We start from the raw sequence: 52,844 nt of genomic DNA, 5'->3' as shown, positions 1-52,844 counted from the left end.
CTGATTATTATGTGGCGGAGGAATCCAGCCGTGGCCGGCCCTGGCTGGCGTTAGGGCGCCTCCGCCACATAATCTCGTCCGACACATAAGAACGGTTATGTTGCACGCAACATAACCATACAGCGGTGCAGCCTTCGTGTTCCGATCGAAACGAGCGGACCGGATCAAGATTTTGGTCTGGGATCGAACGGGCCTGGTGTTGATGCACAAACGCCTCGAAGGTTGCAAGTTCGTTTGGCTAACGATCACGGACGGCGTGATGCGCATGTCGCCGGCGATGTTCGCTGCTTTGTTCGAAGGACTGGATTGGAATTGGTCCGCCCGGAAGAAGCACGACGCCCGCAGGCGGCGGGATAACTGCGGCAGAATGACTCGGCAGCTATTTTGAGCGTGGCACGCGCGGCGGCGATGTGCTCGAAATAGCGCATGAGCATCGCGGCGCTGCGCGACGAAAACGAACGCCTGAAGGCGCTTTTGGCGCAAACGCAGGCGGCCTTGAGCGAGCATCAGGGGGCGCTGGCAGCATCGGAAGAAGCCCGACGCCGCCTGGAGATCATTCTCGGCGAATTACGACGCGACAAGTTCGGCGCGACGTCCGAGAAGCTGCGACCAGATCAGTATCACTTGCCGCTCGAAGACGTGGAGATCGCGCAAGGCATCCTGGATGCTGCGCAGGAGAGAGCCGAGGCGGTGATCTAGGGCCGATCGCGGAGCGTGGCGGATCAAGGCTCTCATCGCAATCGCTGCTGCTTGCCTGCCCACTTGCCGCGGGTGGAGCGGGTTATCGAGCCTGTGAGCACGCTCTGCCCGTGCGGTTGCGGCGCCATGACGAAGATCGGCGAGGACGTCAGCCAGCGCCTTGACGTGATCCCGGCACAATGGCGCGTGCTGGTCGAGCGCCGCCCGAAATACATCTGTCGCCGCTGCTCGGGCCCTGTCGTGCAGGCGCACGCACCGGAGCACGTCGTGCCCGGCGGGCTGCCGACCGAAGCGGCCATCGCGCACGTGATCGTCTCCAAATTTGGCGACCGTGCGCCATTTTACCGTCAGACCGAGATCTATGCGCGGCAGGGGATCCGGCTTGATCGGGCGACACTGGACAACTGGTCGACCGCGCGTGCTTCCATCTTCTGCCCATCGCGGATCACATGCGCCACTACCTGGCCATGGCGGATCGGCTGTTCATGGATGAGACGAAGGCGCCGGTACTCGATCCGGGGCGCGGCCAAACGAAGAAAGGCTACTTCTGGGCGATCGCCTCAGACGACCGCGGCCACAGCGGTCCAAGTCCGCCGATCGTGCTGTTCCGGTATTTCCCCGGTCGCAGCGGTGTCTTTGCTGAGCAATTACTCGACGGTTTTGGCGGACGCTACCTGCAATGCGACGCTTATGAGGGGTATGACCGGTTGAACGAGGTCGTTCGACCGCAAGGGCCATGGACGCTCGTGCATTGCTGGAGCCATTTGCGCGGGCGCTTCGTCAAATTGGTGCGCAACAGCAAGTCACCGATCGCCGAGGCCGCCATTCGGCACATCGCGCAGCTTTACGCCATCGAAGCCATGGTGCGCGGCTCGTCGCCGGACATCCGGTTGGCCGCGCGCAAGGAGCGCTCGCTGCCCTTGGTAACCGCATTGAAGTCGCGGTTCGAGAAACAGCTGTCGATGATCTCCAGCGGTTCGACGCTCGCGGAGGATATCCGCTATGCACTCAATCATTGGCAGGGGCTGACCCGCTTCCTCGAAGACGGGCGTCTCCAACTCGACACAAACCCGGTCGAGAACGCCATACGGCCAGTCTGCTTGACTAGGAAAAATGCTCTCTTCGCCGGTCATGAAATCGGGGCAGAAAACTGGGCCTTGCTCGCGTCGATCGTCGCTACCTGCAAGCTCAACGACGTCAATCCGACCGCCTACATCGCCGAAATACTCGAGGCGATCATCGACGGCTATCCCCGCAGCAGGATCGAAGACCTCATGCCGTGGCGCTTCCGCAAGGCGTCAAGCCAGCTTCAATAGGGCCCCGGCTGAGCGCTTACGGATCTCCTGAAGGAGCACAAGAAGGAGGCGCTACGCCAGGCGGCCTGAAGATGCTCAGGCCCACCAAGGGATGGCTCACCGGACCCCATGATCAATTTGCTGAACTTGACGCACAGAACTGAATCTATGCGTATTCCTTCAGTCCACGGCTCGTGAAGCCGGATTTGGGCGCGCGCTGACGACTCTTTGCAGGGAACAGGCGCCGAAGGGAAATACAAGAGTCTTATTTGGATGCACCAAATAGCGGGAAGCGCCAATACGACAATCGGAAGGCGAGGAGAACAAGATGTCTGCCAAACGGGCAACGCGGATTGGAGATCTTACCGCATATGACTGTCTCGCTCTCTTTAAGAGCCGGGACTTGTCTCCTGTTGAGGTGATCGATGACTGCTTACATCGCATTGATGAAGCAAATCGCGAGTTCAATGCATTCTGCTTCATCGGCTTTGAACAGGCGAAAGCCCGAGCGCGACTCTCAGAGGGCCGATGGATGCGGGGCGAACCAATCGGCCTAATTGACGGCGTGCCCGTAACTCTAAAGGACGTCACACTTTGCCGAGGAATGCCTACGCGCTTTGGATCAAAGGCGACTAGCGAAGACGGACAGTTGGACGCCGACTCAGCGACTGCTGCTCAATTGCGAGACGCGGGCGCTGTCATTCTGGGAAAGACCACCACTTCTGAATTTGGTTGTAAGGGCGTCACAGACAACCTGCTTGACGGTATCACGCGTAATCCGTGGAATCCTGATTTCACGCCCGGTGGGTCGTCCGGCGGTGCTGCAGTCGCCGCCGCACTGAATCTAGGGTTTCTACATCAAGGTAGCGACAGCGGCGGATCGATCCGAATGCCCGCAAGTTTCACGGGCACGTTTGGCCTGAAGCCGACTCTCGGGTATGTCCCGCAATGGCCGCCGAGCGCGTTCACTACGCTGTCGCATATCGGTCCGATAACCCGCACAGTCGCCGACGCGGCCCTCATGATGAAGGTTCTTGGCCAAAGGGACGTGCGCGATGGGTACGCTGGACCAGCATACCCATTCGGTGACCTCCCTCTTGCGTCAACGCTCAAAGGACTGAAAGTAGCCTACAGCCGGAACTTCGGATATGTGGATGTCGCGAACGAGATCTTGAACGTTACCGACATCGCCGTCCAAAGGATGGAGGCGCTTGGTGCAGACATAGTCGAAAAGGATCCTGGATTTGATGATCCGAGCGAAGTAGCGTCAATGCTATTTCTTGCTGGTTGCGGCCGGATTTTCAGCCGTTTGAGTCGCGAGCAACGCGGGTTGGTGAGCCCCGTCTTCCTGCAGTACGCCGAGAAGGGGCTAACAGTAACTCTTTCCCAGTATCAAGAAGCTCAGGAAGCGCGGGCAAGACTGACAGCGACGATGGCAGCATTTCATGAGGAGTTTGACCTTCTTGTATCGCCGACGACACCCGTTGCACCATTCCCAGTGGAGCTCAATCAGGTTCCCAATCGGCCCCATTGGGTGCTAACCAGCCCATTCAACCTCACCCAGCAACCGGCGGCTTCTTTGCCTTGTGGTCTCGATCGCAGCGGTCTCCCGGTCGGGCTTCAATTGGTCGGCGCTCGGTACAAGGACATGACAGTGCTGTCCGCAGCACAGGTTCTTGAAACTGCATTCGGGCGTTTCGTCCCAGCGCGGCGAGCCCTTCGATAACAAGGCCGGCGCCCGACCACTCAGAATCCAGCCAGCAACAGGCCACAACAGAAAGGAAGGTGAGCGAAACCAATGACGAGTGAGTCGCCCATCTGGCCCAATCGGCGGAAAATTCGTAGCCTAAGGTGCCTGTTCCAGTGACAGTCTGGACTGCACTCTAAAGTGAGACACCGTAGTTACTGTGACAGTGGGTTGCTACGAAAGGTTACCGCAGTGTTATTTGCGCGAATGCGTCTTCGGAACTCAAGGGGCAACTGATATCTGAGCGCGAGTGCAGGCGCCCTGTGTTGTAGACTTCCGCGATGAAGTTGTTGATGCGGCTGCGGGCATCGTTGATGTCTGCGGAAACCTTGCCGTTGATCTGTTCGGCCTTGGGTATCTTCATGAAGCTCTCTGCCTTGGCGTTGTCGAAGGAATTGCCTGGCCTGCTCATGCGGATGGCGATGTCGCACTCAGCGAGCCTCTGGCGATAGGCCATGGAGGCGTATTGGGCGGATTCAAACGGTCGTCGCAACACCAATTGTTCTCACTCATGACAGTAATTCGTCAAGCGCTTCTGCCGGCGTTTTCCAGCCTAGTGTCTTTCTCGGCCGGGCATTGAGGGCCGCTGCTACAGCGGATATCTCGTCGACGCTGTGGATGCTCAGGTCTGTGCCTTTCGGAAAGTACTGCCGCAGCAACCCGTTGGTGTTCTCGTTAGTGCCGCGCTGCCAAGGGCTTTGCGGGTCGCAGAAGTAGACTTGGATACCCGCATCGATCTTGAGGCGGTCGTGCTGAGCCATTTCCGCTCCTTGATCCCAAGTCAGCGTGCGACGTAGCTCTTCGGGCAAAGTGATGATGGTGCGCGAGATCGCGTCACGCACGGCTTCCGCTCCGTGTCCCGCGAGTGCAGGTCCGTTCTTCTTACGTGGAACTTCGCCATGCCCCGCCAGCCGGGGAAGGTGCAGTAGCATTGTGAAGCGCGTCGTGCGCTCGACCAACGTGCCGATCGCCGAGCTGCCAAGACCGAGAATGAGGTCTCCCTCCCACTGTCCCGGCACTGCTCGATCGGCCGCTTCAGCGGGGCGCTCACTGATCATGATCGCCGGCGAGACGAAGTTCTTGCCTCGCCTGCGTACGCGCGCCCTGGGCACGCGCAACACGCGCTCGGTTCGCAAGCAGGCCGTCAGCTCGCTGCGTAGTACACCGCGGCCCTGTACGAAGAGAGCCTGATAGATGGCTTCGTGGCTGATGCGCATCGTCTTGTCGTCCGGGAAGTCGGTCGGCAAGCGTCGGGCAATCTGCTCAGGGCTCCATGCTTTGGCCCATCGTCGATCCTTTCGCCGGCCATGCCGGCGGCCGTTCCACCGAACGGCGGGGCCAGGAATACATGCTCCGCTCGAGGCTACAACGCCGCCGGCAAGTCTCTCTTCCATATAAGTGCGCAAGGTTGCGTTGAGCGCAAGCTTGGTCGGCTTGGGCCGGCGGGCAGATCGGTCTGCATGCCATTTGGCAGTTGTTGCCCGATATTCCAACCCGCCGCCGCGGGTGGCCGCGTTCCGCCGCAGTTCACGGGAGACCGTCGAAGCAGCCCGCCCCAAGCGGCGCCCGATCTCCTGTATGGAATGGCCCTGCACCTTTAGAAGAGCGATCTCCTCGCGTTCAGCCAGTGAAAGGTAGCGCCCGGAGAGAGGCTTGGCCGAAGATCTGAACATCGCTGGTGGTATGCCGCCTGCCTTTCGGACCAATCTGCTTCCGACAGGTTGCGATAATCCGGCCTCAAACGCAGCATCTTCGCTGCTCTGCCCTGTGGCAATCGCCTTCCAAAATCTATTCTGTTCATCGCGTCCGGCCGCAGACGGCCGGCCTGGCGATGGCAATGGCGCACGTCCTGACCGCGCCGAACGTCGACTTACAACTTTCATCGCAACCTCCAACTTCAGGGTGTTGCGACGACCGTTTGAATCCGCCGAAGAGGCCGCGCAAATCTGATGCAACTTAGTAGGTACTGAGAGTTCGGAGCTACTGAGAGTTCGGATTGGGACTGGTACTTCGCTTACTACCTTTCCCCGGCTCACCGACGGCCGCGTCCGTGCCGGCGGCGCGCGAACGCCAACGCCATTGTATCAGCCAAGCGTCTCGTTCGCGAAAAACTTCATGGAAATACGCACAGGGGGCGGAGCTCTCTAGTGCAACTGGGCACCATGAACGCGCCGCGGAGAATCTAGGTCGGGACGAAAAACTCAATGCGCACCTTCGAGTGGATCTGCTTGCCATCTCCAGAAAGTCCCGAACTCGCGAGGTGGCAGCGTGGCGTTCTAAAAAACTAGCGTACCGATTGGGATTGTGTCGGCGTCCCGCTGCCGCTGCAAATGCAAAAATTCGGCGGAATTTCTGCAAAAAGTACGAAAGTCTCCGCTTGAGCTCCGGGAATCGCGGTAAAGCTGCAAATAACCTCTATATCGTCCGTTGGCGCCAAGGCTCCGATCGTTGCTGGATGTGTTGAAATCTTGTCCAGCAACTAGACGCGGATCCACCGCGCGATCGACTCTGGAGGGGAATCGGAACATGACAATCTCTCGACGCGACCTCGTTAAGACAAGCTTGGCTGCTGGTGCCGTCGTATCGATGCCCTCGCTCCTACGAGCGCAAACTGGTCCTGCGACTGCGAGGACCGTCCGAATGATAAAGTCGGGTGACCTCCGAGTCTTCGATCCGATCCTTTCGACAGCTACGATCACCGGTGATCATGGCTATGCGATCTACGACACGCTTTTCGCGCTGAACTCCAAATTCACGCCCCAGCCGCAGATGGTGGGGAAGTGGAGCGCTTCCGACGACAAGAAGACCTATACGTTCGAACTTCGGAATGGTTTGGGTTGGCACGACGGCACGCCTGTTACTGCAGCGGATTGTGTAGCCTCCATCCGTCGTTGGGGGCAAGTCGCTCCGGGCGGCAAACTGATCATGGCGCGGGCCAAGGATATTTCGAAAAAGGACGAACAAACCTTCACGATCGAACTCAAGGAGCCGCTGGGGCTCTTGATTGATGTGCTGGCCAATTTGGCGAACCCGTTCCTGTTTATTATGCGGGAGAAGGACGCAAGTCGCCCCGCGACCGAACAGGTGACCGCGAATATCGGGTCGGGGCCCTTTAAATTCAATGAAGCTCTGGCCAAACCCGGCGCGAGCTTTACCTACGATCGGAACGAGAAATACGTGCCGCGCGACGATCCGTCAGACGGATTTGCTGGCGGGAAAGTTGTCAATGTCGATCGGGTCATCTGGGAGAACATCTCGAATCCGCAGACTGCCTTTGCGGCCTTGCAGGCGGGAGAGGTTGATTTCCTCGAAGGCCCGCCCGCCGATCTTTATCCGGCTGTCGAGAGCGATCCTAACCTTGCACTCCAAGTTCTGGACAAGATGGGTTGGGTTAATCTTCTGCGCCTGAACTGTCTTCAGAAGCCGTTTGACAACGTGAAGGCGCGCCAGGCGATGCTTTACCTTGTTGATCAGGCGGTAATCGCTCGCGTCATCAACCCCGACCCAAAATACAGCCACCCCGTTACTTCGATGTTCGGAAACGATACGCTCTACTCCAACGACGAAAATACGGGATGGTACAAGAAGGGCGGCGATCCGGAAAAGGCCAAGCAGTTGTTCAAAGAGGGCGGCTATGCTGGCGAGAAGGTCGTCATTCTGCAACCGACTAACCTGATGGGATTAAGCAATGCCGCGCAATTCCTCGCGGCCGCGCTGCGGAAGATTGGGATTAATGCCGAACTTGCGCCGAGTGACTGGGGCGGAGTTGTCACGCGTCGGACGAACAAGGGGTCCGTGGAGGAAGGCGGCTGGAGCATACTTATCACGGGTGTGCCCGATTCGACCCTTAGCGATCCGATTGGCGCACCCTGGCTGGGCGCGGAGGGCGACAAGGGCTTCTTTGGCTGGCCCAAGATCGACGAATATGAGGCCCTTCGGGCCCAATGGGCGGATACCCCAACGGTCGCCGAACGCCAAGTGCTGGCCCGCAAGATGCAGGCCGTTTGGTGGGACTACGTCCCAACCGTTCTGCTGGGGCAAGGTATCACCCCAAGCGCGCGCCGCAAGACGCTGACCGGCCTCATCGGAATGCCCGGTGCTCTCCCGATGTGGAATATGCAAAAGGCCTGAGGAGCATGGCCGCATACATTGTTCGTAGGATGCTCTCGACCATTGCCGTCATGGCGATGGTCGGGATTTTCATCTTTTTGCTTCTCAGACTGTCGCCTGGCGACCCGGCAGCCATCATCGCCGGCGACGCAGCAACCCCACAGATGATCGCGGGCATCCGCGAACAACTCGGACTTAATGATCCTCTACCAGCCCAGTTCCTACATTGGGCGCTGGGCATTCTCAGCGGCGATTTCGGGGGCTCAATTTTTACGGGCCGACCGGTTCTTCTCCTCATCTCGCAGCGGTTGCAGCCGACCATTTCCCTTTCGATCTTGACGATGATCGTTTCGGTGACGGTTGGGGTCGCCTTCGGCATTCTGGCCGCATGGCGTGTCGGCGGCGTCTTCGACCGCACTCTCGCAGCCTTTGCGGCGCTTGGCTTTTCTGTCCCCGTATTTGTCGTCGGCTATTTTCTGATCTACTGGTTCGCCATCAGCGTGCGTTGGCTACCGGTCCAAGGATACCAGCCTGTCGAGCACGGCCTCGGGCCCTGGCTTGTGCACCTTATTCTGCCGACCGTAGCCTTGAGTTTCCCCTACATCGCTTACTTCGCCCGGATCACGCGCGCGAGCATACTCGAAGTTCTGTCGGAAGACTATATGCGAACGGCCGCTGCCAAGGGCGCCTCTTCATATTCCATGCTCTTCCACCACGCCCTGAAGAATGCGGGTGTCCCGATCCTTACCGTGATAGGCATAAGTTTCGCCTATCTGATTTCTGGCGTCGTCATCACGGAAACGGTGTTCAACATCCCTGGTGTCGGTCGATTGGTGGTCGATGCGATCAACAATCGCGACTATCCGATCATTCAAGGTGTGCTGATCCTCGCTTCGGGCCTGTACGTCTTGGTCAATCTCGCGGTCGATCTCACTTACACCCTGATCGACCCCCGCATCCGGTATTGAACATGCCACTTCTCTCCGCACCCGTTGAAGTCGAGCCGATGGGCTGGCTGCAAAGAGCTAACCTTACTCGTCTAGCCAGGCGGTATCCGCTGATCTTTGCCGGCGCCGGTCTCTTGGCCGTGTTGATCATCCTGGCGCTCGCTGCACCGTTTTATGCCGGCGATCCCCTAAGCATGGATCCTTTCGATCGCCTTCAGCCGCCGTCCGCCAAGCTGCGGTTCGGGAGCGACAATCTGGGCCGTGACGTGTTTGCACGAACGATGTTCGGCGCTCGAATCTCCCTCATGGTGGGATTGATGTCGGCGGCAAGCGCTGCTTTGGGGGGGCTTTTGATCGGCGTCATCGCCGGCTACAACCGCAGCTTCGATAATGTTGCAATGCGGATCATGGATGGCCTGATGGCAATCCCGACGATTCTGCTGGCCATCGCCCTCATTTCCCTGGCAGGCTCCGGCATCGGCATCGGCATCCTCATCATCGCCATCACGGTCCCGTCGATCCCAAGTGTTACCCGGCTGGTTCGTTCGGTGGTTTTGAGTGTTCGCACGCGTCCTTATGTGGAGGCCGCGCTCTGCGGCGGTGCGCGTCTGCCAAAAGTGCTATGGCGGCATATCCTCCCGAGCACCATTCCGCCCCTTGTGGTGCAGAGCGCCAATCTCTGTGCGAGTGCGATTCTGACGGAAGCTGGGCTGAGCTTCCTTGGCGTAGGCGTGCCGACCGAGATCCCCAGTTGGGGCAACATGATCTCAAGTTCAAGTCTGTATCTCGCTGTCGCCCCATTGACGGTCTTTGCCCCAGGCATTTGCCTTGTCATCACAGTTCTTGCTGTCAACCTGCTCGGAGATGGCTTGCGCGACCTGTTCGACCCCCGTTCAAAAGTCAGAGCCTGACATGCAAATTCAAGAAACTACCGGGGGTGACGTGCTCCTTGATGTCCGAGGCTTGGAGACGCACTTTTTCGGCGAGGAAAGCATCACCCGCGCATTGGGGGGCATCAGCTTCCAGGTCAAGCGTAGCGAAACGCTCGGCGTTGTCGGCGAATCCGGATGCGGAAAGAGCGTCACAGCCCTTTCCATTCTTCGCCTGCTGCCGAAGCTAAGCGCCAAGACCGTCAGCGGTGAAATCCGCTTTCACGGACGCGACCTGCTGAAATTCTCAGAACGAGAGATGCGACAAATCCGCGGCGACCGGATCGCCATGATCTTCCAGGAGCCCATGACGAGCCTGAACCCGGTTTACACTGTTGGTCGCCAAATCGCCGAGGCGGTGCAGATCCACACCAAGGCCTCCCGGTCAGATGCGATGGCAAAGTCGCTAGAGATGCTCCGGCTGGTCTGCATCGCGGATCCCGAGCGTCGCATTGGCAACTATCCCCACGAAATGTCAGGCGGCATGCGACAGCGTGCCATGATCGCCATGGCGCTCGCCTGCTCACCGGAACTATTGATTGCCGACGAGCCAACGACTGCGCTTGACGTCACAATCCAGGCGCAGATCTTGCGGCTGATTATTGAGCTGAAAGAGCGCATGGGAACCGCTGTAATGTTCATCACGCATGATCTGGGTGTTGTAGCGGAGACATGCCAACGAGTGATTGTCATGTATGCCGGCCGAATCGTAGAGCAAGCGCCGGTGCTTGAGCTGTTCGCACGGCCCGCGCATCCCTATACCCAGGGGCTCATGCGCTCGGCGCCTGATCCGCGGCACGGCCGGCGGCGCCGTCTTCCGGAAATTCCTGGCATTGTCCCGAGCCTGCGCGAGCCCATTGTCGGATGCAGCTTCGCGCCCCGCTGCCCGTTCGCGATAGAAATTTGCCGCGAGAAGACGCCCATCATGCGCGACGTCGGGCCCGGTCATAAAGCGGCCTGCTGGCGCTCCGAAGAGGTCGTGTGCGCATGAGCAGCCCTCTGCTGAAGGTCGAGAATTTGACAAAGCATTTTCAGCTGGATACGGGATTCCTGAAGAAGACCGGGCCGGTAGTGCGGGCGGTGGAGGATGTATCCTTCTCAGTCGATGCGGGCGAGACGCTCTGTATAGTCGGCGAATCGGGCTGCGGTAAGTCCACTGTCGCACGCCTCCTGATGCGGATCGTGGAGCCGACGTGCGGGCGCGTGATGATCGACGGAGCTGACATCTCCGATCTCGGGACGCGCGCGCTTCGAGCGTGGCGGCGGCGGATGCAGATGATATTTCAGGATCCTTATTCGTCGCTGAATCCGCGCCTCACCGCCGGACAGATCATCACCGAACCGGTCGAGAATTTTGAGCGGCTCAGTAGGAAGCAGCGCCACGCTCTTGCCGCCGATCTTCTGCGAAAAGTCGGAATGTCACCCCAGATGATGCACAGGCTTCCGTCCGAGTTCTCGGGCGGTCAGCGCCAGCGGCTCGGCATCGCGCGGGCGCTTTCGCTACAGCCCTCGCTCATCATCGCCGACGAGGCAGTCTCAGCCCTTGACGTCTCGGTGCAGGCACAGATCCTGAACCTTCTCATGGATCTGCAACAGGAGATGGGCATTGCCTTCGTCTTCATCTCACATGACCTTGGCGTCGTGGAGCATATCGGTCATCGCGTCGCGGTCATGTACTTGGGGCGCATCGTGGAACTCGCCCCACGCGAGGCGTTGTTCACAAAGCCGGTCCATCCCTATACCGAGGCACTCATCGCGGCCGCCCCGGTGCCGGACCCGACACGGGTTCGGCTGAAGGCCCCAGTTGAGGGCGAGGTGCCAAGCCCCATCAACCCGCCGAAAGGGTGCGCGTTTCACCCGCGCTGTCCGCTCGCGGTCGAGCGTTGCCGGATCGAAGTGCCGCCTTTGGTGCCGATGGCTGACGGGCGCGCCGTAGCCTGCCATGTGCGCGCCCCCACTATGGACATTCCGGTCGAGCAGGCCACGGCGGCCAATTCTTTGCTCTCTCCTGTGGCACAGCCACAGACGTTTTGACTCGATCGAGTATCTTGTGCGTACCGCCGACACGAACATCGGACATCGGCACATGAACCTGAAAAGTGATGGAAGGATAGAACAGGACCCGATTGTGACACAGCTTCCAAGCGCGCCGCGTTTGGTGATCGATGAACGTCACGATGATCAACGGCGTTATCCGCACGGGGTCGCGCTCATGGATGGGCAATACCTGCGGATCCCGAGGGCAAGGCTTTACGACACGGTCCATGTCTGGAACGGAAAGTTCTTTGACATAGCCGGGCGCAATCAATTTCTGCTGGTGGCCGAGTCCAAGCATCTCGCGAGCCCAGTCATCGGAGCTGCCGCAAGCCTCCATCGCCAACACAGTTGGGGTGAGCCGGCATGAACTTTCGAAACTGCAGACGCGTCAGCTTTTTCCGAAACACCACAGATCCATGATCCGCCGGCCCATGCAGTTGAAAAACATTCTTTTCCAGATCGACCCTGACGATGGTAACTTCTCTCAGGGATCCTGCCTTTCCTTGCTGGGACTGTCTCACCACAAACTTGGCACATTGCGGTGCCGCCGGAGAAGGCTGGCATCCACCCCATCTGTTTCGCTTGTGTGTGGCACCACCTTTCATGGCTGGTCATCAATCTTTGAGCATTCGACGAATCGTTCACATTCTGTACCGCGGAATTGTCGAGATCTTGATAGATACCGCGACAGCGGGTGGATCATCGGCTCAAAGGCGCACTTGCTCCCTCGATCGTGCGAAAGCTTCACCTGTTCCGCACAGACGCAGAATTTCGGCCAGGCAAGGGGCCACATCGGACAAATGCGGCTCGTGGGACCGTTAGCATCTCACGGGCTAGGTTCAGTCGGCCGACCGTGCCGATTCCGCGACATCTTGATGGAACACCATGTCCGAGATCCTTGTTTTCTCCAGGCAAAAATTCGTTGCTTGTCTCAACCCGTCCTATTGCCAGTGACTCCGATGACAGAGCTCTCACCAGTGCTTTCAACAGTCGATCAGCATCACGTCGATCATCGGCGCTATCCCCATGGGGTCGCTTTCATGGATGGGCAGTACCTGCCCATGTCCGCGGCCAAGATCTCTGTGCTCGATTGGGGTTTGCTGCACTCGGATGCGACCTACGACACGGTGCACGTCTGGGACGGCCGGTTCTTCCGGTTGGACTTGCATCTCGACCGCTTTTTGCGAGGGGTTGAACGCCTTCGAATGAACCTTCCCTACGACCGCGAGGAGATCGCGTCAATCCTCGAACGGTGTGTCGCACTGTCGGGCCACAAATCGGCCTACGTCGAGATGATCTGCACGCGCGGCTCTTCGCCGACATTCAGCCGAGACCCCCGCCAGGCAGAGAACCGCTTCATTGCGTTTGCAATTCCATTTGGCTCGGTTGCCAACAGGGAGCAATTGGAAAGAGGCTTGCACGTCGCGATCAGCGAGACCGTGCGCATCCCCCCTAAATCCGTCGATCCTACGATCAAGAATTATCATTGGCTCGATCTTGTGCAGGGTCTTTTCGACGCTTACGACAAAGGCGCCGAGACGGCACTAATCCTAGATACGGACGGATATGTTGCAGAAGGGCCAGGCTTCAATGTATTCCTCGTAAAGGACGGATCTCTGAGGACGCCGGCTTTTGGGGTGTTGCCGGGTATCACGCGTCGGACCGTTTTCGATCTCTGCGCTGAGATTGGCCTCACGGCCATCGCGACCGATATTAGTCGTGACGAAATCAAGAATGCTGATGAGGTATTCATCACCTCCACTGCCGGCGGTATTATGCCCATAACGCGCATCGACGACACTACTATCTCTAAAGGGCAGGTCGGATCCATCACCCGCCGCCTCATGGATCTCTACTGGCAAAAGCACGCCGATCCGACGTGGTCGACTGCTATCAATTATCCTTGATCGGAAATGAACGATGCGTTCGCAACGTGGCCAGCAGCTCCGCGACAATCTGGATGAGCTATCGTCGCGAAAAACTCGTCAAAGTCGAGCAAGAAATTGCCTCGCCGCCAATCGGCGCGAGTCATCTGCGCGCCCTTGGCGAGCGCGACTCCTGAACATGTGCGCCAACAACTGTCTCAGTTTGGCCAATCACCCAGCCCTGCTGCGAGCCGCGCGCACAAATGGACCGCACGGACGACATTCCAAAACCATGCCACTCGCATCTTGCCTTAATAGTGGCGGCCAGTGTGTGCAGATCCGTAGCCGCAGGGAGATTGGCGAGATAGTAATTCTTCTCGCCCGAGGCACGATGCTCGCCAATGAGCCAAGCTTCGTCACCCGGGAGATGCTGTTTATCCTAAATCCGCTGCGGAGCGGCAGTGCGGACACGGAGAGCAGAAAATCGGCTTCAGCCGACCTTCCGTCCGCCGCGCATGGCAAGCTTGGGCAGCGGATCAGCGACACATGGATGTGGACCATCTCCGCAGTGGCGAGCGTGGCCTTCAAACAACCTCGACCGTGCGTTTGAAGATCCTACGGACACCGCTCTTCGCCCCAGTGCTGACGGATGCGCGTCAGGCTTGAATGTTGCGGTACCTGCTGGTGAAGGCATAACCAGCAAACCAGCGAATGGCGATGTTGACCTGGACCTCGCGCATCAGCTTGCGACCGTGTACGATCCAGGTGAGCAGCCCGGCGGGCATCAGCCGCACCGCGGCTTCCTGATCGATGCTTGGCCGACCATCGTTCCCGCAATAGCAGTCGGTAACCTCTTCCCTCAGCCAGGACAGGTCAAGTACAGGATCGACCCGCGCCAGCACGTGCTCATCGGGGACGAGCCGTTTGAGCGAGCCTGTGATGAAGAGCTCTAACTGATCCCGCTTTGCTCCGCCGATCGCGAATCGTCGACAAGAACGGGTCAATCAATTTGGAGTTTTTCAACGACCGCACGCGACAGCGCGGCCAGGTGGCCTTGAGCACCTTGGCGAGGCCGGCGGGCTTGGCTGGCGGAGGTTTGAACGAGAAGAGAAAGTGCAATGAGGTGCGTTGTCTTGGACGTGGAGGCCATTCGTAGGCGACTCTCGCGCCGAAAGTCTCAGTCCGCATTCCTCGTTTCGCCTGCTCACCGCGCCGGATTTATCTGAGCGCTGGCAGAGTTTTGCACGAAACAAGCGCGGCCATGAAATATATTCAAAATATACGGAAGCGCTCTCAAGCGTCAATCGACTGTGATCGCCAATACAATGAGAGAATAAATGTCTACGAAACCGATCGCAGATCTTACCGCACAAGACTGTCTTGCCCTTTATAAGAGCCGGGACTTGTCTCCTGTTGAGATGATCGATGACTGCTTGCAGCGCATCGATGAGGCAAATCGCGAGCTCAACGCATTCTGTTTCGTCGATTTTGAGCAGACGAAAGCGCAAGCGCGACTCTCAGAAGCGCGTTGGATGCGAGGCGAGCCAGTCGGTTTGCTTGACGGAGTGCCGGTAACTTTAAAGGACGTCATGCTTAGTCGCGGAATGCCTACACGTTGGGGATCGAGGTCGACCAGCGGTGACGGACCGTGGGATGCCGATGCTCCGGCCGCTGCGCGTCTGCGAGAGGCAGGGGCTCTCATTGTGGGAAAGACCACCACTCCGGAATATGGCTTTCAAGCAGTTACACACAGTTCGCTTTACGGAGTTACTCGTAACCCTTGGAATCCAAGTCTTACCCCAGGCGGGTCGTCCGGTGGAGCGGCAGTTGCCGCGGCACTAAATCTCGGTTGTCTGCATCTAGGAAGCGACGGCGGTGGATCAATACGGATACCCGCAAGCTTCACAGGCATCTTCGGCCTCAAGCCGACTTTCGGGTATGTCCCGCAGTGGCCGGCAAGCCTATTTACTACGCTCTCGCATATCGGCCCGATGACTCGCACAGCGGCTGACGCAGCGCTTATGATGAGGGTTATCGCCCAAAAGGATGCGAGGGACGGATACGCCGGGCTGGAATATCCGTTCGGTGACGTTCCTCTGGCATTGACATTAAAAGGACTGAGAATTGGGTATAGCCGAGACTTCGGGTACGCGAATGTGTCCAACGACATTCTGAGCGTTACTGATGCCGCTGCCCAGAAGATCGAGTCCCTCGGCGCAGAGGTGATCGAGATAAATCCAGGTTTTGATGATCCTGCGGAAACGTTCAACACATTTTGGCGTGCGGCTGCCGCTCGGCTCCTTAGCCAACTAAACGAAGAGCAACATAGCCTGCTGGAGGCAAGCACTCTGGAGGCGGCTGAAAAAGGTTTGTCGATCACGGTTTCCGAATATTTTGATGCTCAAGAAGCTCGAGTTGGACTTGCCGCTAAAATGGAGGCGTTTCATGAGAAATTTGACCTGCTGATCACCCCGACCATGCCTGTTGCACCTTTTCCGGTCGGGCTCGATAAGCCGGATAATGTTCAAAATTGGTTGCCGTTCACCTTCCCTTTCAACCTCACACAGCAACCGGCAGCTTCTTTGCCCTGTGGACTGGATAGCAACGGCCTTCCGGTTGGTCTCCAGTTGGTCGGTGCACGCTACAAGGACATGACCGTCCTGTCCACAGCACGGGTTCTCGAAAGTGCGCTCGGGCGCCTTGTCCCTCCAAGGCGGGCGGCGGGGGCGGTCTGCACGTGATGAGATACGTGAAAGATGTCTAAAGACAAAAGGACCTTCATCATCCAGCGAAAAGAGCGTTATGGCTTCCGTGCTATCAGGACTCGCTCAGCAGATAGCGAGGGATCAGGATTAGCAGCGATTAATGGGAGTTGTCGACGCGACCTCATTAAGACGGGTTTTGCCGCCCGCGCTGCCGTATCAATGCCCTCGCTTCTACGAGCGCAAACTCGTCCGACGTGCGGATACGTGATGATCGACGGAGCTGACATCTCCGATCTCGGGATGCGCTTCGAGCGTGGCGGCGGCGGACGCAGATGATATTTCAGGATCCTTGTTCGTCGCTGAGTCCGCGCCTCACCGTTGGACAGATCATCACCGAACCGGTCGAGAATTTTGAGCGGCTCAGTAGGAAGCAGCGCCACGCTCTTGTCGCCGATCTTCTGCGAAAAGTCGGAATGTCTCCCGAGAGATGCACAGGCTTCCGTCCGAGTTCTCGGCCGGTCAGCGGCTCGGCATCGCGCGGGCGCTTTCGCTACAGCCCTCGCTCATCATCGCCGACGAGGCAGTCTCAGCCTTGATGTCTCGGTGCAGGCACAGATCCTGAACCTTCTCATGGAACTGCAACAGCAGATGGGCATTGCCTTCATCTTCATCTCACATGACCTTGGCGTCGTGGAGCATATCGGTCATCGCGTCGCGGTCATGTACTTGGGGCGCATCGTGGAGTTCGCGCCCTGCGAAGCGCTCTTTGCAGAAGGCGCTTATCGCGGCAGCCCCGAGGCCGGATCCCACACGGATACGGCTGCAGGTGGCGGTAGAGGGCGAGGTGCCAAGCCCTATCAATCCGCCCACGTTGCACCTTTCATCCCTGCTGTCCGCTCGCGGTCGAGCGTTGCCGCGTTGCAGTGCAACCCTTGGTGACAATGTCCGATGGGCACGTGGTCGCCTGTCATGTGTGCGCTCCGGCCGCAGGCATCGCCGCCCAGCCGGCTGCAGCGGCCAAATCTTCCGCTCACTCCTGTTGCAGGCAAACTAGAAGTAGGTGCCGCTGCCGTGAAAAATCAAATCCGACGATATCGGCCAAGCAACTTCCTCGGAACCGCAATGACGACCATGTTGACGAACCCAGTGAATGTGCTCGATCAAAAATCACATCGACAACCGCAGCTATCCGGACGGTGTGGCATTCCTGGACGGTCGGTACCTTCCTAGCCTCTTCTTACGGTTCGCGCGAGCAGGGCAAGCACGCACGCGAATTCTACACGTTGCTGAAGGCCGTTTACGTACGTTCGTAGGAGCAAAGGAATTGGTGATGGCCTCGGTTGGGGATGACCTCTCTACGTTATCTGAACTCGAGGGAGTGGGGGTGAGCCGACCTGGGGCTCAAAGACCGCAATGAAGGCGTCTTTTCTGCAGAAAATCTTCGGTGCTGGACTGGAATTCGAAGCGTTGGGCGTTCAAATTACTCTACATTCGAGACTGTCGGGCTGCTGAGCAGCGCCGAAACTGATCTCAGGTGCGGATTTCTACCTGGCGCGGGGAGGCGAGCCGACGAATGTACGAGCCGATGGATGATGCCGCCGAATGCTATTCGGCAGAAGTCAACGCGGGACACGAGCGGCGCGAGCGCAAGATTTTCGGCATGGTGAGTGAGGCACCGCGGCAGATTCCTGTTCGCCATGCAGTTGACGTTCTGGTCGTTGGGGGCGGGCCGGCCGGCACCGCGGCAGCGATTGCCGCTGGCCGTCTTGGCGCAAACGTCATGCTCGCCGAGCGGTACAACCATTTGGGAGGCCTTTCGACGGGGGGGCTGGTCATCTGGATCGATCGAATGTCCGATTGGGACGGTCGGCTCTTGATTGCTGGGCTCGGGCGCGAGCTGCTTGACCGTCTGCCCAAGGATGCCGTACTGGGGCCCGGTCAGTCCATCTGGGGCACCCGCGCGGCCGAGCATGTTGCGGTTTGGAAACCGCGCATTGCGGCATTTCACGGCATAGTCACGCATTCGCCAATGATTGATCCGGAAGCGCTCAAGACTGTCTCACTCCAGGCGATACGAGAAGCCGGAGTCAAGCCGCTTTTCCACGTTTGGGCATCATCGGCGATCGTCCAGGACGGCCGCATCAACGGCATCGTATTCGAAAGCAAGCAGGGACGGTTTGCTGTAACTGCCAAGGTTGTCATCGATACCACAGGGGATGGAGACATCTTCGCCGACGCCGGCGAAGCCTCAGCATCCGACATTGAAGCCAGCAATATGCACCACTGCATAAATACGTCATGGCTGTGGGCTGGCGTAGACAACGAGGCTTGGCTGGCATTCCACCGTTCGGCCCAGTTTTCAGAGTTTGCCTCTCGGGCACGGCGTGAGCTCGGGCTATACGAATTGCCAAACGCGGCTTGGCGCAACGATATCGCCGTCTTTATGGGCCCCCGCTGGTCGGGATATAGCGGCTTGGACATCGAGGACCTCACGGAAGTCGAGCTGCGATCTCGCGACAAGATGATGGAGATGCTCGCCTGGTACAAGGCGAATGCGCCTGGGTTCAAGGATGCTTGGGTCGTGCTGACCGCTCCGCAGATCGGTGTTCGTCAGACCCGTCGTCTTCTCGGCCAGAGCGTTATGACGCGCGAGGACTGGCGAAACGGAGTCGTTCATCCGGATGAAATCGCCATAAGCCCGAGCCTCGGCCCAAGATTCGATCCGGTGTCCGTCCCGTATCGCAGTCTTCTGCCGCGAGGCACACTCGGACTCATCGTTGCCGGCCGGCACATGTCATCTGACGCGTCGTCGCACACGTTCATGCGCGAAATACCGCAATGCTGGTTGACCGGGCACGCGGCGGGAGTAGCAGCAGGGCTTGCAGCGAATGGCGGTATGACACCATCCGAAGTGCCCGTTCGTGATATTCAGAAAACTCTGCTCGGCCAAGGTGCTTACCTTCGGGTTTTGGAGACCGTTGTGTAACATTGGGCCCCTCTTAGCGGCATTCGAGCCGATCTTCTCCTGCATTGCCGATGCCTGCGGGTCCAGGCATTAACACAAAATCGGGTTCGGAGCCTGGTGCGGCTTAGCTATTCTGACAACGAGCGATCCTAAACACGAGCCCGCGTCCCGGCATCCAAGAGGCGAAGCCGACAAACGCTCTATGATCAAGGAGGCCCATATCGAGGAGTTGCGCAAGCTTGCGGGTGAGAAGGCCTTCTCATCGAGCCAACCTATATGGTCGCTTACGAGACCGGGGCGCGCTATGATAAAGGCAAAGCTGCTTTCGTCGTGTGCCCCTCGTCTACCACCGAGGTCTCAGCTGTTGTCGGTTGGTACCCGTGCAGAATGGCGTGGCTCTCATCCCTCGATCTGGCAACACCGGCCTAGTATCGGGCTCGACACCCGATACTAGCGGCACGCAAGCCGTACTTAGCCTCGATCGTATGGCGGCCGGTTTCGGGTTCGACCGCCTAAACCGCACCGTGCGGGTGGGCGCGGGGATGCGTCTTTCTGATCTGAATGCCAAGCTGCAAGAGCACGGCCTATTCTTTCCAATTGACCTCGGCGCTGACCCGAGACTCGGCGGCATGATAGCCACCGATACCGGCGACTCGCGTTTTCTGCGCCATGGCGATGTGCGTCCCAATACCCTAGGGATTGTAGTGGTGCTCGCCGACGCGGCAGGGGCCGTGCTCAACCTTTCCTCGCCCCTTCGCAAAAACGATACCGGGGTCGACTGGACAGCCTCATTGTCGACACGTCCGGAGCGTTCGGCGTTGTTACCGAATGCGTTCTCAACTCCGAGCCTCTGCCGCGACAGTCGGCGACGGCCCTTCTGATACCGTCTTCACCGGAAAGGCGCTGGGCTCTTATCTCTCGGCATTTGAAGGGATGTCCGGTAACGCGGTACGGGCAGCACTCGGCCATCTTTCCTCTCTGCGCAATCCGTTCCCTGGCGGAATCGTGCGCGAGTTCATGATCCTCGCCGAAATCTCGCGCACCAACGCGCCGCGTGACGGTGAATAACAGCTAGAGATTGCTCTAGAAGTGGTTCTGGCCACCATATGGCATAGGGAGGAAGCACTATTTCTCGATGCGTATGTTGGCCCGCGGCACGAGACCTGGACGCTCCGTCACGCATTGTCGGAAGGGGTTAAACACGCCGGCCGGCTCATCGCGTTCGATCTATCCTTCCGGCGGGGCGACATAATGAGGTCCTTGCGCGTATGAAGGCTGAAATGCCGGCGCGCTTTCCGAATGTCAACATTTGCGATTTCGGCCCCATTGGAGACGGCAGTGTGCATTTCAATCTCATCCCCGCCAAGGATGATCCGCGCCTCGCAGACGCCGCATTCGAAGCGGCCCTGCGTGAACTGGTATCCTCAGTTTGCGTCGAGGAGTTTCAGGGCACCTTCAGCGCCGAACACGTGGTTGGCCGCAAGAATCAGAACGTCTACGATCGCTACACCCCAGCGGAAATCCGCAGGCTTGCGGCTCCTCGCCGGGGCAGCTCGGATCGGTCACTTTGTGAGGTGGCTGAGAGTGAGACAAGATGTAATCAACGGCAAGAGCATCAGAATGAAGCGCTAAATGGCGAGCCTTTGGACCAAACAAGCTCCGCGGTTAAAGATGGAGCTGTCTAGTTCATTCTGCTGAGGCGAAGATTTGCCAGGTAGCAGCGGTTAGGTGGGGTGACCGCATAGTAGCCCAGAGTGAGTTTCCCTTGCCAGCGATAATACAGGTAAAGCGCAGAGGCCGTAGAGCAATCTACGGCCCCGCGCCGCGAAGGAACAGATAGCTCATCGTCGGTATCACGAACTCTGCGCGGGCGCGAATGCCGGTCGGCCACCGCGTGGTGATCATCTTTAGCCTGGTATAAAAGCGAACGCCTTCGGGACCCAACCGCCAAATGAATGGAACGCCATCGGCACAGGAATCGGAACATTGATGCCGACCATTCCAGCCTTAATCTGGCGCGCAAACCCCTTGCGCCTCATCGGCGTCTCTCGTGAAGATCGCGGTGCCGTTGCCAAACTCGTGCTTATTGATCATCGCCGCGGCCTCGCCATAAGAATTTGCGCGGACGACCGCGAGCACTGGGCGCGAAGATTTCCTCGCGGTAGATCTTCATATCGGTTTTTACGTGGTCAAACAAAGTGCCGCCAAGAAAGTAGGTCCGTGGCTACATTGATTCCGGCCTCGAAGAAGGCGCGAAGATTGTCGTGGATGAGCGCGACTTCCGGCGCCAAATGCTGTCGCGCTTCTATGCGGGCGAAGGGATCAGCTTCAAAAAAACCGTGCACGCCAACGAACAGGATCGTCGCGACGTCGTTGAGCGCCGCCAAGCGTGGCGCTGCACGCAAACCAGCCTTGGCGGTCGGCTTATCTTCCTCGACGAGACCTGGACAACAACGGCGATGACGCGTCGTTACGCCTTGGGCCAACGTCGGCGAACGTGCCTTGGGCCATCGCCGCACGGACATTGGAAGACGTCGACGTTCCTTGCCGGCCTGACCCGCGAGGGGCTGATCGCGCGCTTTGTGCTCGATGGGCCCATCAACGCCGAGTGCTTCTTCGCCTATGTCGAGCAGATCCTCGTCCCGGTGCTGCGCCAAGGAGACACGGTAATCCTCGACAACCTGTCGAGCCATAAGAATGAAGCGGCCGCACGTCTCATCGCCAGCGCCGGCGCACACCTGCTATTCCTGCCGCCCTACAGGCCTGATCTCAATCCGATCGAGATGGCCTTCGCCAAACTCAAAGAATTGTTGCGACAAGCCCAGGCTCGGACCGTCAATGCCCTCTGCGACCTCATCGGCCGCACCTTAAATCTCTTTACCCCTGAGGAATGCGCCAATTACATCTCTAGAGCGTCGACCGCCTGATCCATGTCTGCATCCGGCATGACAATCATATGGTTCTTCGCGCCGCCGAGTGATTGACAACGCTTCCCATGCTGCGCGGCCGTCTCGTAGATATAACGGGCAACTGGCGTGGAGCCGACAAAGCTCACAGCCACGATGTCAGGATCAGTTGCATCGACTGCCCCTTTGTCGCCTTGCACGACGTTGAACACTCGGTCGGGCAGTCCGGGCTCCTTCAACCAGTGCGCGAGCACGAGAGAGGCCGAAGGATCGCGCTCTCAAGGCTTTAGGATGAAGCTATTTCCGCAAGCGACGGTAACCGGAGACATCCACATCGGAACCATCACGGCGAAATTGAAGGGTGTGATGCCGGCGACGACACCGAGCGGTTGACGCAACGAATGGCTGTCGACGCGCGTGCCGACATTCTCGGTGACTTCTCCCTTCAGGAGCTGTGGCGCACCTGTTGCGAACTCCACCACCTCCATGCCGCGCTGGATTTCGCCTTTGGCGTCAGAGAGAATTTACCATGCTCGGCGGAGATGATTTGAGCGAGATCATCGATACGATCCTCGGTGATCCGCAAAAACGGTTCAGAATGCGAGCCCGTCGGAGCGGGGGCATTCGCCCGAGTAGGAAACGCCTTACCGATTGGATGTCTTCGTCGAAGCCAATCCGAGCGTTTCTGTCTGCTCGCCGGTTGCAGGATTGTATAGGGGGAATGTGCGGGAGCTTGGGCTCCGCACCAGTTCGCCGTTGATAAAATTCAAAATGGTGGCAGACATTCGACTCCCCTCTATGTTTGACCGGATCCGATATGAGGCCGCATAAAAATGAGCATCAATCGCCGAATTTGCGACTCCGTGGTGCAGAAAGTATAGTCAATGGATTGGGAACGGGTCCGGATATTTCTCGAGGCCGCGCGCGCTGGGCAGATCCTGAAGGCCTCAAAGAGCCTAAGATTGAATTGTGCTACGGGTAGCGCGGCAGCTCACGGCGTTGGTATCCAGTTTCATGCTAAGTTGATCGAGCGACACACAGCAGGCTGCACGCGGACGTCCGCGGGCGAGGCGTTGGCCCTCGTGGCCGAGCGAGTTGAGAGTGAATTACTAAAAGTAGGATCCAGCGTCGGAGTTGCAGCCGCAGCGATCACCGGGACGGTGCGCGTCGGTGCGCCTGATGGGCTCGGAAATTACTTCCTGGCCGACGATCTGGGGGCATTGGCCGCGAAGCACGCGGGACTTGTCATTCAGCTCGCCCCTCTACAGCGAACATTCTCGTTGTCGCGGCGTGAAGCAGGCCGTCTCGAAAAAGCTCTACTGAGACACAGTAGGAGGTCCGTCGATTCCCCAGGCGCAGAAAAGCCGCAACAGCTCTTCCTTCGCCTCTCCGAAATTAACATTCTCCGCCACCGGCGTAGCTAAGGGCCACCCTTTAGTCATTCTTGCGAAGACTCCTCCGTTTCATTCAACTTGAAACCGCTTTGCGAAGGCCTGAGATCGATGGTGCGTTTAGATCATAGGAATATGCATACTCCAGAATGATACCAGCTTTGGTAGGTTCACGCTTTGCAGTTCTGGGCTAAGCGAAGGAGTTACCTCTGAGAGGCGCGCCTCGGAAGCCCTTGTCCATCCAGAACTGTAAAAGGAAACGCTGTTGCCATACGAGACCATTAAATATGAGGTTGCCGGGCATATCCTCACCATTACCTTGAACCGTCCGGAGAAGCTCAACGCCTTGACTGGCACCATGGGACGGGAGTTGATCGACGCGTTCGATCGAGCGGACAAGGACGACGACATACGCGCGGTGATAGTGACCGGCGAAGGCCGCGCCTTTTGCTCAGGCGCCGATCTTTCCTCGGGAGCCGACGCATTAAATGGCGATGCGCGGCGCGGGCCGGTGAAACGGATGCCCGATGGTAGGGCGGACTATGGGGATCCGAAGCTTCGCGATGCCCACGGTCAACTCACGTTACGGATCTTCAAATGCATGAAACCCATAATAGCCGCAGTAAACGGACCGGCCGTCGGCGTTGGGGTCACTATGCAGATCGCGATGGACATCCGCATTGCTTCTGAAGCCGCGCGCTTTGGCTTTGTTTTTTCGCAGCGTGGGATCGTACCGGACGCGGCCGCGAGCTGGTTCCTCCCGCGCATTGTCGGCATCGCGCAGGCGCTAGAGTGGTGTTACAGCGGGCGCGTCTTCACGGCGCAGGAAGCGCTTGCTGGGCGGCTAGTTAGCAAAGTAGTGCCGCCCGATCAACTGCTCGCGACGGCCCGGGTGATTGGCCGCGACATCGCTGAGAAGACCCCGTCAGTATCGATCGCGCTGATCCGGCAGATGATGTGGCGTATGCTAGGCGCCGATGATCCTATGGAAGCCCACAAGATTGATAGCCGCGTAAGCTATACACTCGGCCGTTCGGCCGATGCTCGAGAGGGCGTGATGGCATTTCTGGAGAAGCGGCCGGCGGTGTTCAGGAGTAAGGTGTCGGCCGACATGCCAGATCATTTTCCTTGGTGGACTGAGCGCGAGTACAAATAACCTCATGTGCGACCAATTCGGTTTTTGACCGCCTTCGAATGAATGTTCAAGTTCAGCGCTCACTTGGAGTCTTACACCTCGAACGAGGGCTGCCGCCCGGTGCCCCAAGCTCGAAGCCGCTGCCCGGATCGTTGCTGAACCCGGCCAGTTTCAACTTTCCCGTGATCTCGGAAACGGTAGCCGGGGCTTGGGTCGAGAACGTCGTTTGCGGCGATCCTACGCTGGAGCCGGCCTTTATCGCCGCAGCGCGGCGACTGGCGGAGCGGGGTGCCATCGCGATAAGCTCGACCTGCGGTTTCTCCATCCGGCATCAGCCAGCTGTGGCCTCCTCGGTCAGTGTGCCGGTGGTCATGTCCAGTCTGCTCCTCTTGCCTGCGTTGCTTCGCGAGCTGCCCCGAAACGCCAAGATCGCCGTGTTGACTTACGACTCGGCGCACTTGACCGAGGATCTGCTTGGGCTCCCCGATCGTGACGAACGAGTGAGGATCGTCATTGGAGGTATTGAAGGCGGCAAGTTCTGGCACGACGAGCTTAAGCGTCCGGCGCCCCCGATCGATATCCCCGCAATCAAGGCTGATGTCGGTGCTTGTGTTGTCCGCCTACGCGCAGCCCATCCGGACATCGCCACTATCCTTCTCGAATGCGCGGCCTTTCCATTGGTCGCGGCGGCGATCCGCCGTGCCGCGCAGCTGCCCGTCTATGACATCACCGATCTCTGCCGCTTGACGCTGGGTTCGGTCGCCTGAGGCTTTGCCATATGCAGGGCGCGCTGGCAGCGAAGACGGGCTCAGGCGGATATTCTGCAACAGTGCGGCTTGCTCGAGAAGTTGTTGTGAATCGCGGGGGCGGTCCCGCGCATTCACGTCCGGGAGGTATCAAACCAAGTAGCATCAGGAGGAGGTACCATGTCCGCATTCGATCAGCAGGAATATCGCGGGCGTACGGCTCGGCTGCGCCAACGAATGGCGGAGCTGGGTATGGACCGCTGCTCGTCTTTAACGAGGCGAACATGAACTATCTTACTGGATACGATGGCTACTCGGATTACGTTCCGCAGCTCGCACTCGTGTGTCAAGACGAGGAAGATCCGTGGCTGATTCTGCGCGAAATGGATGTTGCGTGCGCAACTGCCACCTCCTACCTGCCGCACTCGCGCCATCTCGGTTACCCAGAGCAGTTTATCGGTTCGGCTCACCAGACGCCTTGGCAGTCGATTGGGCATATGGTCCGCAAGCGTACAAAATCGAACCGTATTGTAATTGAACTGACGGCCAAAAATTATGGAGTTAAGGCTCAGGCGACGTAGCCAAGAGCCTTGATCTTTCGAAGAGTGTTGATGCCGATGAGATCATCTCCAAGCTGAAGCTAGTAAAATCACCAGCTGAGATCGCCTACATGGAGCAGGCGGGCAAAATCGTCGACCGGGCCATGCGGATTGCGCAACTTGGGGTCGCTCCTAGCGCTCGCGAGTGCGACGTGGCGGCTGCCATAACGCATGCACTAATTGCCGGCACACCGGAATTCCCGGGCGGGGCTTCCCGCATTTATCCGACCATGCCGACGGGTAGCCCTGCGACGGCACCGCATATTAAGTGGTCCGACGACGCGTGCTATACGGCCGAATCCCAGACCAATTTCGAGCTAGAGTCCTCAGTCACAAGTTCGCAATCGTAGATTCGCAGTAGATTCGCGTCGCCGTGCCAAGGATAGAGGCTGCAGCAGCGACGGAGGATCTGATGGCGGTCCAGCAACTTGCGCCCCTAACATTGAGCGATCAAGAGCGGGCCGAACTGAAGTCGCTGACGATGCGGCGGAAGACGGCGCAGGCGCTGGCTCTGAGAGCGCGGATCGTGCTGGCCTGTGCGGAAGGCGGTCAGAACAGGGAAGTGGCGGCCAAGCTGGGGCTGGACCGGTCGACGGTAGGTAAGTGGCGGCGGCGTTTTGTGGGACGGCGCGTGGACGGGCTGCATGACGAGCCGCGCTCCGGGGCGCCACGTACGGTTGACGATGCCCGCATCGAAGCCGTGATCGTGAGGACGTTGGAGAGTTGCCCCAAGAACGCCACCCATTGGAGTTCCCGCGACATGGCGAAAGCCAGTGGCCTATCGGTGTCGACGGTGCAACGCATCTGGCGGGCCTTCGGGCTCCAGCCGCACCGGATGGAGACGTTCAAGCTCCCGACCGATCCAAACTTCGTGGCCAAAGTGCGCGACGTTGTGGGCCTCTACGTCTCGCAACCGGAGCACGCCATCGTTCTATGTGTGTATGAGAAATCCCAAATCCAGGCGCTGGACCGCAGTCAGCCGATGCTACCGATGCGTCCCGGCCAGCCGGCCCGAAGAAGCCATGACTACACCAGGCACGGCACCACATCGCTGTTCGCCGCCCTCGACATTGCGAGCGGACGGGGCATCGGCAAGTGCTATGGACGCCACCGCGCTGCTGAGTTCCGCAAGTTCCTCGACGAGATCGAGGCTGCCGTACCGCGTGAACTCGACGTCCATCTCGTCATAGACAATTACGCCACGCACAAGCCCCCCTTGATCCGAAAATGGCTGGCTAAACGGCCGCGTTGGCACGTGCATCTGACTCCGACCAGCTCGTCATGGCTCAATCAGGTCGAGCGCTTCTTCGCGCTCCTCACCGATAAGAAGATCAGGCGCGGCATCTATCGCAGCGTCGCCGCTCTCAGGGCTGACATCACTTCGTTCATCGATCGGCACAACGCCGATCCAAAACCGTTCCGATGAACCAAGTCTGCCGATGACATCCTTGCTTCCATCGAACGCTTCTGCCGATACAATGCCCCGGCAAAACACGACCCGGTGTTGCGAACTTCCGGTTCAGGACACTAGTGCTGCTGCCACGGTGGCCACTTATCGCCGCATCTATCTCATTTGGTAGCTGTTCTAGCATCATGATCAGTAGTTAGTTGGAACGGCACTGGAGCAGTCTAGCCCGCTTCAGCTCAATTGTGCGAAGTCGCGCGACTATTGCCTCGAGGCTGGAGCGCACACGCTCGAATCAGGTCAGATGCGAATGATTCCACGCTAGCAAGGCCGGCTTGCGCCACTCGACAGCGACACACAGCACGACTAGGTGGTTGAGAATGGAGTACTTGATAGCAGGATTGTCGGACCTGCGGGTGATCGAAATCGGTAGCTCGGCCGCGGCCAGTTATTGTGCCCGATTGTTTGCGGATTTCGGAGCCGATGTGCGAAAGGTCGAACCGCCAACCGGAGATCCGCTTCGTGGCAGCGCGCCAGTCACGCCTGAGGGCCAGAGCGCGTGGTTCGCATTTTTGAATTTCAACAAGTCAAGTCTGATCCTTGATGCTGCCGACGCCGATGCGAGCACGCGGCTCTCGAATCTGATCGATGATTGCGACGTTCTAATTGACGGCCGCGATATCGATTCTGCTGGTTGCGCGGCTATTGATATTGCTGCCATCCGGAAACGGTGTCCCGGATTGATTTACGTTGAAGCAAGCTGGTTCGGTCAACAAGGCCCGTACGCGGACTTCGCCGCAACCGATTCGACCGTCCGCGCACTCGCCGGCCTTCTGAAGCTGGTTGGAGCGGTCGAGGGCCCGCCAATGCACGCGCCGGATTTTCAAACAGGAATTCTGGCCGGTCTTTGGGGGTTCATCGCGGCGGCTTCTTCTGTCGTCTCGCGAATGCGGGGCGAACCAGGACGGTCATGGTCGGTCAGTATTTTCGAATCGAGCCTCTCCCTGTCAGAGTATCTCATGTTCGAAGCATCTGCGCAGGGCGACGTAATGCGCCGCATTGGCATAAACCGATTTTGGCCAAACTTTCCAACCGGCATCTACGAAACCAAGAAAGGTCGGATAGGCGTTAGCGCAATCACCCCAACGCAATGGCACTCGTTCTGCGATATGCTCGGCTTGTCCGAACTGCGCAGTGACCCGGCACTGGCCTCTAACGAAGCTCGTCTGAAACACATGGAGCAAATCGAGCGAGAGTTTATGCCCCGGCTAAGGACGCGGACAGCGCAGGAGTGGTTTGCGGAAGGGCTGAAACGTAAGATCCCGATTGTCCCGGTGCCCGAAATATCAGATCTGCTTCAGGACGGGGAGAAGAAGGAGCGCGGCGCAATCGTACCCATACTGCTTGGCGCGGAAAAGGGTTTGACGGCGGGCTCAATGCAGCGCCTGACGTTAACGCCGCCTCGCCGAGGCGGAAGGGTTCCAGCTCCTGGTGAGCGGCAGGATCCTCCGGATACCCGAAGATGCCAGAGCGATACTGTGCCGACATCGTCCCGCGGTTTAGATGCTAGCAGGCTACCGTTGCAGGGAATTCGCGTCGTCGATTTCTCGATGGGATGGGCGGGCCCGCTGTGTACGCGCACGTTAGCTGATCTTGGTGCCGATGTGATCAAGATCGAGGCTATCCAGTATCCGGACTGGTGGCGCGGCGTTGACCGGCGCCCTGGTTACGCGGAGCATCGGATGTACGAAGTGGCGTCCTGCTTCTGCATTATGAACCGCAACAAGCGTGGTATCACACTCGACCTGACGCGGCAGCAAGGCCTAGCTCTTGCCAAGCGGCTTGTAGCAGGAGCCGATGTTGCCATCGATAACTATTCGGTCGACGTGTTGCCGAAGCTCGGCCTCGGTTACGACGTGCTCAGTGAGATTAATCCCCGGCTCGTCGTGATGTCGATGTCAGCGTTTGGAACAAAAAGCATCCGTCGCAATTGTCGTGCCTATGGCTCGACGCTCGAGCAGGGCTCCGGCCTTCCGAGCGTCATTGGAAGCGCTGGTGGGCCGCCCATGATGAGCCACATCGCGTTCGGGGATGCTGTCGGTGGGTTGAACGGCTGCGCTGCAGTTCTGCTTGCGCTGATTCATGCCCGCAATACCGGGCAAGGACAGTTCATCGATCTTGCGCAGATCGAATGCATGGTGCCGTTTGCAGCGCCATGGATCACCATGCACTCGATCAGCGGTATGCCTCCGGAAAGGTATGGCAATCGACATCCGCAATTCGTGCCGCATGGCTGCTTTCGGTGTGCGGGCGAGGATAACTGGATCGTGATAACCGCGACGGACGAGCACATGTGGCAGAGGCTTGCCGTCCTTATTGGCCGACCAGACTGGGCTAGGGACACGTCGCTGGCATCTCCCGAGGCTCGCCGCGCGATCGAGGACGAGATCGAGAAGGACATCGAAGCGTGGGCGTTGACCCGCGATCCAGATCGGGCCTTGTCCGATTTGCAGGAATTGAGGATTGCGGCCGGCGTGGCCAGGTTGCCGATTGACTTGCTCAAGGATCGGCATTTGCGGTCGCGTTCGTTTCTGCAGGAAATCGACCGCGCTTTCATTGGGTTGCATCCGCAGCCGTCGATGCCGATTCGCGAAGGTTCACGCCCCTATCTGATCCGCACCGCGGCGCCAACGCTCGGACAACATAATACAGAGATTCTATCAGGACTTCTCGGCCTCTCGGCCGCCGAGGTCGTGCAATTGGAGAGGGACGGCATCATTGGCACCACAATGCTCTCAGAAGGGGAGCTCGCAGAGAAGGTATCGTCAAATAGCTAATTCACCGTACGAGTTTGCCACGGCGATGCTCGTCGTGGCACCGTTGCTCCTGCGATCGGCGTGCGACTGACAACCAATTTGCAACGCTTACCAGACTCCGTTGACCAAGGCTGCTTCGTATTCTTCCGTAATCTCTTTCACTAGCTCGGCGGCACCCATGATCGAGCGTACGCCTGAAACGGAGTGGCCGGCGCTCCAGATGTCGATCCACCGCCGCGGTCCTCCGGAGTTGTTGCCGCCGAATGTTTTCTTCGCGCTGGTCTCGGACACAGATTCGTCGAGTTCTGACAGGTCGAGGCCGGCCGCTATGATTGAGGGCCGCAGCATGTTGGTATGTAGTCCGGAGAAGGCTCTAGTCAGCATAATATCATCAAGCCTGCTATCGACGAGCATCTGACGATAGGAATCGCTCGCCCCGCTCTCGCGGGTGGCAATGAAGCGCGTACCCATACAAGCGAGATCGCATCCGAGCTGACAAGCCGCCGCCAGCGAAACGCCGTCGGTGAGACCGCCCGCAAGGACGACCGGACCATCGAACATGGCCCGAACCGCGCGAACAAAAGCAAAGGGATTAGCCCAACCTGTGTTGCCTCCAGCTCCTGCGGTAAGCAAAACTAAGCCGTCCGCACCGGCTTCGATCGCTTTTTCTGCATGGCGCAGCGAAGCTACATTGGCTAAGACGAGACAACCGATTTCGTGTAGCGGTTTGACGGCCGCGGCCGGTGATCCCACGCTTGTGATGACAATCTCCACCTTGTGGCGCACGAGACAAGCAAGATCATCCTTGAAGCGTGCCTCCCGGATGATGAGGTTTGGGCAGCATGGCGCAGCTCGCCGATCTAGCTCAGCGAGACTGTTCTTAATGTGGATGAGCCAGTGATCGAGCTCCTCAACGGATCGAGCGCCAGCTGTGGGAAAAGCGCCGATCGCTCCCGAGCGGCAGACAGTAGTCACGAGATCTACCCCCGAGACATAGAACATGGGCGCGACGATCAAGGGTAGGCTCAGCCGGGACGCGATAGCGCCCGGTAGCCTGCTTCGCTGGGAAAGTGCAATCACAGATACAGTCCTCCAAACAGGCTTGCCCTTCTCAGTGAAGCCTTCGGGCGTCCTGCCGATCTTCTGACCCTTGTGCACGCCCGCGATGGGTATTCGCGAAGTCGTTGGAGTGAAGTCGGAATCGCCACATCTGGATACATCCGACCGTTGACGGGCTTCACACTAACAGCGTTGAAACTTGTGTGCAGCAATTGTCGGAAAGCTCAGTATGCGCCTCCGTAAGCGAGAGGTGCAGCTAGACCTCAGCAAGCATTATTTCTGCAGGACACCCGTCGCCATGCTGACCAGGGCCATTGGCGAGAACAGTCTTCAATACTGCATCCCAACATTTGCAGGTCTCCGTTGGCCGAGCTGACGTTCAGCGACCAATCAGTGACATGCTTGTGGAGTGTAGATCAATGACCAAAATATGTAGTTGACCAGAGCGCAAATTGAATACGCTATTTGCTAGTTCTCACGGTGCGAGTGGGACTAGCGCAATCATCGCCACACGGATGCATATGGCCAAACAACGTCGATCCTCGCCTTCCATGACGGGTCGACATCTTCTGGCTTGCAGGGGCCGCAGGTCGGGCCTATTGCACGCCAACGGCCAACGTAACACATATGGATTTTGGAATTAACAATTCATCAACTACAAGCCCGGATGTTCACTCGTTTAGGCAGAACAAGGCTCTCTGCTTGTCTCGGGAATACGGCGGACCAAAAATGTCCGTCCTTCACAGGCATGTTGCTGGCGCGAGCGGTCGGGGTTCAATCTCGCCAACAAAGCGGGCTGGACCCATCGAAGCTGGAAGTAGCCCTGTTCGCTCTGTATTGTGAACTCGGCATCGCTGGTGAGGCAAGTACAGACGAACTCTTGGTCAGCGGATCGTACCGATCCAGTCCGAGCGAGTCCCATCCCTGACGTTGCCGGCAACCCAACAACTTTGCGGACGGCATCCGCGAGCGTGGAGTAGCCGGCGCCGGACACCGTGTTCGCGGGCAAGAGTCCGGGCAGGTCAGCTGGCCATCGCCGTCAGCAGGGTGCTTAGCGCCACTGTTAGCGCCGCCGATGGCAGAAGACTACCAAGGTCAGTAGGTTCGCTGTTCCCAATTCTAGGGTAGGTGCGTGCTGCGATTCAGGAAGACACCAAGGATGTACGATAAGCGCTGATTGTTTCTGCGGCTGTGTTCGTGGCTCGCGCAATTTACTGCTTGTCTATTGACTGCCTAGTTATAAAGGATGCGTGGAGTGACTAGCGAGGTGCGAAGAATGCAGGCTCTCGAAGCCCTGGAGTCGAACGTCCGCTCCTACTCGCGTTCGTTCCCGGCGATGTTTAGTCGAGCGTGCGGTTCGATTATGTGGACGGAGGATGGTCGAAGGCTCATTGATTTCCTCTCCGGGGCTGGAACGCTGAACTACGGCCACAACAATCACGATATCAAAACTGCGATTTCTCAGTATCTAGCGTCCGATGCTGTAATCCACGGGCTTGATATGGCTACTCCTGCAAAGCTCGAATTTATGACGAGTTTCAGCTCCATCATTCTTCGAGAACGGGATGCGAAATACCGGTTCCAATTCACAGGGCCAACAGGTGCTAATGCTATTGAGGCAGCTCTAAAGCTCTCACGCAAAGTCACGGGACGTCAAAACATTATTTCATTCATGCATGGCTATCACGGCATGAGCCTAGGAGCGATCGCCGCGAGCGGCAATCGATTTTATCGTGCAGCTAGCGGCATTTCTTTGTCTGGCGTAACTTTCATGCCTTATGATGGTTATCTTGGGCCAGCCGTTGATACGGCTGACTACCTGCGAAAGGCGTTGGTTGACGAGAGCAGCGGGATTGATTGTCCAGCTGCCATTCTGGTCGAAACCGTGCAAGGAGAAGGTGGCATAAACGTAGCTGGCGAGGAATGGTTACGATCAATTCAGGCCGTAGCAAGAGATATCGGCGCTCTTTTCATAGTTGACGATGTCCAGATGGGATGTGGTCGCACGGGCGAATTCTTTAGCTTCGATTTCGCCGGAGTGTCGCCAGATGTGATTGTGCTGTCGAAATCGCTAAGTGGGTACGGTCTGCCGCTATCGATGTTGTTGATCAAAGAGGAACTCGACGCATGGCGACCAGGAGAACACACCGGCACGTTTCGAGGAAATAATCTTGCACTTGTGTCTGCAACTGCAGCCATAAACATATTTTGGCGCTGCCGGACGTTCTCACAAGCAGTTCACCGCACAGCTGACCTTATGCGGTGTCGACTTGAGGCCATTGCATCCGAGTACGGGAATAGCTTTTCGGTTCGAGGGAGGGGCATGGCGTTGGGATTTGACTGTCAAATGGCCGAACTCGCGGCGGCTACAACACGTAAGGCGTTTGAGAAGGGATTGATCGTCGAGCGATGCGGACCTGCTGACCAGGTCGTAAAATTTCTGCCTGCGCTCACGATCGATCTTGAGACACTAAATCAAGGTCTTGACATATTCGAGGAATGCTTGGCCGAGGCCAGATAGGCCGAGGGCAGGGTGAGCGAAACCCCGCTGTTCATCCAGATAAGGAGGGAACCCGGATGGACTATGAGACCATAAAATATGAGGTCGCCGACCAGATCCTTATCATCACCTTGAATCGGCCTGAGAGGCTTAACGCTTTTACCAGTACTATGGCCCGGGAGTTGATCGACGCCTTCAATCGCGCCGACACGGACGACGACGTCGGCGCCATCATCGTGACCGGCAAAGGCCGCGCTTTTTGCGCGGGCGCCGATCTTTCGTCGGGAGGCGACGCATTTGATGTTGGCGCGCACCGCGAGCACGTGAGCCAGTCCGATGGCACGGTGGACTACAGCGATCCTAACCTGCGTGACATTGGCGGCGAGCTCACATTGCGGATCTTTAAATGCATGAAGCCCGTATTGGCCGCAGTGAATGGATCCGCGGTCGGTGTCGGAGCCACAATGCAGCTCGCGATGGACATCCGCATCGCGTCTGAAGCCGCGCGCTTTGGTTTTGTGTTTGCCCGGCGTGGCATCGTGCCTGAAGCGGCCTCGAGCTGGTTCTTGCCGCGTATCGTCGGCATCTCTCAGGCGCTGGACTGGTGTTACAGCGGGCGAGTATTTCCGGCTGAGGAGGCGCTCGTCGCACAATTGGTCAGCAAGGTGGTGCCCTCTGATCAACTGCTGCCTACGGCGCGCGCGCTCGGCCGCGAGATCGTCGAAAAGACCCCACCCGTATCGGTCGCGCTGATCCGGCAAATGATGTGGCGCATGCTGGGCGCCGATGATCCTGTGGAAGCTCACAAGATCGACAGCCGCGTCAGCTATACGCTTGGCCGGTCCGCTGACGCCAGGGAAGGCGTTATGGCGTTCCTGGAAAAGCGACCTCCGCTTTTCAAGGGTAAGGTGTCAACCGACATGCCTGAATATTTTCCATGGTGGACGGAGAGGGAGTACAAATAATCATCACTCGTCCCGACGAACCGAGGCGCGACCGAGACCCGCGCGTCCGTGAATGAGGTGAGAGGCCGCCCAAGTGAGGTCCCGGTGAGGGCAGGCCGGCAGAAACCAGACGCGAGGGAGTGGTCCGCAGGCTGACGGACCTTGCCGTTTTGGTTCGGCGAACTAGCCTTGGGCTTTCAATAGGTTGTCCATTCGGTCTCGGTCGGGGAAGCTGAAGGTGTCGAAGCTTCAGCAGCCCGCAAGAGAAACCGAATGGACATCCATGAGACGGCCCGGCTTACGCCGCCAGGTCGAGAGCAATTGTGCGGCTCTTGCAGAGCGGGCAGAGCCCGCACGAGCCGCAGGCGTCTACCCGCGGACTGCCCGGACGTGGATTGACATTATTGCCGCGGAGGCAGAACGGAACGAGAGATCGTTCCTCACGGCCACACCGTCTGCGCAGCCCGACGCCAGGGCCGTGACCGACCGGATCGAGGCTCTGCGCCGTCAGCGTATGACAGGCAGGCAGATCGCCAAGAAGGTCGGGTGTCAGCGGCGACGGTGAGCTGGGTGCTGCAACGCCTCGGCCTCAACAAGCAAGACTCTGGAACCAGCCGCTCCGGTGCGCCGCTATGAACGCGAACATTCTGGCGAGCTCATCAAATCGACCTCAAGAAGCTGGTATGTTCGTAAAACCCGGCCACCGCATCACCCGCGACCGCGAGAAGGGCGAAAGCCGCGGTGCGGGCCACGAGTTCGTCCGTGTCGATCGACAATGCATCGCGCCCGGCCTTCTCCCAGATCCGGAGTGACGAGGAATGAGAGCGCTATCGACTTCCTCGAAAACGCCGTCACTACCACAGGCTGGGCGTGAAGATCTCCGGCATCATGACGGACAACGGCTCCTGCTATCGCAGTAAGGCGTTCGCCCCGTGGTGCAGGAGGATGGGTCTCAAGCACATTTTCACCAAGCTCTACAGACCGCTAGGTTTGAAAGGTAACACTTGGCCGAACGCTCCAGGGTGAACGAGTTAGTCATGCCGGAGTCTGAGGCGCGTGGTTGAAGCACACACGACAAGAACCACCCGGTTAGGAGTCAAGCCTCCGCCTCGTTTGCACTAGGAAAGCCGACGAAACGGGAGGCTATACGCCTCCGCTTGGATACTGGGTTTCTTTATCCAAAGACATAGTAGTGCCGGGCTAGCAGCGCGAGCGAGCGAAAGAAAAGGGAATCCGAAGAGCTTCACGAGGAATATCGATCTGTTATTGATTGGCGCCGCCCGACGATCAGCAGGTCGGGTCAAAGATGGGGCAGGGTCGACCCGCGCTATTTGGGACAAAGGCGCCACTCGTTCAGCGCCGTACCAGGCTGCTTGCTGACGCTATGTATGGAGCGTTCATGTTTTGCTTCCGGAGACCTGGCTAGGCAACGAACATGCGCCGCGTCATAGCGGAGATCGTCAATCGGTTTGACCGTGTGCATTTCTCTTACGAGGCCAGATCTGACTGGCATGGCCTTTATCGCCGCTCCGCTACTGCTCAAAAACGCTCTGCCGCGATTGGATGCCGTTTCTTGCCAACATCATTTCTTCAAATATCGAATAAACCTTCCTCACCCAGAGCAGGTAGTACCCCTGTCCATTGTTCGTGCTGTATCATCACCTCGTAAATTCGCTTTGCGGGCTTAGGACGGTCACGAGAGGAACAAGGTGCAGCAATGAAGAGCGTAGGTAATCCGTTGCAAGTGTCACGCTTTCTTCGGGTATATGATGACGCCGCCGCGAAAAGAGGCATCCGGCTTTCGATAGGTTTCGACTTTCACGAGTATGTTTCAATCACACGGAGTCTTCCAACAAAAAAGCCAACGTACCCAAATTTCCGGCCAGATCGCTCGCCATTAAAACTAGGCGAGGGATATTGGATGATTGGTACCGACAAGAATAACGAGGTCGCCCTTGTAGAGGCAGCTCGAGTATATGACCTTTCTCACACCAACCTTGCAGAACATCTTGAATCTCTGAAGATGTTCTATGCTGAACCGGCCATACACGCACATCCTCAAGATCGCTGTACTTGCATGGCACCAAGCGCGAAGAAGATTACCGGGAAGGTCGCTTACCACGGCGACTTTTGGTTGCGCAAAGACTTTAGAGGAAAAGGCATGCCTAAGATCATGGCTGGAATACTACGCGGCGTGTCGTTCTCAATGTGGACTCCAGACTTCGTAATTGGACTAGCAGAGCGCTGGCTACTTGATAAGGGCGTCCTTGCGCAATACGGACACGCGCATCATGAACTCAGCGGGTCAATATTGCAGCTGGTCGAAGAGAACATTATCGACGACGATTTGCTCGTTTGGTTAACCGGCGAGGAGTTGAGGCGGCTTGTGGATCGTCACGACAATATCGACTTCGTTTTAGCCTCGTAATTCTAGGCGGCATGACAATTGATGCCTCACGGTCTGATCACGACTGAGCCGCAGCGTGATGATGTTCCCAATAACGTCAAAACTAAGTTGGCGACTATTGTAGTCGACGCGCGCGAGGCGCACGTGCCAGCGAAGTGACTATCACAGCGGTGCAATATACATGGATGTGTGAAGCGACATCGCGGGAGTTAATTACCAGACGAAGTCTGGCGGCCAGCCGAGCCGGTATGCCACTGCTTTGTGAGACAGGGCGCGATGCTCAGAACCACTCGATGTCACTCGGGAGAAACGCTGCCATTCCGGAGACAATCTGGAAATCACGCCCGAAAGCGAATGGGCCACCTGAAGGAGCGATCGATCCACTCCAGACACGTCAAATCGAAGAGGACACGATGAGCTAAAGTTTGCGGACGCATATGGCGGGTGCTGTGCTTATTGGGCAGAAATCTAACCAGAACTTGGACTGCGCGCCTGATCTGCCGGACGGCAACTCGCGAGTAACCTTCGAGCGGGATGGAGAGAAAGAGTTTGGGGCGGCGTTCGCTCTCTATGACCTTATTCCGGACCCCGTCACGATGGGGAGATTATCGGTTGCGAACATAAGCCTGTTACTCTGCGCAAGACTTGTCGACCAGCCGAAGTTCAGGGCGTTGGACTGGCGGGTGGCCTCATATCCACGCGACTGGAGATCCGGTTCGGACGATTCGTCGTTTCACCGTTGAGAGATAGCTCAAACAGCGGCTAACAAAAGCCTCGATACGGATAAACAGCAACAACAGCACCCAATCGACAAACCCGATAGTCGGTACCTGCGCGCGCGACGGTCGCATCCGACTCGAATGTGCATCAATCTGCAACGTTCCGACGGTGCGCCTGGACCATTGTCGACTCGCGATCGTGATGCATAAATCTGGCATGTAGCCCATCGGGACAGAAGAGAAAGTTCGGTGAACAAATCCAGGCTTGCTCCAGAAGTTTCGCCGAGAGATCAAAGTCAAAGTCGCGGCTTCGAACGAAAAACTGCTGCCTTTCTGATGTCATCGCCAGTTTGTCCTCGCGAGGTCATTTGATCGCCCCCATTGAAACGTCGTGGCTGCCTCCGTCATGCTGCGCTGACGCCGATTGCAGCGGGGCTGGCCTGAGAACGCAAGGCCGCCGAGATCTAGCCGCTGATAATCAGGGCTCGCCCGAATTGACGAGTGGGGTGTTAACTGGTGCGCGGCAGGCTTGCCGTCATTGGAGCGCATCGCTACCTGCTGATCCTGCCCCCAGATCAAGGCAGCGAAAGACGGCCGCTGGCATCGACAACAGCCGGCCGTCTGCTCAGAATTGAGGCTGTCCGCGTTCTCTGCCGCCCGCCAGGCGCGGGCGTGATGCGCCGAACGTGAGCGCGGATCCGAGCGCGTCCGTACCGATCTCGGTGACATGAAATCCTGCGCAATTGTGCGTAAGATCGCATAATTTACGCGCGAGCTGCCGCCAGCGGTGCGAGTCTGCAGCTCAAGGGCGTGATATGCCGATGCCGTAACCAGTCTTTGGACCGTCGACGATCGGTGAGTAAGCCGGTCGACCGCGCAGATCAAGCCGGGGGACAAGGAACGCAATACGACCGCCTGTCCGCTCTTGTCACGGCATGCCACTACGGTCTCGTCCTCAATATTGTGTAACAAACCCAAATTAGAGGCTGCGAATGGCCGACATCTCGCTGAGTCCTCGTTTCGATCGTACTGATCAGAAAGGCGAAACGATAATGGATTTATTGGCAATCTGATGCTTGCTTCAATCATTGCACTACGCCTCATATTGCCGAATCTTCGCCGGCTTCGCCCAAGCTGCCAACCAAGATTGCCTTGCTCGGAATAGGGCGTGTTCGTCACAGGGACGACTTGCATCCTTGGGCTCAATTATGTTGCTCAGGTTCAGCGGGAAGTGGGCCACAGCATTCACCTTCGTACTCACCTGGCGGCGATTTCAGGAGCGCTTCTTGACTCTCAGCAGCTTGCAATGGACTTTTGCGCAGCCACGATGAAGCGCTGATAGTGAGCCCGCCCAGGGCATCAGATTTGAGCTGGCCGGGCTCGATCAGATGGAGGAGTAGGTTGCCTCCTTGTCGGAGGTCGATCTCTCAAAGGCGTATCGTTCCTCGTGCCGACATTAGCTTTTATACAACGCGTTTCAACAACATCGTTTCAGCGCAGCGTGTGCTCGGGGTCACCGAGAATGATAGCCTGCAGGGCAAGCTGCGGCAATGCCGTTCGTGAAGTCGAAACCCGGCTCGCGCAGATCGATCGGCCGCAGCTCACCGTGTTGTTGCTGATGATGCGACGACACGAAAAGGATTTCATGCTGCGGCGTGAGGAGAAGTACGGCGATGAGCTGGACAAACGCGTCACTCGAGACTGCCCTTTCTGCTTCGGAGTTGGCGCCGGCCGCCAAGTCGGAACTGAAGAGCCTTACTGGGCCCTGCCGGTCGAGCTTCGTGGCGTTGCTGGTTGCGGAACAAGCGTCGGATGACCCGGTTGATGATCTCGGACAGATCTACGGCCGAAATGGTCCCCTACTGTTGAAAGCGATCGAGAAAGCTGATGCCCGCACTGCCGCGGCGGACAAGCGCGCACTCCACTGCCAGCCTCCCCCGTACCGACCTTCCGTCTTCTTCGCGCAAAATAAATGAGGCAACGATCCCGTCTTCGGGAACATTCCTCCATGAGGCAATACGCACTTCCATCCTGACGTCCCGCCCGAGTCTGCCATGCAGGCGCCGATAGGCGAGGCCATGGCTTCCTGCGCGATCGCCCCCATGCGCTGGCGCGGCGGCATCATCCACCCCGATCGCCTGGTATCTGATGGTCTGATTAAAAAAAACATTCTCGGATTGCCGTGAGTCGCGTAACCATCCCGGCTCAGGGCGCTTGGCGAACCATAGGGCGCTTGACGACAATTACCGGCTGGTCGGTTGGCCCGGGAGATTATTCTCCGCGACCGCAGCCCATATCGACCCGCTAGGGTCTATGGCACCTGTCGTTCATACGCGCCGCCACCGCTTCTTCATATCCTCACCAGAGTAGGTAGTGTCATGATCATTGTCAGTGATGTACCGTCAACTACTAACTGGCCGAATAAGGGATGATGGACGCTCATCACGATACGACAAGGTGCGGCAATGGCAAGGGTGGTTTATCAATGGGAGTGAGGAGCCGCGCGTTGCTGGACTTGAGTTCGCCGTAGTGCCGCGCGCACAATCAACATCGGATCTGCGGAGCATGCGCGTGCCGGCTGCTTAATTAGACCAGCGCCCTACGCTGGCTGTGGCCTAGGCAACTTGTCAAACGGAACGCTTGCGCCCGTTACTCGACCTATTCTTTGTCTTCTGGACTTGAGGTTTGTTATAATGACTCCGAACAACTGGACATCAAGCCAACTGCACGACCGCGTAGCAAACGCCTTGCGGAGGAGCGAGGTGCTGGAGGCCGCATATGAAACCACAACAGTGGGACAGCTTGTTTCGATGCGGGCGCGAACACATGCGTCCACAACTGCGGTCGACATCTTCGAGCGCAGCGAACGCGCAACGTACTCCGAGATGGATCGGAGGTCCAACCGCTATGCACATGCGCTGCGCGCATTCGGAGTGCGCAAGGGCGATCGCGTTGGGGTAATGCTACCCAATCGCATCGAATGGCTGAGCTTGTGGTTCGCAGTTGCAAAGCTCGGTGCGGTGATGGTCCCTATTAACGTGTGCTACACGCCAAGGGAGGTCGAATACATTATCAGCGATGCGCAGGCCAAATTCGCTATAGTCGACGAATGTGCTTGGTCAGTGTTCTGCGCAATGGATCCTTGGCCGCAAGAACTTGCCAAGGAGCGAGTAATTCTTGTAGGGCAGCCTTTCGGCGGGACAGCTATCACGCTCCATCAATTATTCAAGAGCGTCGACGATTCGCCGGTGGACGAGGATGTCCGCCCCGAGGACCTGCTGACGATCCAATATACTTCGGGAACGACGGGCTTTCCGAAGGGCTGCATGTTGACGCACGACTATTGGGGGGTCGCCTCCTACGTATCTGCCTATCTTCTCCCGGTCAAAAGGTATCTGAGTTGGGCATCCTTCTCCTATATCAGTTGGCCATTGATTCTTCTGAACTCATATGGACAAGGCGGAACGGTATACGTCGCTCAGCAAATAGACGCATCGCAATTTATGGATTGGGTGAAGAACTTTCGGATCGAGTGGTGTCCGTTGCCGAGGCTCATAGCAGAACGCGACGATAACGTACCGACGAACCTGAAGCGGGTGTGGCAGTACGACGGCTGGAGTGCTCAGACGGTCCGCCGATATCGCGAACAGTTTGCTGTGCGCGCCAACAACACCTATGGGTCGACGGAAATCGGACTTGGCACGCAAATGCCTCCTAATGTCGCAGAGATGAATGAGGTCGGTTCGGTGGGATTTCGCTCCCCTTTTCGCGAGCTGCGCTTGGTAAACGATGACGGCGTCCCTACACGAGTAGGCGAAACTGGCGAGCTCTGGGTGAAGGGGCGCGGCATCTTCAGGGGCTATTGGAACAGGCCAGACGCAAATGCGGATTGCTTCGAAGGGGAATGGTTCAAAACTGGGGATCTGTTGCGCCACGACGAACTCGGCTTTTATTGGTTCGTAGGACGTAGGAAAGACATGATCCGTCGCTTTAGTCAGAATATCGCTGCGTGCGAGGTGGAGGCGATCATCCGCGAGATTCCTGAGATCGCGGATGTGGCCGCGGTGCCTGTTCGCGATGATAAATGGGGCGAGGAGGTCAAGATTTACGTCGAACTGAAAAAAGGACTCACGCGAGCCGACCTGCAAGTGGAGCGCATTCTCGATCATGCTCGGGCGCGCCTTGCTGTATTCAAGGTGCCACGGTACATCGCCTTTACTCCGACGCTTCCGAGAACGGTCACGAGCAATAAGGTGCTCAAACGTGAGCTGATGGCCGACCGCAATCCATTATCGGACACTTACGACGCTGAGGAGAACCGCTGGCGCTGAAGCGGCTGTTTTGGTCCAGGTTTGCGTACCCGCGCAGGTAGTTCGATAGTTCAGCGGGTCGGCCGTGGCATCTCTTGCCGCCATTAGCCCTGGATTTTCCGTCTTCGGTTCGGGTTGCAAGCTTTTTGCGGTCGAGATCTCGGAAGCTTCATTTTGACTTTCAGGCGTCGCTTCGAATCGAGACTCGTAATTCTATCACGACATCGGAAAGGCCGAGCGACTAAGCGAACGAGGATCAGGCTGATGTTCGGCGCTCACGGTTGGACGCGATCATCGACATGACCTCGGCGATCCGACCAAATACGTGACCCAGCCCGGTGGCCGATATGGTGGATGACCTTGAGAGCAGGGCAGATGAAGAGATACGGAGCGTCACCTATTCCTCAGCGAATGCGGCCCGCTTTCCGCTACTCACGAAAATGGGTGTGTGACATATGAGCGCCGATGCCGATCATAAGGATCCCCCCGATTCCCACAACACAGTTGCTGAGCTAAAAAGGCATTGTGCGCGATTTCAACGGTGGCACAGCCCGGCCGATTGTCGATAACAATCGGTTTCTCATTGGGCTTGCCTGCACCGCGAGGCCTAGGGCGGGCTCGGCACCATGCGTTGCGTGCTCTGCTCGCGCCGTCGTCTTCGCGGGCTGAAACCTTCGAGCTGGGGAGGGTAAGAACGACCCTGTTCTTGGGAAGGGTTTCCCCGGCTAATCCGCACTTTGATCGGCCAATTCCCTGGCTCTCAGGCGGTCGGTGCCGATGAGCAGTCTCACCTTCCTAGGAATTATGGGCTTGAACCGGAAAATGGAAAACTCGTGATGAAAGAAATTAGGCATAACCTAGATCTCGCTCGCGCTCTGACCGACGCGGAAGAGCGCTACTCCAGACAACACTCGCTGAGCTTCGCCTATATGGAGCGCGCATCTCAATTCATGCCGGGGGGAAATACGCGATCCGTTCTGTTCTTTAAGCCGTTTCCTTTTGTCGTAAAGACGAGCTCGGGCTGTCGAGTTCAAGATCTGGACGGCAATGATTATGTTGATTTTTTGTGTGAATACAGCGCGGGGCTGTTCGGACACTCAGAGCCGACGATCAAGGCAGCTATCCAGCATGCTATCGAAACGGGCTGGGTGCATGGCGGGCACATCGAGAACGAGGCGCGCTTGGCGGCTTCCCTGTGCTCGCGGTTCCCATCCGTCGAACGCATCCGGTTCACGAATTCGGGCACCGAAGCGAATCTTATGGCGTTGGTGACAGCCAGAGCCTTCACGAAACGTTCGCGAATTGTGGCTTTTCGCGGAGGCTATCACGGGGGAGTATTGCATTATAAATCTGGCGATTCTGCTCAAAACGCGCCTTTTCCGCTCGTACTCTGCACTTACAACGACATAGAACAGACGGTGGCTGCGATTGATCGTGAAGCGCGTGACCTTGCGGCGGTTATCGTTGAGCCGCTGCAGGGTTCGGCGGGATGCATTCCTGCGAGTCGGGAATTCCTGTCAGCAATACGCAGCGTTTGTCAACGGCATGGAGTCATTCTCATCTTTGACGAAGTGATGTGCTCTCGTCTTGCGCCAAGCGGTCTCCAAGGTGTCCTCGGAATTACGCCAGACCTCACAACACTGGGTAAGTATCTCGGGGGAGGAGCTTCGTTCGGCGCCTTTGGAGGGCGCGAGGACATCATGGCGCTCTACGATCCAAATCGCCCAGATGCCCTTGCTCATGCCGGCACATTTAATAACAATGCCATCTCCATGGCTGCGGCCGTGGCCGCGGCAACCGTGCTGACGAGCGACCGTCTTGTTCAGCTAAACGTCATGGGCGATGCATTGCGGGCTAAGCTCAACGGGATCGCGCAGGCTCGCGCACTGCCCATACAGTTCACCGGAAACGGTTCGATGATGAACATCCATTTCCGTGAGGGCGACATCCGCACAATCGCGGACACGGAGACCGAAGATCCGAATGCTAAGCCCTTCTTTCACCTAGAGATGTTAGAGAGGGGTCAATATCTGACCTGCAAGGGCATGCTCAACCTGTCCCTACCGATGTCAGCGCGTGAGCTTGAGGGGGTTGCAAGCGCATTCGAAGATTTTCTGGAGCTGAACGGGAGGTTGATCGCAGCCTCCAGCAGCCCATTGACCTAACTGCCGAGAGAGAAAAGCCCGGAAGAAATACGCAAAGTGGAGTCACTGGTCTGAGGCCGGTGCCCCCCTCTTTCGTAGAAGGCCGCTTTTGCGAACTGCCGCGGCGAAGGGCGCGTCTTCATATTCGATGCTTTTCCACCGCGCCCTAAAGAATGCGGGTGTCGCGATCCTTACCGTGATCGGCATAAGTTTCGCCTATCTGATTTCTGGCGTCGTCATCACGGAAATGTGTTCAACATTTCTGGTGTCGGCCGATTGGTGGTCGATGCGATCAACAATCGCGACTAGAGCATGATGTATTTACACGGAAACATAGCCTGAGTTTTTGAAGTAGTTGGTGCACTCCTCCTCGGACAAGAGGTCGAGGCGTTCGCTGACCTTTCGCCAGGTTGCCTCCACGTCACGAGGCTCTGCAGCTCGCATGAGGTGTTTTGAGTCTGGCGAAGACCTGCTCGATTGGATTGAGGTCAGGGCTGTAGGGCGGCAAGAAGATACGGTGGGCGCCTCTGGCGCGGATTGTTTGGCGAGCCGCCTTTCCCTTGTGGCTGCCAAGATTGTCGAGAAGGACGATCTCGCCCGGTGCGAGGGTGGGTGCCCACACCTTCTCGACGCACAGTGCGAAGAGCTCACCATTGATGGGACCATCAATCACCCAAGGCGCGCTGATCCGATCGTAACGCAGCGCCGCGATAAGGTCATGGTCTTCAATGGCCGAAGGGCGCAGCGGCCTGGAGGCGCTGCCCACAGGGGCCTGGCGCAGCGGTGCCAATTGTTTTTGATCCACGTCTCGTCGATAAAAACCAAAATCGCGACGTCGATCCAGCCTTGATGCGCTTTCCAGCGGGTCCGCTTACGGGCGACGTCGGGGCGATCCTGCTTGGCTGGTAGAACGTTTTTTTGCTGAGCCACTCGGTGTGGACAAAAGCCCACACCGCCCGCACGTCCGTCTTGATCCCGCGTGCAGCCAGCTCCTGCGTCAGCTTGCGCAAGGTGAATGGCCCGAGCGAACGCGATCGCGCAGCCAGTCGGCGTCGGCATCCGACAGAACCCGCTTCCTGTGGCCGCCGATCTGGCCAGGCGCCAGGCCGCCGGTATCACGCCTCAGGTTCTTCGGTACTGACATGAATCTGTTCTCGGCTCCGGTTGAATCCTTGTCGGTGAGCCGGTCACCGCCGTCTGGCCTTTCGCGTCTAGCAAAGCGGCATCCGCTAGTTTTTATGGGTTGCTGCCTGTTGGCGCTGTCGATCGTACTGGCGCTTGCTGCTCCGCTTTAAGCCGGCAATCCTCTGAACATGGATCCGTTCAACGGCTTCACCCGCCTTCCAGCGAGATGTGGTGAGGGAGCGATAATTTGAACGCTGACGTCTTTGCGCGAACGATGTTCGGCGTCCTAATTTCACTCTTGGTGGGACTGAGGTCGGTGGTGAGCGCCGCATTAGTCGGGCTTTTGATCGGTGTCATCGCCGGCTACAGTCGCAGCTTCGACAACATCGCCATGCGGATCGTGGACGACCTGATAGCGATCACGGCGATTCTGCTGGCCATCGTCCTTCGTTTCGCTGACGGCCGCCGGAATCGGAACCCTCATCGTCGCGATCACGGTCTCTTCGATTCAAAGTGTTACGCGGCTGGTTAGTTCAGTGGTTCTGAGTGTTCGCTCGCGCCCTTATGTGGAGGCAGCGCTCTGTGGCGGCGCGTCCCTACCGAAGGTACTGTGGTGGCACATCCTCCCGAGGGCCATTCCGCCGCTTCTGGTGCAGAGTGCCAATGTCTGCGCGTCGGCGATACTGACAGAGGCCGGGCCGAGCTTCCTTGGCGTAGGCGTGCCGACCGAGATCCCCAGTTGGGGAAACATGATCTCAAGTGCAAACCTGTATCTCGGCGTCGCACCATTCACGGTCTTCGCCCCGGAGCCTGCCTTGTCATCACGGTTCTTGCCGCAACCTGCTCGGAGATGGCTTACGCGACCTGTTTAATCCCCGCTCAAAACGTGGAGGCTGACATGCAATTGCAAGAAACCATTGGGGATGACGTTCTCCTCGATGTTCGAGGCCTGGAGACACATTTTTTCGGCCAGAAAAGCATCACCCGCGTATTGGATAACATCAGCTTCTAGTCATCTGGAACGCAAATTCGTCGCATTAGTTGTCGCTCGAATCTCTAGAGAGGAGAGTGCTAGTGGCGAATGCAGGTGTGCGAGGCCGGCCCGATCGCGCCGTTAGTGCTTAGTCCGCAGGAGCGGGCGTACTTGGAGAGGCAAGTTCGTCGTCATCGTGTAGCCCGATCGCTATCTGAGCGGTGCCGCGCGATCCTGCGATGTGCAGATTGTCTGCCAAGCAAGTCTGTGGCTGCCGAACTTGGCATCCATGAACACACCGTTGGCAAGTGGCGCCGCCGATTCTTGAAGGATCGCTGTGATGGCCTGCTTGACGAAGCCCGCCCTGGCCGCCCTCGAACCATCGACGACGATCAGGTTGCTGAGGTAATCGAGCGGACATTGCGTACGACACCGCCCGACGCGACGCACTGGTCGATCCGCTCGATGGCTGCGGAAACCGGCTTTTCTCACACCACGATCCGCCGAATGTGGATGGCGTTCGGCTTGCAGCCGCACCGCAGCCAGACATTTAAACTGTCGAGCGATCCGCTATTCGTCGATAAGGTGCGCGATATTGTCGGGCTTTACCTGTCCCCACCGAACCGAGCCGTTGTCCTCAGCGTCGATGAGAAAAGCCAGATCCAGGCACTCGATCGCGAGCAGCCGGTCTTGCCGATGATGCCTGGGGTGCCGGAACGTCGCACGCACAGCTATGTGCGACATGGTACGACCACGCTGTTTGCCGCGCTCGACATCGCGTCCGGCTTTGTCATTGGCAAATGCTACAAACGCCATCGGGCGGTCGAGTTCTTGAAGTTCCTCAAAGAGATCGACGCTCAAATCCCTGAGGGGCTCGCTGTCCATATCGTCATGGACAACTACGCCACCCACAAGACACCCAAGATCAAAGCGTGGCTCGCTCGCCGGCCGCACTATTATGTCCACTTCACGCCGACTTCCGCGTCATGGATCAATCAGATCGAGCGCTGGTTCGCTGAACTCACCAGAAAGCAGATCCAGCGAGGTGTTCACACCTCCGTCAGGCAGCTCGAGGCCGACATCCGTACCTTCATCGAACTGCACAACAACAACCCGAAGCCCTTCAAATGGACCAAGTCCGCAGACCAGATCTTGGCTTCCGTCAAACGCTTCTGCCACAAAGCCCAGCAGACTTTATGTGGCGAACTTTAGATTCACCTGACTAGGTCAACGTGGCGAAACGCTCGGCGTTGTAGGTGAATCCGGATGCTGGAGAGCGTCACGGCCCTTTCCATTCTTCGCCTGCTGCCGAAGCTAAACGCGAAGACCATCAGCGGCGAGATCAGCTTTCACGGACGCGACCTGCTGAAACTCGCAAGCAAAGGGGCGACAGGTCCGCGGGAAGGGGATCGCGTTGGTCGCCAAATCGCCGTGACAGTGCGGATCCACGCCAAAGCCTCCCGATCAGATGCGATGGCAAAAGCTCAAGAGATGCTCCGGCTCGTCAGCATCGCGGATCCCGAGCGTCGCGTAATCAACTATCCGCACGAAATTCCGGCGGTATGCGCCTGCATGTCATGATCGCTATGGCTCTCGCCTGCTCACAGGAACTATGGATTGCCGACGAGCCAACGACCGCGGACCCTAGTTCACGCATGAGCGGTCCTCTGCTGAAAGTCGAGAACCTGACCAAGCATTATCCGCTCGGTATAGGATACTCGAAGACAACCAACCCGCTGAGCCGGGCCGTGGACAAATATCCTTGTCTGGCAAGGCCCGGGAGACGCTTTGCATTGTCGGCGAAACTGGCTGTGGCAAGTCCGCCGTGGCGCGGCTCTTCATGCGGCTCGTAGAGCCGACAGCCGGACGTGTGCTGATCGAGGGAGCCGATGTTGCCGGTCTCAAGAAACTCGCGGTACGAGATTGGCGCCGGCGGATGTAGATGGTCTATCAGGATCCTTACTCGGCGCTGAATCCGCGTCTCACGGCTGGACAGGTTATTACTGAGCCCGCAGAGAACTTCGATCGGCTCAGCCGCAAGCAGCGCCAAGCCCTTGCTGTGGACCTCCTGCGAAAGCCTGGTATGTCGCCGGAGATGATGCACAGGCTTCCGTCCGAGTTGTCGGGTGGTCTGCGCCAGCGGCTCGGCATAGCGCGGGCACTTTCGCTACAGCCCTCGCTCATCATCGCCGAAGAGGCAGTTCCAGCCCTTGACGTCTCTGTGCAGGCACAGATTCTGAACCTTCTCATGGATATGCAACAGCAGATGGGCATTGCCTTCATCTTCATCTCACATGGCCTTCGCGTCGTGGAGCATATCGGTCATCGCGTCGCGGTCATGTACTTGGGGCGCATCGTGGAACTCGCCCCATGCGAGGCGTTGTTCGCAAAGCCGGTCCAAGGCACTCATCGCGGCCGCCCCAGTGCCGGGCCCGACACCGGGGTTCGGCTGAAGGCGCCAGTTGAGGGCGAGGTGCCAAGCCCCATCAACCGCCGAAAGGGTGCGCGTTTCACCCGCGCTGCCCGCTTGCGGTTGAGCGCTGCCGGATCAAAGTGCCGCCTTTGGTGCCGGTGGCTGACGGGCGCGCCGTAGGCTGTCATGCGCGCGCCCCAACTATGGACATTCCGGCCGAGCCGGCTACCGCGGCCAATTCTTTGCTCGCTCCTGTGGCACAGCCACAGACGTTTTGACCGGATCGCATATCTTGTGCACACCGCCGACACGAAGATCGGACGTCGGCACATGAACCTGAAAAGTGACGGGAGGATAGAACAGGACCCGATCGTGACACAGCTTCCAACCGCGCGCGCCTGGATCCCCGTCAAGCGGATAACCGCTTTATCGCGTTTCCCATCCCTTTTGGGCCCGTGGTCAACGAACTGCAACTGGAGAGAGGATGTCGTAATCAGCCACACAGACGCATCCCCGCCAAATCAGTCAACCCCGCGATCAAGAACTTCCATTGGCTCGATCTCGTGAGGGGGGTTTTGAGGCCGACGATCACGGGGCGGAGACGGCGCGGGGCGGCTTCAACCGATTGAGGACGAGTAGGGTTCCTGGCCACCTACATGAATATGATCATAATCCCGCAGGACCTCGAGCCGCTCGAGCGCAGCCGGGCGCGCTCGATCATCGCCAACGCCGGATGCAAGGTCGGATTCAACGTCAAGGATATCCAGACCACGTGAATGCTCGCGGACAGTATCGATTACACAACGATTCTCAGCCACTCGTCCAGCCACTCACAGGGGGCGACCTTTGACCCCATCACCTCAGTCAGGGCGTGAGCGAGGCAGCGCGCTATCTCGTCGATCCCGCGGAGATGATGCAGCTTCCCTACCGTCACGCCGTGATCCTGATGCCGCGTCTGCCGTATCCGATCCTGGCCGCAAGGTGCGGTTCTGGCTCGAACGGCGCTGGCGCACCCTGTGGGACCGCTGGCGCATCGAGCTGCCGCACGCGGTGTTGCTGCCCGCCGTCTGGACGAGGTCGCGGGCTAAGGCTTCCTTCAAATGCCGCTCCCTGAATGCCGACTGCCGCGCCAACCGCTCGCCCAAGATGATCTGCCAGATCGAGATACATGTGCTTATCCGCTTGAGATGGCGGTCAGGGTTTTCGGTGGGCCGCGAACAGGCGGCCAAGGGCAGCGACACTGGCTGCTGTACTCGCTTCTTCAGTGTCGCGGCCGGTACCTTGCGGGTCTTCTGCGCGCGAAGCTCGCGAACGAAGGCCTTCTGCCAAGTATTCAACCGAAGGCGGCCGCGCGGCGTTCTTATGCAATATCCCGATCTCCGAACCATAGTCGCCGTCACCTGGAGAAATGTGGAAGCCCATTCTCACGGAAAGTTCGTCGGTACGAGTGGAATCTTTTGAGTACTGCACGAATCTACTTACGCCTGAGCGATCTCGCCAACATGTAAGTATCGAATGCTGCGAGATGTGCTTCGCTCGCTTCCAACGCCACAAGCGCGCGGCTGCCTTGCCTGGCCGCGATAAGCTCTATGAGACACTCCGCCGCTGCGAATACGGGTGTCATTGAGTGAAAGAACGAAGGTGTTTCAGTCCGAACACAAATCACAACATCGGAAAGCTTGGCGACCGGAGATAGCTCGCTATCGGTCACCGCGACTAGCTTTGCACCGCGCGAAACCGCGAACTCGGAGGCCTGCACCGTATAGCGGGTGTATGGGCTAACTGTAACCGCCAGTAGAACGTCTCCTGGACTTACCAACCTAAGCGCATCATTGGATGTGCCGCCTATTCCCCCGATCATAATCGTGGGGGAGCCCAGCAACGAGCAGGCATAATGGATTAGATATGCTGCAGGAAAACTTGAGCGGAGGCCAAGACAAAAGATGTTTCGCGCCTCAGCCATGACATCCACGGCAGCGCCCAACGCTGCAATCGCGGAGGGCTGCGCAAGGTATTTCAGATGACTATGCAAAGCATCGATTGTATCACCGATGACGGCGGCATCGCCTTCGGCCTCTCGTCTTACCGGCAGCTCCTCTGCGCGCTCGGCGAAACTTTCTGGCCCTTCTCTAACATTGTCCGCGAATATCTCCTTCAATCCATCGAAACCATCGAATCCGAGGCGCTGCGCAAACCGTGTTAGCGTCGCCGGAGATACGCCTGCTTGGCGCGCCTGCTCCCGCATCGAAAGCAATGCGACCTCCGTCGGATGATCGTGCAGCCAACGTGCCGCAACTTTCATTTGCCGCGGCATCCGCTCGTAGCTGCCCTTGATGGCGCCTGCGATGGGACAAGCCATTGCGACATACCTCCCGCTGTTGAGCCGAGAGACGCTGAGCATACGCGCGTCTTCGCCTGAGCGTACAGCTTTTCGCTCGCCGACTTTGAGTGACTTAATCGTTCTTTTCACGACAAGTATAAGGAGGTTGAGAACATTATCACGGTCTGACGACCGGCTTACCCAAGAGCCAAATTGTACCGCTGTTGGACCACCACCAGGATTGTCTGAGCGGGAACGCGCTCGCCAGCATTATAATTCCGCATGCGCAGAGTCCGCCCAACGGTAGAGATCGGAACAATCTGGCCACAATTACGCATGCCGGCCTTTGGGTTGCCGACTCCGAAATACCGCCTCTGGGCGACATCCAGGACGCGATTGATCATTCCCGAGAAGGTGTATCCTGCGGTCGTCGCAGCCAAGAAATAAGAGGCCCCCATGTTAAGTGGCGGTTCGGGGTTGATCTCTAGGACAAAGGCCTGGCCAGAGCGATCAATCCGCAGGTCGACGCGGGCGTAGTCTCGGCACATGCATGCACGAAACGTCGCAACAGAAATATCCCGCAGCTTCGTCTCAAGTGCATTTCCAACTTTTGTCGGACACATCTTCGGCGGCTCCGCGCCCGCGATATGCCGCTTGTCTTCCCAAGTGATAAAACCTGTTTTTCGATCGCCGAAATCATGCTCCACCAGGGGCAATCCCTCAATTTCTTCGTTTCCCAGCAGGCGGCACAGAGTTCCCGCCCTTCGGATTTCGCTCGCCATATTGAAGACCAATCCGGTGCGAGGGGCTTGCGAATCGGGTGGCATGAACCACTCATGGGTAGCGAGTAGTCCTTTATCACCCTCGCACAGCTGCGTTGTGTGGCCGCCCTCTTGCAGCGCCGCCACGATGGTTTCAGCTATCATTCTTCCGACCGAGACGCGGCGGTATTCCCCCGGAGGGGAGGGGTTGAACCGGTTCATCCCGCCAGTATAGTCATTGTTCCACGCGACGGTTACTCTCATGAGTATTTAACGTTTACCCGCTGCGCTGTCAGTTGTTCGCTCGATTCGAATGAACAGTTCGTCTGGCTCCTCCGCGCCGGCTGGCTTAGCAGACGAAGCCGCGAGCGGGTTTGCTCGCTTCAATAAAGGAAATCGAGATGCCCGGACCGCGTCCAAGCAATTGGGATGCCAACAACGCTAGCTGTGAGCGAGAATGGAACGCCATGTGTTTCGCTCCGCGCTAGCGGAACTCCCTACATTTTGCAATGACGGATTCCGAACAACGACGGATCGTGTCCTGTGGTGTGGTGTAGCTGGCGGCGGGCCACCGCCTTCGCCGGCATGGGCCGGATGGTCAGGGGCGATCGCCGGGAAGCCGACGGCAGGATTATCGCTCAACGGGGCGATCGTTTCCAGTGTCATGAAGCGGCCGCGCTACAGGGTTGGGGCAGCCTGGCTTGCCGACGCGGCTCGTGGCCGGCCTGTTCATTCTGAAGCACACGCACAACTTGTCAGATGAGGTGCTGTGCGCCCGCTGGATCGAGAACCCCTACTACCAATACTTCTGCGGCGAATTGAGCTTCTGCCACCGTCTGCCGTTCGATCGATCGTCGATGACCCGTTGGCGC

Annotated in this window: 34 protein-coding genes and 14 pseudogenes; 37 read left to right on the top strand and 11 right to left on the bottom strand. The window is 58.0% G+C overall.

Annotated elements, in window-relative coordinates; genetic code table 11:
- Positions 1-127: 127 nt before the first annotated feature.
- The 3 genes and pseudogenes from tnpB to OWC48_RS43305 all read left to right on the top strand — a co-directional run.
- Positions 128-388 (top strand): annotated as a pseudogene (tnpB, locus tag OWC48_RS47250) (IS66 family insertion sequence element accessory protein TnpB); the annotation flags it as partial.
- A 38-nt stretch (positions 389-426) separates the two neighbouring features.
- Positions 427-2,015, top strand: a pseudogene (tnpC, locus tag OWC48_RS43310) (IS66 family transposase).
- A 307-nt stretch (positions 2,016-2,322) separates the two neighbouring features.
- A complete protein-coding gene (locus OWC48_RS43305) occupies positions 2,323-3,720 on the top strand; it encodes an amidase (protein WP_282525494.1) in 1,398 nt (465 codons plus the stop codon).
- 205 nt (positions 3,721-3,925) lie between these two features.
- Here OWC48_RS43305 and OWC48_RS43300 read toward each other — a convergent pair whose 3' ends face one another.
- Together OWC48_RS43300 and OWC48_RS43295 are read right to left on the bottom strand one after the other, a co-directional pair.
- Positions 3,926-4,198: an integrase core domain-containing protein gene (locus OWC48_RS43300; RefSeq protein WP_282525493.1), complete on the bottom strand. Its 273-nt coding sequence runs from the start codon at positions 4,196-4,198 to the stop codon at positions 3,926-3,928.
- A 52-nt stretch (positions 4,199-4,250) separates the two neighbouring features.
- Positions 4,251-5,426, bottom strand: a complete 1,176-nt coding sequence (locus OWC48_RS43295; protein ID WP_404979912.1) for an IS30 family transposase — start codon at positions 5,424-5,426, stop codon at positions 4,251-4,253.
- Between OWC48_RS43295 and OWC48_RS43290 the strand changes: the two genes are divergently transcribed.
- The 8 genes from OWC48_RS43290 to OWC48_RS43255 all read left to right on the top strand — a co-directional run bounded on the left by OWC48_RS43290 (position 5,395) and on the right by OWC48_RS43255 (position 13,671).
- Positions 5,395-5,691 carry a hypothetical protein gene (locus tag OWC48_RS43290; protein ID WP_282525491.1) on the top strand — a complete coding sequence of 99 codons (297 nt, stop codon included), beginning with the start codon at positions 5,395-5,397 and terminating at the stop codon, positions 5,689-5,691. The two genes, OWC48_RS43295 and OWC48_RS43290, sit on opposite strands and share 32 nt — an antisense overlap.
- A 576-nt stretch (positions 5,692-6,267) precedes the next feature.
- Positions 6,268-7,872 (top strand): ABC transporter substrate-binding protein, encoded by a 1,605-nt coding sequence (locus tag OWC48_RS43285; protein WP_282525490.1) that lies wholly within the window; start codon positions 6,268-6,270, stop codon positions 7,870-7,872.
- 5 nt (positions 7,873-7,877) lie between these two features.
- Entirely contained in the window at positions 7,878-8,819 is a 942-nt protein-coding gene (locus tag OWC48_RS43280; RefSeq protein ID WP_282525489.1) for an ABC transporter permease, read from the top strand.
- A gap of 2 nt (positions 8,820-8,821) precedes the next feature.
- On the top strand, positions 8,822-9,709 hold the full coding sequence (locus OWC48_RS43275; protein WP_282525488.1) for an ABC transporter permease: 888 nt from the start codon (positions 8,822-8,824) through the stop codon (positions 9,707-9,709).
- 1 nt (position 9,710) lies between these two features.
- Entirely contained in the window at positions 9,711-10,718 is a 1,008-nt protein-coding gene (locus tag OWC48_RS43270; protein ID WP_282525487.1) for an ABC transporter ATP-binding protein, read from the top strand.
- On the top strand, positions 10,715-11,761 hold the full coding sequence (locus OWC48_RS43265) for an ABC transporter ATP-binding protein (protein ID WP_282525486.1): 1,047 nt from the start codon (positions 10,715-10,717) through the stop codon (positions 11,759-11,761). Before OWC48_RS43270 ends, OWC48_RS43265 begins: the two co-directional genes overlap by 4 nt.
- A gap of 52 nt (positions 11,762-11,813) precedes the next feature.
- Complete coding sequence (locus tag OWC48_RS43260) at positions 11,814-12,131, top strand: hypothetical protein (protein ID WP_282525485.1); 318 nt, start codon at positions 11,814-11,816, stop codon at positions 12,129-12,131.
- A 592-nt stretch (positions 12,132-12,723) separates the two neighbouring features.
- Positions 12,724-13,671 (top strand): aminotransferase class IV, encoded by a 948-nt coding sequence (locus tag OWC48_RS43255; RefSeq protein WP_282525484.1) that lies wholly within the window; start codon positions 12,724-12,726, stop codon positions 13,669-13,671.
- A 256-nt stretch (positions 13,672-13,927) separates the two neighbouring features.
- Here OWC48_RS43255 and OWC48_RS43250 read toward each other — a convergent pair.
- Positions 13,928-14,135 (bottom strand): annotated as a pseudogene (locus OWC48_RS43250) (IS701 family transposase); the annotation flags it as partial.
- A 21-nt stretch (positions 14,136-14,156) separates the two neighbouring features.
- Positions 14,157-14,606 (bottom strand): annotated as a pseudogene (locus OWC48_RS47600) (transposase); the annotation flags it as partial.
- Between the two features lie 360 nt (positions 14,607-14,966).
- On the opposite strand from OWC48_RS47600, the gene OWC48_RS43240 reads away from it, so the two are divergent.
- The 6 genes and pseudogenes from OWC48_RS43240 to OWC48_RS43215 all read left to right on the top strand — a co-directional run bounded on the left by OWC48_RS43240 (position 14,967) and on the right by OWC48_RS43215 (position 20,984).
- Entirely contained in the window at positions 14,967-16,370 is a 1,404-nt protein-coding gene (locus OWC48_RS43240) for an amidase (protein ID WP_282525482.1), read from the top strand.
- Between the two features lie 213 nt (positions 16,371-16,583).
- Positions 16,584-17,362: pseudogene (locus tag OWC48_RS43235) on the top strand (oligopeptide/dipeptide ABC transporter ATP-binding protein); the annotation flags it as partial.
- Positions 17,363-17,907: 545 nt separating this feature from the next.
- Positions 17,908-19,320, top strand: coding sequence for an FAD-dependent oxidoreductase (locus tag OWC48_RS43230; RefSeq protein WP_282525481.1), 1,413 nt, complete (start codon positions 17,908-17,910; stop codon positions 19,318-19,320).
- A 311-nt stretch (positions 19,321-19,631) separates the two neighbouring features.
- Complete coding sequence (locus OWC48_RS43225; RefSeq protein ID WP_308777027.1) at positions 19,632-20,180, top strand: FAD-binding oxidoreductase; 549 nt, start codon at positions 19,632-19,634, stop codon at positions 20,178-20,180.
- A complete protein-coding gene (locus OWC48_RS43220; protein WP_282525497.1) occupies positions 20,128-20,367 on the top strand; it encodes a hypothetical protein in 240 nt (79 codons plus the stop codon). The genes OWC48_RS43225 and OWC48_RS43220 overlap by 53 nt, the downstream gene beginning before the upstream one ends.
- A gap of 200 nt (positions 20,368-20,567) precedes the next feature.
- Positions 20,568-20,984, top strand: coding sequence for an FAD-linked oxidase C-terminal domain-containing protein (locus tag OWC48_RS43215; protein ID WP_282525479.1), 417 nt, complete (start codon positions 20,568-20,570; stop codon positions 20,982-20,984).
- A 124-nt stretch (positions 20,985-21,108) separates the two neighbouring features.
- On the opposite strand, the pseudogene OWC48_RS43210 reads toward OWC48_RS43215, so the two are convergent.
- Positions 21,109-21,514 (bottom strand): annotated as a pseudogene (locus OWC48_RS43210) (aldehyde dehydrogenase family protein); the annotation flags it as partial.
- 76 nt (positions 21,515-21,590) lie between these two features.
- Here OWC48_RS43210 and OWC48_RS43205 point away from each other — a divergent pair.
- Complete coding sequence (locus OWC48_RS43205) at positions 21,591-22,226, top strand: IS630 family transposase (protein WP_282525496.1); 636 nt, start codon at positions 21,591-21,593, stop codon at positions 22,224-22,226.
- Here OWC48_RS43205 and OWC48_RS43200 read toward each other — a convergent pair.
- Positions 22,208-22,990: pseudogene (locus OWC48_RS43200) on the bottom strand (aldehyde dehydrogenase family protein); the annotation flags it as partial. The gene OWC48_RS43205 and the pseudogene OWC48_RS43200 overlap by 19 nt on opposite strands.
- Positions 22,991-23,861: 871 nt before the next feature.
- On the opposite strand from OWC48_RS43200, the gene OWC48_RS43195 reads away from it, so the two are divergent.
- The 5 genes and pseudogenes from OWC48_RS43195 to OWC48_RS43175 all read left to right on the top strand — a co-directional run bounded on the left by OWC48_RS43195 (position 23,862) and on the right by OWC48_RS43175 (position 30,318).
- Positions 23,862-24,752 (top strand): crotonase/enoyl-CoA hydratase family protein, encoded by an 891-nt coding sequence (locus OWC48_RS43195; protein ID WP_282525478.1) that lies wholly within the window; start codon positions 23,862-23,864, stop codon positions 24,750-24,752.
- A 38-nt stretch (positions 24,753-24,790) separates the two neighbouring features.
- Positions 24,791-25,498 (top strand): hypothetical protein, encoded by a 708-nt coding sequence (locus OWC48_RS43190; protein WP_282525477.1) that lies wholly within the window; start codon positions 24,791-24,793, stop codon positions 25,496-25,498.
- An 11-nt stretch (positions 25,499-25,509) separates the two neighbouring features.
- Positions 25,510-26,058: an aminopeptidase P family N-terminal domain-containing protein gene (locus tag OWC48_RS43185; RefSeq protein WP_282525476.1), complete on the top strand. Its 549-nt coding sequence runs from the start codon at positions 25,510-25,512 to the stop codon at positions 26,056-26,058.
- Positions 26,059-26,488: 430 nt separating this feature from the next.
- Positions 26,489-27,499 (top strand): annotated as a pseudogene (locus OWC48_RS43180) (IS630 family transposase); the annotation flags it as partial.
- 362 nt (positions 27,500-27,861) lie between these two features.
- Positions 27,862-30,318, top strand: coding sequence for a CaiB/BaiF CoA-transferase family protein (locus OWC48_RS43175; protein WP_282525474.1), 2,457 nt, complete (start codon positions 27,862-27,864; stop codon positions 30,316-30,318).
- Positions 30,319-30,405: 87 nt separating this feature from the next.
- Here the strand turns inward: OWC48_RS43175 and OWC48_RS43170 are convergent, their stop codons facing one another.
- The gene (locus OWC48_RS43170) at positions 30,406-31,299 is read right to left on the bottom strand and encodes a nitronate monooxygenase family protein (RefSeq protein ID WP_282525495.1); all 894 of its coding nucleotides are present in this window, start codon (positions 31,297-31,299) and stop codon (positions 30,406-30,408) included.
- A gap of 1,333 nt (positions 31,300-32,632) precedes the next feature.
- Between OWC48_RS43170 and ectB the strand changes: the two genes are divergently transcribed.
- From ectB to OWC48_RS43125, 9 genes and pseudogenes are all read left to right on the top strand, one after another.
- Positions 32,633-33,877, top strand: coding sequence for a diaminobutyrate--2-oxoglutarate transaminase (gene ectB / locus OWC48_RS43165; protein ID WP_282525473.1), 1,245 nt, complete (start codon positions 32,633-32,635; stop codon positions 33,875-33,877).
- A gap of 56 nt (positions 33,878-33,933) precedes the next feature.
- Positions 33,934-34,821: a crotonase/enoyl-CoA hydratase family protein gene (locus OWC48_RS43160; protein ID WP_282525472.1), complete on the top strand. Its 888-nt coding sequence runs from the start codon at positions 33,934-33,936 to the stop codon at positions 34,819-34,821.
- A 662-nt stretch (positions 34,822-35,483) separates the two neighbouring features.
- Positions 35,484-35,612 carry a hypothetical protein gene (locus OWC48_RS43155; RefSeq protein WP_282525471.1) on the top strand — a complete coding sequence of 43 codons (129 nt, stop codon included), beginning with the start codon at positions 35,484-35,486 and terminating at the stop codon, positions 35,610-35,612.
- Positions 35,613-36,721: 1,109 nt separating this feature from the next.
- Positions 36,722-37,228 carry a hypothetical protein gene (locus OWC48_RS43150; RefSeq protein WP_282525470.1) on the top strand — a complete coding sequence of 169 codons (507 nt, stop codon included), beginning with the start codon at positions 36,722-36,724 and terminating at the stop codon, positions 37,226-37,228.
- Between the two features lie 2,371 nt (positions 37,229-39,599).
- The gene (locus OWC48_RS43145) at positions 39,600-39,902 is read left to right on the top strand and encodes a hypothetical protein (protein WP_282525469.1); all 303 of its coding nucleotides are present in this window, start codon (positions 39,600-39,602) and stop codon (positions 39,900-39,902) included.
- A 78-nt stretch (positions 39,903-39,980) separates the two neighbouring features.
- Entirely contained in the window at positions 39,981-40,112 is a 132-nt protein-coding gene (locus OWC48_RS43140; RefSeq protein ID WP_282525468.1) for a hypothetical protein, read from the top strand.
- A gap of 576 nt (positions 40,113-40,688) precedes the next feature.
- Positions 40,689-42,257: a class I adenylate-forming enzyme family protein gene (locus OWC48_RS43135; protein WP_282525467.1), complete on the top strand. Its 1,569-nt coding sequence runs from the start codon at positions 40,689-40,691 to the stop codon at positions 42,255-42,257.
- Positions 42,258-42,973: 716 nt separating this feature from the next.
- Positions 42,974-44,401, top strand: a complete 1,428-nt coding sequence (locus OWC48_RS43130) for an aspartate aminotransferase family protein (protein WP_282525466.1) — start codon at positions 42,974-42,976, stop codon at positions 44,399-44,401.
- 88 nt (positions 44,402-44,489) lie between these two features.
- Positions 44,490-44,686, top strand: a pseudogene (locus OWC48_RS43125) (ABC transporter permease subunit); the annotation flags it as partial.
- A gap of 115 nt (positions 44,687-44,801) precedes the next feature.
- Here the strand turns inward: OWC48_RS43125 and OWC48_RS43120 are convergent.
- Both OWC48_RS43120 and OWC48_RS43115 read right to left on the bottom strand, forming a co-directional pair.
- On the bottom strand, positions 44,802-45,185 hold the full coding sequence (locus OWC48_RS43120) for a transposase (protein WP_282525465.1): 384 nt from the start codon (positions 45,183-45,185) through the stop codon (positions 44,802-44,804).
- 192 nt (positions 45,186-45,377) lie between these two features.
- Complete coding sequence (locus OWC48_RS43115) at positions 45,378-45,524, bottom strand: hypothetical protein (RefSeq protein ID WP_282525464.1); 147 nt, start codon at positions 45,522-45,524, stop codon at positions 45,378-45,380.
- A 169-nt stretch (positions 45,525-45,693) separates the two neighbouring features.
- Between OWC48_RS43115 and OWC48_RS47595 the strand changes: the two are divergent.
- The 4 pseudogenes from OWC48_RS47595 to OWC48_RS43090 all read left to right on the top strand — a co-directional run bounded on the left by OWC48_RS47595 (position 45,694) and on the right by OWC48_RS43090 (position 49,169).
- A pseudogene (locus OWC48_RS47595) lies at positions 45,694-46,402 on the top strand (ABC transporter permease).
- A gap of 177 nt (positions 46,403-46,579) precedes the next feature.
- Positions 46,580-47,690 (top strand): annotated as a pseudogene (locus OWC48_RS43100) (IS630 family transposase).
- A gap of 16 nt (positions 47,691-47,706) precedes the next feature.
- Positions 47,707-48,118: pseudogene (locus OWC48_RS43095) on the top strand (ATP-binding cassette domain-containing protein); the annotation flags it as partial.
- A gap of 15 nt (positions 48,119-48,133) precedes the next feature.
- Positions 48,134-49,169 (top strand): annotated as a pseudogene (locus tag OWC48_RS43090) (ABC transporter ATP-binding protein).
- 1,196 nt (positions 49,170-50,365) lie between these two features.
- Here the strand turns inward: OWC48_RS43090 and OWC48_RS43080 are convergent.
- Both OWC48_RS43080 and OWC48_RS43075 read right to left on the bottom strand, forming a co-directional pair.
- Positions 50,366-51,250, bottom strand: a complete 885-nt coding sequence (locus OWC48_RS43080; RefSeq protein ID WP_282525461.1) for a MurR/RpiR family transcriptional regulator — start codon at positions 51,248-51,250, stop codon at positions 50,366-50,368.
- A 158-nt stretch (positions 51,251-51,408) separates the two neighbouring features.
- Positions 51,409-52,137 (bottom strand): hypothetical protein, encoded by a 729-nt coding sequence (locus tag OWC48_RS43075; RefSeq protein WP_282525460.1) that lies wholly within the window; start codon positions 52,135-52,137, stop codon positions 51,409-51,411.
- A gap of 518 nt (positions 52,138-52,655) precedes the next feature.
- Between OWC48_RS43075 and OWC48_RS43070 the strand changes: the two are divergent.
- Positions 52,656-52,844: pseudogene (locus OWC48_RS43070) on the top strand (transposase); the annotation flags it as partial.

The organism is Bradyrhizobium sp. Arg816, from assembly GCF_029989365.1.
In the GTDB taxonomy this organism is placed as follows: domain Bacteria; phylum Pseudomonadota; class Alphaproteobacteria; order Rhizobiales; family Xanthobacteraceae; genus Bradyrhizobium.
Note: the sequence above shows the minus strand (reverse complement) of the source record. Positions and strands in the feature narration are given on the sequence as shown.

Bases quoted from the DNA above. Each gene is read 5' to 3' on its own strand.
- OWC48_RS43140 (WP_282525468.1), top strand. From the start codon at position 39,981: ATGCAGGCGCCGATAGGCGAGGCCATGGCTTCCTGCGCGATCGCCCCC.
- OWC48_RS43175 (WP_282525474.1), top strand. From the start codon at position 27,862: ATGGAGTACTTGATAGCAGGATTGTCGGACCTGCGGGTGATCGAAATC.
- OWC48_RS43230 (WP_282525481.1), top strand. From the start codon at position 17,908: ATGTACGAGCCGATGGATGATGCCGCCGAATGCTATTCGGCAGAAGTC.
- OWC48_RS43215 (WP_282525479.1), top strand. From the start codon at position 20,568: ATGAAGGCTGAAATGCCGGCGCGCTTTCCGAATGTCAACATTTGCGAT.
- OWC48_RS43280 (WP_282525489.1), top strand. From the start codon at position 7,878: ATGGCCGCATACATTGTTCGTAGGATGCTCTCGACCATTGCCGTCATG.
- OWC48_RS43275 (WP_282525488.1), top strand. From the start codon at position 8,822: ATGCCACTTCTCTCCGCACCCGTTGAAGTCGAGCCGATGGGCTGGCTG.
- OWC48_RS43185 (WP_282525476.1), top strand. From the start codon at position 25,510: ATGCAGGGCGCGCTGGCAGCGAAGACGGGCTCAGGCGGATATTCTGCA.
- OWC48_RS43145 (WP_282525469.1), top strand. From the start codon at position 39,600: ATGAGCTGGACAAACGCGTCACTCGAGACTGCCCTTTCTGCTTCGGAG.
- OWC48_RS43220 (WP_282525497.1), top strand. From the start codon at position 20,128: ATGCGTTCTCAACTCCGAGCCTCTGCCGCGACAGTCGGCGACGGCCCT.
- OWC48_RS43115 (WP_282525464.1), bottom strand. From the start codon at position 45,524: ATGTCAGTACCGAAGAACCTGAGGCGTGATACCGGCGGCCTGGCGCCT.
- OWC48_RS43080 (WP_282525461.1), bottom strand. From the start codon at position 51,250: ATGGCTTGTCCCATCGCAGGCGCCATCAAGGGCAGCTACGAGCGGATG.
- OWC48_RS43285 (WP_282525490.1), top strand. From the start codon at position 6,268: ATGACAATCTCTCGACGCGACCTCGTTAAGACAAGCTTGGCTGCTGGT.
- OWC48_RS43265 (WP_282525486.1), top strand. From the start codon at position 10,715: ATGAGCAGCCCTCTGCTGAAGGTCGAGAATTTGACAAAGCATTTTCAG.
- ectB (WP_282525473.1), top strand. From the start codon at position 32,633: ATGCAGGCTCTCGAAGCCCTGGAGTCGAACGTCCGCTCCTACTCGCGT.
- OWC48_RS43240 (WP_282525482.1), top strand. From the start codon at position 14,967: ATGTCTACGAAACCGATCGCAGATCTTACCGCACAAGACTGTCTTGCC.
- OWC48_RS43075 (WP_282525460.1), bottom strand. From the start codon at position 52,137: ATGATAGCTGAAACCATCGTGGCGGCGCTGCAAGAGGGCGGCCACACA.
- OWC48_RS43255 (WP_282525484.1), top strand. From the start codon at position 12,724: ATGACAGAGCTCTCACCAGTGCTTTCAACAGTCGATCAGCATCACGTC.
- OWC48_RS43270 (WP_282525487.1), top strand. From the start codon at position 9,711: ATGCAAATTCAAGAAACTACCGGGGGTGACGTGCTCCTTGATGTCCGA.
- OWC48_RS43260 (WP_282525485.1), top strand. From the start codon at position 11,814: ATGAACCTGAAAAGTGATGGAAGGATAGAACAGGACCCGATTGTGACA.
- OWC48_RS43155 (WP_282525471.1), top strand. From the start codon at position 35,484: ATGTTCGTAAAACCCGGCCACCGCATCACCCGCGACCGCGAGAAGGGC.
- OWC48_RS43150 (WP_282525470.1), top strand. From the start codon at position 36,722: ATGATTGGTACCGACAAGAATAACGAGGTCGCCCTTGTAGAGGCAGCT.
- OWC48_RS43205 (WP_282525496.1), top strand. From the start codon at position 21,591: ATGCTGTCGCGCTTCTATGCGGGCGAAGGGATCAGCTTCAAAAAAACC.
- OWC48_RS43300 (WP_282525493.1), bottom strand. From the start codon at position 4,198: ATGGCCTATCGCCAGAGGCTCGCTGAGTGCGACATCGCCATCCGCATG.
- OWC48_RS43190 (WP_282525477.1), top strand. From the start codon at position 24,791: ATGAATGTTCAAGTTCAGCGCTCACTTGGAGTCTTACACCTCGAACGA.
- OWC48_RS43170 (WP_282525495.1), bottom strand. From the start codon at position 31,299: ATGTTCTATGTCTCGGGGGTAGATCTCGTGACTACTGTCTGCCGCTCG.
- OWC48_RS43160 (WP_282525472.1), top strand. From the start codon at position 33,934: ATGGACTATGAGACCATAAAATATGAGGTCGCCGACCAGATCCTTATC.
- OWC48_RS43305 (WP_282525494.1), top strand. From the start codon at position 2,323: ATGTCTGCCAAACGGGCAACGCGGATTGGAGATCTTACCGCATATGAC.